Here is a 57,018-nt window from a genome sequence, read left to right as displayed (position 1 = left end):
AGAACATCTCCGCCATCCGTTTAGTCGCGCCCATTACGTTAGCAGGATTCACAGCCTTGTCGGTCGACACCAGAACCATCGTGGAGACGTTGGCATGAAGCGCGGCCTCGGCAACATTGCGCGTCCCGATCGCGTTGGTGAAAAGGCCTTCAAGCGGTTGAGCCTCAACGATCGGTACGTGCTTTAGTGCCGCGGCGTGGAAGAGCACCTGGGGTCTGTGGGCCTGGACAATGGTGTTGACAGCGTCTTTTTCACGCACGTTGCAAAGGGCAGCATGCAGTTCGAGGCTCGGCCGGGTGCCAGTGAGTTCAGTCGCGATTGAGTAGAGAAGGTGCTCGCTGGCATCCAAAAGAACGAGGGTCCGTGGGTTCAGGGCCGCGACCTGACGTGCCAGCTCGGATCCAATCGAACCGCCCGCGCCGGTGATCATGACGGTCCTGCCCTCGATCATCGAGGCGATCTTGGGCACATCAAGCCTAAGGGGCGGACGTTGCAAGAGATCTTCCAACTTGATCGGACCCAGTTCGATTTCAGCGTCGATGCTTTGCATGTCGAGGAGGTTCGGGAGCCTCAGGATTTCGACTTTCTGCTGTGCCGCGATCTCGACCAGCGCCTCGATGCTGGCGTGCCGCTGATAATCCTCGCGCGAACGCGTCAGGATGAGCGCCTCGGGCCGGCGCCCCTGGGCCTCGAACTGATCGAAGATCTGCGGCAGTCTTTCCAGCGGACCCAACACTGGAACCCCGCGAATAGAACGCCCGGTCCTGCGATCCCGTTCGTCGATTATCGCAAGGACCACGAATGACAAGGCACTGTTTCTCTCCTTAATGGTCCTCACGAAGGCGTCGGCGTTGTCGGTGGCTCCAACCAGCAGCACGAACTTACGGGTGCTGCGATCGAACAAGCGACCGGTGTCGTGGCGATTGCGATAGAGCCGATACGCGGCACGCGGCCCGGCTAGCAGCACGATCACGAAGGCCCATGCGATAAGGATCGAAGAACGGGGAATCGAGGTCAGTCGATCCAGCAGGAACTGGGCAACTGTGAAACTAGCGACGGACGCAGTAGCTACATAGGTGATTGCCAGGAGATCCGACAGCGACGCATAGCGCCAAATACCACGGTTCAGTCCGAGCAAAAAACCTGCGCCGCCGACAATAATCCCAAATAGCGCCGCCGCGCCAAGGAAATTCGTCAAGTTTTTAACAACTATATCGAAATCAAACCTCAACGCGATCGAAAGAAACATTGCGGCAGCACCCATTGTGCCATCGTGCACCAGTGCCAGGCCCCGCAATACTATCAGTCGAGAAACTCGCCAGGACCGAGTCGTTTTGTCTCCTGCATAAACATGCTTTCGCTGTTTCCATTCTTCTGGAGACACCTAGTTTTAGACCTTTCGATAAAAGGCGGCGATCAACTCGATCCGCCGACGTCCAATGCCCGAAGAGCCGAGGTTCGGTCGCTCGGAGTCGCAGTATAGGGCCCCGGCGCTGACATGTGCCAGTAACGTCTGAAAATGTGAATCGTCCACGCGGCGATTATCAACCACTTCCCCGAGGGAGGACGCCCAAGTTCAAGGCGATGGTCAAGCCGGTGCGATGGGATCTTGTCGAGGCCACACTGTCTGGCAGGGCGCCGAAGACTTCATCGAGGAACTCGACCTTTCAAAGATCGCAATGTCGCCAAACGGGACAACGCGGTCCATCTTCGGCCAGACTGCGATTTTCAACCAAGCCGCTCCATACCCAACTGACTCCATCAAGTGCCTTGACCTCGCAGAGAACGCAGGTATCCGAAAGCGTCGACAGCGCTCAAAATCGAGCGGCCGCCCCTTGACCCATTAGAGAACACTATCGACGCGGCGCATAGCTCGCCACCTCGCCCTTCCACTTCGTCATGCGGCCGCCGCGCAACATGCACCAATGAAAGGCGGTGGTGACCTGCAAGCTTGTCGGCATTTGTTCCCCACCAAGTATTACGGATGACTAATGTGCCAATTCATCCCCGCGCGACTCAGAACTCTTACTTGGGAAACATCCTAGATGTTGAGCACTAATCCGCAATATTGTTGAGAGCGCCTTAATTTTTTTATAGTGTCGCTTCTGAGCCACGATTTCGCCACATGCCGAACATGTCTGCTGCGCCAGCAGTCCTGAACCTGCGGCAAGCCCCATCAGCAGCGCTGCCGGCAGCAGCCGGGCGCTCCACGCGCGCGCCACAGTCGCGACGAGATGCGCCGCATTGGGCGCGTAGCTTGCCGCCTCGCCCTGGTCATGCGGCCACCGCGCAAGATGCGCCAATCGAAGGCTGCGCCTCGCAGGTTTCGGGATACGCCGAGGCAAGACGGACCAGCGACATCACCAGATCGAGAGAGATGGCAGTGGGCCGCGATGGCCGCACTGAACAGCGCCTCCTTGTTCTCGAAGTGCCGATAGATGCTGAGCTTGGATATCCTCGCTCGCTGGGCGAAAGCGGACATTCACGTCGATGTGGGCATGATCATGATCTGACCCCCGAACAGACTGGGAGCGAGGTGCCAAAAGCTTCAACGCCGAAGAGCGATGTAGGTCAAATCAGACGATCCTCATTATGACATCGATGTTGCCCCGTGTCGCTTTGGAGTAAGGACAAATCTCGCGCGCTTCATCCACCAGAATTTGTACCACATCGCGCTCCAGACTCGGCACAGCAATATCCAGTTGGACGCTAAGAAAGTGGCCGTTTTCTCCGTAGTTCAGATTCACCTCGGCCTCGATGCTCATCCCTGCAGGCAGCGCGATTTTTCGTTCGTGGGCCGCAGATGCGATTGCGCTTGCGAAGCTGGCCGACCAGCCGGCCGCGAGCAACTGCTCCGGATTGGTGCCGATGCGCGCCGATCCAGGCGTCGATAGCCAGATGTCCAGAAGGCCGTCGGAACTGCGCGAGGCGCCATTTTCGCGGCTGCCCGTGGTTGCGGTCCTTGCCGTATAGACAACCCTTGGAATGTGGCTCATGGGCATTCTTTTGCTGGTAGCGGTAACCGCCGCTTGGGCGGTTGCCGCGAACTCGATCAGGCGTCGACTTCGACAACGGCATCGGCAAAGGCCTGCGGCGCTTCCTGGGGCAGGTTGTGCCCGATGCCGCCGGTGACGACCCGATGCGCGTATCTGGCCGGGAACATGGCGGCATACACGCTGGCGTCCGGATGCGGCGCGCCATTGGCGTCGCCTTCGAGGGTGATCGTCGGCACGCCGATGACCGGTGCCTGCGCGAGTCGCTTCTCGAACGTGTCGTATTGCTGCTCGCCGGCGGCTAGTCCGAGCCGCCAGCGATAATTGTGAACCACAATGGCCACGTGATCGGGATTGTCGAAGGCTGCGGCGCTGCGCTCGAATGTGGCATCGTCGAAATTCCACTGCGGCGACGCGAGTTGCCAGATCAGCCTGGCGAAATCCCGTGTGTATTTCTCGTAGCCGGCGCGGCCGCGATCGGTGGCGAAGTAATATTGATACCACCATTGCAGCTCGGCCTTGGGTGGCAGCGGCAGCTTGCCGACTTGCTGGTTGCCGATAAGGTAGCCGCTCACCGAGACCATCGCCTTGCAGCGTTCAGGCCATAGTGCGGCAATGATGTTCGCGGTGCGGGCGCCCCAGTCGCAGCCGCCAATCGTCGCCTTTTCGATGCCCAGTGCGTTCATCAGGGCGACAATGTCCGCGGCAATCGCAGACTGCTGACCGTTGCGCATCGTGTCATCCGACAGGAATCGGGTCGTGCCGTATCCGCGCAGGTAGGGAACAATCACGCGGTGGCCTTTCGCTGCCAGCAGAGGGGCGACATCGGCATAGGTGTGGATGTCATATGGCCAGCCATGTAGCAGGATGACGGGCGGGCCGTCGGTCGGTCCAAGTTCCGCATAGCCGACGCTCAGCACGCCGGCCTCGATCCGCTTCAAGGGCCCAAAGGACGCCGCAGGCTCTCCAGTCGTCTGTTGCGCCTGCGCCGGGCCGATCAGGCCGAACTGAGTGGCGGCGACAGCCATCGCGGCGGCGCCAAAGAACCGACGGCGATCTTGGTCGATCTCATCTGGGATATTGAGCGAATGCATTTGGGAACCTCTATCCTTGCGCGTGCGATCAGCCGAACGTGAATGCAAAGACCTCCACGCCTGAGTCGAGAAACTCGATCTCGAACTGCCGATCGACGATGGGTTTCGATTGTCGCCTTCGCCCTTTTCATTGGCGTCGATGCCGTGAGCCGTGCCTGGCGGCTGTCCGTCGATCAGCACGCGAAATCTCACAGACGTTCCCGGCGCTGCCGGACCCATGACCAGATGAAGGTCGCGCGCGTGAAAACGGTACGCGATGCCGCCATCGGACTTGTTCAGTACGGCGGTCTCTTTCCTTACCGTCCAGCTGCCAGACAGCCCCCACTCATTCAGGTGTAATCGCGCCGGCACGTCGTAGATGTGCGGCGCGTCCAAGACCGCTTCACCGCCGGAGGCAAAATTCTGGGTGCGTTCGTAGCCGAGATAATTTTCCGGAGACTTGAGGCTCTCCCAATCGGCCGCGGCTTCGATGCCGCGGGCATCCACCGACACAGGCTCACGGTCGAATCCGCTGGCGCCAGCCTCAGTCAGCAATTCCTGGATGACCATTTCCGACTGCTGGTATGAGCCCTCGCCAAAGTGGTGATACCGAACGCGTCCCCGCGAATCGACGAAATAGAGTGCCGGCCAGTACTGGTTGTTGAAAGCCCGCCATATGAGATGGTCGTTGTCGACGGCGATCGGGTAATCGATCCCCAGCTCTTTCACCGCCCGGTGCACGTTGTTCAGGTCTTTTTCGAACGCGAACTCCGGCGCGTGGATTCCGATCACCACCAAACCATGCTTCCGGTATTTCTCGTCCCAGGTCTGAACGTAGGGAAGCGTGCGTAGCCAGTTGATGCAGGTGTAGGTCCAGAAATCGATGAGGACGACCTTGCCATGCAAAGCCGACGCCGTCAGCGGCGGCGAATTTATCCACTCGTTCGCCACGCCAAGCGAAGCAAGCTCGGATTGCCCCTCAAACTGGTCGAAGGAAAGTCCATGAAGAAACGGAACCCTCATCGGTGCGGAGGCTATCGGCTGAGCCACATTCGTGTCTCCCAGAAAACTGGTAATCGGAGCCCCGATTGCCATTGCGAGCGCCACAGCGACGAGCAGCTTGGTTGCTTTCATCGACGACGCCTTTTCAGTTTCGATCGATATCGCCGCGCAGACAGTTCGGCGGCGCGCTGCGCGCTGAATCCTTCAAAGCGGAAGCTCTTTGCCGGCCTGCTCAGCCACCATGTATTCCGCGTACCAGTCCGGCCAGTTCTCATCGCGCTGGCCGCCGTTGCGCTTCTCGTGCTCGCCGTGGGCCTCCGACGCGCGTCGCAGCGCGGCAGCAAGATCCGCTCCGGAAGCGTAGGTCGTGGTGCCGGAGTCGATGCGACCGGGAAAGCGGGTGGTGATTTCCTGAAGCAACCATTCGTTGCCGTCCGGATCTTTGAACGTAGCGAATGAAGAGTAGCTCCGTCGCTCGGGATCGCGGCCTTTCACCGTTGGCTTGCCGGGGCCTTCGCGATGAAACGCCTCGCTGACCTCGACGCCGCGGCCGATAAGCTCGGCGCGAGCCGATTCAATGTCCGAAACGACAAGATAAAGTCCGCTTGCCGAGCCGGGCGCCGACTTCGTGATCCCGGTGCCGAAGTGTATCGAGGCGGGCGAGCCGGGAGGTGTGAACTGCACACCCCGGAACGTATCGCCGACGACGAAATCGCCGTCGAGCCGCCAACCCAGGCCGCTATAAAAGCTCATGGCGCGATCGACGTCCGAGACGGGGATGACCACGACCTCGAGCTTCATGTCGAGCGCCTGCTTTTTGAGGGTCCCCGTCGCAGTTTCGCGATTTTCGTCACGGGGCGTTTTCATGGTTTGAGACATTTGTCGTTCCTTTCTAGTGAGGTCGTTATTTGGTTTGCCGCAGCGGCCTGAAGGCAGCGCGCAACTCGGCGGAGAAGAGTTCCGGCTGCTCCCACGCGGCGAAGTGGCCGCCTTTGTCGACCTCATGGAAGTAGATCAGGTTGGGATAGGCGCGCCGGGCCCACGTCTCGGGGGCCTGATAGCCTTCCCCCGGAAAGACCGTGATGGCGACCGGCACCGAGATTTCGTTGGTCTTCTCCGGGTCGGCAAAAACGGGACTGCGCCCGCCGCCGTACTCCCAGTAAATGCGCCCGGACGAGGTGGCGGTGTTCGTCAGCCAGTACAGAGTTATGTCGTCCAGCACCTCGTCCGGCGACTTTTCAGGGTCGCTTTTGTCGTAGGTCCAGCCCGAAAAGCCCGGATGCCCGAGCATCCAAGCGGCCAGCCCTGCGGGGGAGTCATTGATGGCGTAACCGATCGTCTGGGGCCGGGTGCCCATCATCGTGGCGTAGGATCTGTTCCCCATCTTGGCCGCCATGCTGAGCGCATCGAACGCCGCGCGCTCCTTGTCCATGAGCCTCGCCGGCGCCGGTCCGCCGGCGGCGAGCACCGCTGCAATCTCTGGGGGTACGACAGCCGGCAGGTTGACATGAATGCCGAGCAGGCCTGCCGGGGCCAGACGTCCCATTGCATTCGAAACGGGAGAGCCCCAGTCGCCGCCCTGCGCGACATACTCTGTATAGCCAAGGCGCTTCATCAGCTCTGCCCAGGCTCGTGCAATGCGGTCTGTATCCCAGCCGGTATCTGTGGGTTTGCCGGAGAAGCCGAAACCCGGCAACGAAGGCAGTACGAGGTCGAACGCGTCCTCAGGGCTGCCGCCATGCGCCGTGGGATCGGTGAGCGGGCCGACCGTTTTGAGCAGTTCCAGCACCGAGCCAGGCCAGCCATGCGTCATGATCAGCGGCAGGGCATGGGGATGTTTCGAGCGAACGTGGATGAAGTAAATGTCCACGCCGTCGATCGTGGTCATGAACTGAGGCAGGGAATTCAGCTTCGCTTCCGCTGTCCGCCAGTCGTAGGCCGTGCCCCAATACTCGACGAGCGGCCTGATCTTCGCGAGCTGTATGCCCTGCGACTGGTCATCGACCGTCTCCCGGTCGGGCCACCGTGTCCGCGCAATGCGACTGCGAAGATCATCGAGCGGCGCTTGCGGCACAGAGACTTTGAAGGGCCGGATCGAGCGATCCTCAACCGGGTTGGCGGAGGCGGGCGCGGAAAGGATGCAAAGCCCGAATGCCAGCACGGCCGCCAGTTGGTCGAGCCTCATAGCTGCACCTTCTTGTCCGGAGTGTGGAACGTCACCGTTTGTTTGGTGAAGACTTTGCCTTCGGGATCCACCACCTCGATCAGCACCTTGTGCTGGCCGCTTGGCATGCCGACCAGGATGATGGTGTTGCTCTGACCGTAGTCCGCCCACGCCCAAGGCAGGTCGTCGATGGTGACATGCAGATGCCCGACCCGCGGAGATACGTTGCGCGCGGCCGCCCCGCCCACAGGAAGGATGCGCAAGTTCTCCACCCGGTACGGGATGAACACGACGCCGCCGGCCAGCGGACCCGGAAGCGGCGGCTCTACGATCAGCTTGGGTGCGGGCTCGTTGTCGATGGGAACGACGGTGCTCTGGGCAAAAGCGCCCGTGGCGAGCACGGTGCAAGCCGCGAATGCGGCGAGCGTCTTGATGAGGGGGTTCATTGCAGTCGCTCCCTTCGGAGGTTCGCTACGCAGCTATCGCTGGGCGGAAGATGACGCGCGTCCGGCGCGCCATCCCCCGGCAACACGTCATGTCTGCAACGTCTTGAATGTTGCGCGCACCTCTTCGGTGAAGCTCTTCGGCTGTTCCCAGGCGGCGAAATGGCAGCCCTTGTCCGTGCGGCCATAGTGCAGAAGCTTCGGGAACGCGCGTTCGGTCCAACTCTTCGGTGCGGTGTAGATTTCGCTGGGATTCGCAGTCGCACCGACGGGAATGGTGATGCCCTTGGCGTCGAAGAAGCCGGCCTTCGCCGTTTGCGTATGTTCCCAATAGAGACGTGCCGACGAGATCGCCGTGTTCGTCAGCCAGTAGAACGTGATGTTGTCGAGGATGTCGTCGCGGGTAAGGCCCTCCGGCTCTCCATCGAAGGAGCGGGCGATCAGCGCATAACTGTCCGCATCGTGATCGAGGATCCACGCCGCCAGGCCGGCCGGTGAATCGACGATCCCGTAGAGCGTTTGCGGACGAAGAGCCATCTCGTTGGCGTAGCCCAGGCCGTTTTTGTAGAAGAACGCTACCTGCTGGTAGGCACGCTTCTCGTCGGGGCCAAGATCAGCGGGGGGCGGACCGCCGGAGGCCAGCGCCTTCACGATCTCCGGCGGAATGGTCCCAGGCATATTCGTGTGGATGGCGACCAGCTGGGGAGGTGCGATCAGGGCCATCTGTTCCGTGATGAGTGCTCCCCAATCGCCGCCCTGCGCGACGTAGCGGTCGTAGCCGAGGCGTTTCATCAGCACGATCCACGCCCGCGCGATGCGCCCCGGATCCCAACCGGTTTCGGTGGGCTTGCCGGAAAAGCCGTAACCCGGCATCGACGGGATCACCACGTCGAACGCCTCCGCCTCCGTGCCTCCGTGTGCAGCGGGATTGGTGAACGGGTCGATGATCTTCAAGAGTTCGATGACCGAACCGGGCCAGCCGTGCGTGATGATGACAGGCAGGGCGCCCTGATGCTTTGACTTCACATGGATGAAGTGGATGTCGAGCCCATCGATCTCAGTGACGAAATTCGGCAGCGCCTTCAACTGCGCCTCGCACTTGCTCCAATCGTAGTCCGTTCCCCAGTACTGCATGAGCTTCTGCATTGTGGCGAGTTGCACGCCCTGCGTTGGCCCTACAGTTGCTGGGGTCGACCAGATCCGCCGGGACGCCTCGTCGGAGACGAGTTCGCGCTCGGGCCAGCGCGTGGCGGCGATGCGCCGGCGAAGCTCATTGATCTCCTCCTTCGGAAAACTGACAGTGAAAGGGCGGATGGCATCGCTCGTGGATGCGGCGGCCAATTGCGACGGGAGCAGGCTTGCCGCGCCGGCGGCGGCGATGCCGGCCGCCGCAGTGCCCAAAAGTCGCCGGCGATCCTGGTCGATTGCTTCTGAGGTTCTGGTCGTGTCCATGGGTCTCTCCTGGTTGATGGGTTTGCGATCCAAGGTAACTTGAACTACGCCCAGGAGGCGGGATTAGCCCGTTATGCGTCGTGAGCTTGTGTTAGCCGCTGCCAGCCTGCCGCTTTTTTGAGCAGATAGGAGGCGCCTAGACTGTGAGACTCCCTATGGTGCAGGAGCGCTCCTTGACTTAAACTGCGGCGCTGGGTGCAGGCGGCTCCAAAAGAAGACGCCATGACGACAACGGGAATACAGGCCAAAGACAGATTGTCGTTTGGCCCTTTCCATTTGGCTGCGGGTGAAAGGCTCCTGACGAGAGAAGGCGCTCCCGTAGAGCTGGGTTCGCGCGCCCTCGACATTCTCGTGGTCCTGACCGCTGCGCCGAATGAAGTCGTCAGCAAGAAGGAACTGATGTCGCGGGTTTGGCCGGATATCGTCGTCGAGGAAGGCAGCCTGCGGTTCCACATGACCGGACTGCGCAAGGCGCTGGGCGATGGAAAGGGTGGCGCGCGGTACATCACGACGCTTCCGGGGCGGGGCTATTGCTTCGTTGCGCCGGTGTCGCGATTAAACAGCTCACGCGACGAAGTCCCATTCATTGCCGCTGGGTTTCCGCACGCGAATCTTCCAAACCGCTTGAGCAGGGTGGTCGGGCGGGCCGAGGATGTTCTCAAGCTGTCGGTGCAGCTGAATGCCTCGCGGTTCGTCACCATCGTTGGCGCCGGTGGCGTCGGCAAAACCACCGTCGCGATCGCAGTCGGGCATCACCTGATCGAAGCATTTTCAGGGGCGGTCTTGTTCGTCGATCTGGGAATGATCGGCGATCCCGGTCTGGTGACGACAGCCGTCGCCTCGATGCTTGGGCTGACGGTTCAAACAGAAGATGCGACGCCCAACCTGATCGCTTACTTGCGCAACAAGCGGATTCTCTTGATCCTCGATACCTGTGAGCATCTCGTGGATGCGGTGGCGCCTCTGGCCTCGAGCATCGTCGATGCGGCGTCACAGGTCTACATCCTGGCGACGAGCCGCGAGGCGCTTCGGGTCCAGGGCGAACATATCTACCGGTTGGATGCGCTTGCGTTTCCGCCCGACGAACCGGGGTTAACGGCAGCCATCGTCCAGACATTCCCGGCCACTCAGCTGTTCGTCGAGCGGGCGGTGGCAGGTGGCGCTCGTTTGGACGTCGGCGACGCCGAGGCCTTGGTCATCGCAAGCATCTGCCGAAAGCTTGACGGGGTGGCGCTCTCGATCGAACTGGCGGCCAGACGCGTCGAATCCTATGGGCTGCAGCAGACAGCCGCGCTTCTCGATCAACGCCTGACACTGCTGTGGCTCGGTTCACGGACAGCGCCGCCGCGTCAGCAGACCTTGCAGGCGACACTAGACTGGAGCTTTGGGCTCCTGACCGACCTTGAGCGCGTGGTGCTTCGCAGGCTCGCTGTGTTCGTCGGTCATTTCACGCTCGATGCCGCCCTGGAGGTCGTGACGAGCGCGACCCTCGACCGATCGACCGTCCTTGGCGCCATGGACAGTCTTGTCGCCAAATCGATCGTGGCGACGCGCCCGGTCGGAGCAATGATGCGCTACAGGCTCCTCGATACGACGCGCGCCTACGTTCTCGACATTCGGACCGATGACGCCGAGGCTGCCGATCTGGCAGTGCGCCACGCCGCCTACTATCGGAGATGGCTGGAGCAGACCGGGATCGAGTGGCCAAGCCTGGCGACCGGTGAGGAGCGGGCGCCTCACTTCGCCGCCATCAACAATGTCCGGGCTGCCTTGGAATGGTGCTTCGACGACGGCGGAAACGCCGACATCGGCGTCGGACTCGCCACCGCTGTCGCGCCGGTTTTCCTGGCAATGTCCTTGTTGCCGGAGTGTCATCGCTGGTCTGAAAGAGCAATACTCGCTTTCGACGATGCCGCCCGTGGCGGACTTGACGAGATGCATCTTCAGGCAGCCCTCGGCGTGTCCTTCATGTTCATGCGGGGAGGACGCGACAGGGCGCGCGTAGCTCTGGAGAGGAGCCTGGCGATCGCCGAGGAGCGCGGCGATCCGCTGGACCGGGTGCGTCTGTTGGGTCCGCTCAACATGTTCCATCTGCGGACGGGCAATTTCGCAACCGCCCTTGAGTTTGCAAGGCGTTGTTCAGCCACAGCCGCGACCTTGGACGATTCGGTCGCCAGCGCGCTGGCACACTCGATCCTGGGCATCTCGCTCCACCTGCGAGGCGATCTCGCGGAGGCCCGCGCAGAGCTGGAGGCGGCGCTCGACCGTGGGCCGCGCTCCCAGCGGACCACGACGATCTATCTGGGCTTCGAAGGCAAAATTCTGGCCAGGGCCATCCTGGCGAGGAACCTTTGGCTACAAGGCCATCCGGATCAAGCCATGGCACACGCCCGACAGGCCGTTGAAGAGGCTGCCGCCATGGATCATTCTCTAACATTGGCGATCGCGCTGATCTGGGCGATATCGGTCTTCCTTTGGACCGGCGACCTGAAGAGCGCCGAGGCGTACATAGATATGCTCATCGCCCGCGCGGAATCCCATTCCATGACTCCTTACCTGCTGGTCGGTCGGGGCTTCAAAAGCGAAGTTGCGATCCGTCACGGCGATGCAAAAAGCGGCGTCGAGGGCCTGCGGACATCTCTTCAGAAGCTCCACGAGGCGCCTTATGAATTGCTCACGACGCCGCTCAACCTCTCGCTAGTTGGGGGACTGTCCGCGATCGGTCAGGTTGATGAAGCCATTGCGTTGATCGACGAGGCGCGTGGTCAAGTCGAAAAGAACGGCGATCAATTGTACCTCCCGGAGTTGCTGCGGATGAAAGGAAGCCTCCTTCTCCAGTCGGAGCGCAACCGTGATGAAGCTGCCGCCTACCTTATGCAGGCACTGGAGTTGAGCCGAAGTCAGCGCGCACGGGCATGGGAGTTGCGGACCGCAATCGACATGGCGACGCTGATGGCCCGGCGAAGGGAGGCGGATAGCGCTCGCGAGCTGTTGCAACCAGTCGTGGAGCATTTCGTTGAGGGCCTGGACACCGCGGATGTTAAGGCTGCCGAGCACCTTCTGGCTACGCTGAGGTAGCAACCGTCAACGAAACTTCTTTCACTGATGATGACCTCTGCTTTGGGAGCAAAGTTGCTTGTGGCCTGTGAATTTCGTGATGGCCGCTTTTGGCGAAGGAGCATCAGCGGGTTTTTCCGCAAGCCCTTCGATGCCCAAGCCCTGCTTGCGGCGGTCGGCGACGCCTTATGCAGTCGAGAAGTGGAGGATGATCAGGCCTATGTCAGGGCGTTGCGGTTGCAGCCTCAGCCATGAAGGCTGGATCGTTCGGCGGCGATATACGGCACCCGCCACGGCGCCGGAATGAAGTGGAACGACCAGGCCCGGCGCTGCTTCTGCACGTGGAAACTCTTCTCAGTCCGAAGACCTATTCCATGACATGTGGCGTGTGCCGTTTGTCCTCCAACGGGTCGACGTCGATGCGCGCCTTTTCCGGATCAAAAGCGCCATGGCGTGCGATGGCCCGTGCTGCCGTATCCGGCGTCTCGTATGCCCACATGAAGTCGTCGGCCGAGCCACCGACAGCATGGACACGCCAATAGCTCGCTGTCCCCTTCAACGGAGACTTGCTTGTCGTGTTTGTCTTTTCGAAAAGCTCGAAATAGATGTCCTCGAACGGAATATAGAACACCGGCTCATGTCCCTCTTCCCTGAGTACCTTCGCGCGCTCCGTGGCCGCGACTATGGCGTCAGAGAATCGCACCGTTACCGTGCCGGCAAACGGTTCTATGGTTAGTGGGCGGTGGTGTTCTGAAGTTGCGACTGAAGTTTGCATTAAGATTCTCCCTGGCTGGCGATTGATCGAGACCATGGAGACGAAATGCGCGGCGATGCATCAGGTTCCAGCTTGTCCGATGAAGCCGAATGACTGCCGAGCCAGGCGCTTTATCGCCTGCCGTAACTGTCGAGAAAGCTCGCCAACAGCCCAGAAACCTCTTGTGGGGCCTCACGTGTTGGGAAGTGCCCGACCGCGTCCAGGACCACTCGTTTGTAGAAGGCAGTGAAATGCTCCTCCAGCCCTTCCGACGATGCGATCAGCACAACACGGTCGTCGCCACCATGAAGCGTCAAGGTCGGCACCGTGATGATCTTGACCGATGTTTGCCGGCGGGTCAGCTCCGCGTAGTGGGGATCGGGCTCCGCCTCACCCCAGCGAACCCGATAGGAATGCATTGTCACATCCGGCCAATCCGGATTTTCGAAGGATGCAGCCACTTCATCGAAAGTGGCATCGTCGAACCAGCCCAATGGGCTCCAGCTGTCCCATTGGAATCTGGCGAATTCCTTGCGGTTCTTTCTCACGAACTCGGCGCCGCGCGCCGTCGCCATGAACCATTGATACCAGAATGCTTTCGCCTGCTCAGGTGCTGGCGTTGCCGGCTTGCCAGGTTGCCAGCCAAGCGACAGCGCAGCACAGCAATTGATGCGATCCGGGAAAACCGACGCCAGGAGGTAGGAGATCCGTGCACCCCAGTCGTGCCCGACGACCGCAAAGCGGCTGAGGCCAAGGGCATCGGCAAAATCCAGTACGTCCTGCGCCATTGCGGCAATCTCGCCTGACCGCATGGTTTCTTTCGACAGGAACGATGTCCGTCCGAAACCTCGCAGCCACGGCGAAAACGTCCGAAAGCCCGCATCATGAAGGACCGGCGAAATACGCGCGTAAGTGGTCGCATCGTCCGGCCAACCGTGGAGCAGGACAACGGGCGGGCCGTTTTCTGGCCCGGCTTCGAGATAAGCGATGCGCAGCAGTGGCGTATCGCAAGATGAGACGGGGTTCATTTGCTCTCCGACGCTGTAACCGGCTGAGGAGAACAGCTAGGGCAAGCGACACCGTTGAAAAGGTCGTTCGAATTGTGCGGCCAAGCCCGATTTACCCGCAACCCTGTGAGCATAAGCGCCGCAATCACCCAAGGCACAGCGACCACCACATCATTTCCGCAGTCCACCAGTAGGAAGCGTTCCGGCCTCAGGGCACATGCCTATTGGGACCTGAGGCTGCCTTGGGTCGACTGTGACGACGACCTGCCGCGTATCGACCGATATTCCAGAAAGCGCGATGCGGAATTCGGCAATCCGCGTGACAGGTAGTGAGTGGTGATGAAAACCGGCTGTCCGTAGTGGAACCGGACAATCCCCAGCGGGTTTTGTCCGAGCGACATCGGGTGCCGACATGCCATCGACTGTAATCCGCAACACAAACTACGACCCGGCGACCAGGATCCTCTCCGTCTGGTTCGTGCCGAGCGGTATTCGCTATGACTATGAGGACGTGGCACCGGCAACCTACGCCGCTTTCAGAAAGGCCTCATCCAAACGCCGTTTCTTCAATGAATTCATTCGTGATCATCACAAATATCACCGCTTTGGGGAACGGCAGGCCGTCGGGAAATGAAGTGCTTGGTCGCCGGCCGCGCGGGGTCACTGTCCTGACAGCTTCTGCTTGATTTTCTTTATCATGCGTCGTGAGATTGATCCATGAAACGGTTCTCGATCCCGGCCCATTCAGACATGCGCACGATGTCCCCGAAGCCCGCGAGGTCGACGCTTGCTTCCGGCACCAGTGGCTTGCCTTGCCGCAAATCGTCGAGCGCCTGCTGCAGGGCATGGACAGCGCGGAACAAAAGCGTCGTCGGATAAAGGATCATGTCGTAGCCCATTTCATGCAACTCGGCAGGCGATTGCCAGGGCGTCTTGCCGCCGCGCTCCAGGATGCTCGTGGCCAGTGGAACGTTTCTGAACGCCTCGCCGACCTGCGTCAGCTCCTCCACGCTTTTTCGGCCCCTCGACGTAGACACCGTCGGCGCCGGCGTCGAGATAGCGCTTGCCGCGCTCGATCGCATCGCGCAGCCCGTGCGGCTGCCGCGCATCGGTGCGGGCAAGCAGGAAGAAATCCGGGTCGGCGCGTGCCGCGACGGCGGCGCGAATCTTTTGCTCCATGAATTCCGGCGCAACGACCTCCTTGCCTTCTGGTCCTCGATGAACAGAGCCGAGGCACCGATCGCCTCGTAGCTCCTGACGGTGCGCGTCACGTTCTTGACGTCGCCATAGCCGTCGTCGCCGTCGATCAGCACCGGCAGGTCGGAAGCCTCGACGATCTCACGTGCCCTGGCATGCTTTTCGCCAAACTGTTCGAGATCGATGTCGGGCACCGCGTGCATGGCCGCGACCATGGCGAACCCGCCGATCTGATAGGCTGGGAATCCGGCGCGCTCGATCAACCGGGCCGTCAGTGCGTCGCCCGCCGACGGCAACACCAGCGGCGCGTCATGATCAATCATCGATTTCCAGGATAGACGCCGGACCATTTTCGAACCTCCCGTCGGAAACGCGATCGATAGATCGAGGTTCCCGGCGCTTTCGGGAGAGTGTTTGGCCCGACATTGTGACAACGCTGAAGCTGACACCGTCAAAGCGCCGATTTCATGGGGCTCGCACGTGCCGTGGGAGGTAAAGGGCGGCGCTTCACCTCAGTGAAAGATCTTTAGCCCGGTTGCAAGCCGCGCCGGTTCAGCGCAATTCGTCCGAACCGTCAGCGACACCCACGCGATGCCGATAGACCATTTCCCATCCCTTCCAGCCTGTAAACAGCAAGATGAGAACCACTATCAACGAGAGGATCAGGCCAGTGGGAACCACAGCCGCCTCCCCATGTTCGTATCGGGAATACCAGTTGTAAAGTTCGATCAGGACGACGAGGATATTTCCCCCTGCATGAAGCCATGCCGTGGTGAGATTACGAATCTGAACATCGCCCAGAACGTCGGTCAAGCCGGCAAGAGCGGCCAGGGCCGCCATTATCAGGCCCGCTCCGAGAAGCCACAATGAACCGGTGACCCATCCCGGATTGCCTGTTCGCCAGAAGATCAAGTCGCAAACGAAGGTAGCTACAAAAAAAGCGATAGGGAATGGAATCAACATGGGATGAATTGGATGGCCGGCGACGCTGGCTGTGCTGTGCGGGTTGTGGGTCATCGTGATGCCTCCAACAAATGTGGCGCGTGACGCTCATAAAGCTCCGCTGAGCAATTGAGGCAAATAGCCTCAAAACCTTGGTAAACGCTGGTTCCGATGGAATGTTCCTAAGCTTGCTCGGACAATGCCGCGAACGGAAGCCGCAGCGCGGATCACCCAAGACCGGGGATCGCCCTCGTCTTGCCGCTCATATGCGCGCCCAGTGTCAGTGCTAGCGGAAAATTCCGGACAGCCGCGCCTATCAATGCCGCGCCTCCGGGACGCAGGGCCATTCCCGCGAGAGCCGCGGCCGCGTAGACACGCGTCGAAAACAGTCCTCTCCAGGCGGCCTGGTAGCGTCTGCCGGTACCTTCGCGCCCTGCCCGGTCGCTTGGCGCATCAGCGAGTTCCGTGGCTAGCAGCCAGCTGGACTGAAGTGCCATCGAGATGCCTTCGGCGATGATTGGATGAGACTCCCCGGCGGCATTGCCGACACGGAAGATATCGTTTTCATAACAGGCGCGGATGCCAGGCCGGATCGGGCCCGCTGCAAGCCACGGACCGTCGAGGCGGGCTCCGTCCAGAGCATCGCTCACCCCCCGACAGGAAGTCATGAGATGGCGAAAGACCGCGTCAGCGGCCGACGGATGGCCGTCCTGCCTAGGGTCATCAGGTTCGGAGCCACGGGTCTTGCGCAGCCGCGCGAGCATGTCACGCCTTATGCAGCACGAGATCGACAGCCGGCCATGATCGGCCAGGACCATGCCGCCATAACCGCCGGGAAATAGCAGCAGAGGCATCAGATCAGGCGAGAGTGATGCCCCGGTGAAGTGCGCCTTGAAGCCGAGCAGGTCCGACGGGTGGCAGACCTTTCCGAGCTGGCTTGGCAGCTGTCCCGGTTCCCAGGAGCCATGCGCGGCGACGACCACCGGAGCCCGCAAGAATGTCGTCCCGTCCCCGGAATTCTCGTCTTTTGCCTGAATTCGCACCGCTTGCATGCCGCCGTCCTGATCAATGGCGACAGCGCGGCAAGGCTGGAAGATTTCGGCGCCCGCCGATCGCGCCGCCTGCAGCAGTAAAAAATCCAGCATGTCCCGGCCCAGCGCCCGGCCGAAGGCCCCCTTTACAGGAGGCTCGTATTTTGCACCCGGCATCGGCGCCTCGATGCAAGTCGCGCCGGAAAAGAAGCCGACGCGGCGGATTTCGGGGCCGGCATTGGCGCGCCAGGCCGCCCCGATCTCCAGCCGGTCGAGAAGCGCTAGATTGCTTGCCGAGATGAATTCGCCGCACACCTTGCGGCGCGGGAACATTTTCTTTTCCACGATCGCCACGGCCCACCCGCGTCGGGCCAGCAGCAGCGCCAGTGAGGTGCCCGCCGGCCCGGCGCCGACAACAATCGCATCGTGGGTGGATGGTCGCCTCATGGTCATCCCCAGCCGGCATGGGCCCCGGCGCCGACGAAGACGTGCGAAAAGGGACGGGCACGCCGCTCCTCGAGTGGCCTGCCGCCGGCCGCAAGCCAGAGGTCGGAAAGCTCCCTGCCACGAAAGCCGGCGCGCACGCTCTGAGCCGCGTCATGTCGCGTGACGTCGTTGGCGCCGATCGCCGGGAGAAGCCGGGTCGCGGCCAGCGCGAACCTTGCCCTCAGCGGTTCCGTCGCCAGGAGCAGCGGGGCTTTCCACGCCAGCAGTGAAAACAGACGCACGAGTTCGGCGTCATCGAAATGATGCAGGAACAGATTGACGGTGATCGCGTCGAACCGCTCGCCCCCGGTCCCTTCGGCCCAGTCGAAGACGTCAGCGGTGATGACTTCGGTGCTCCATCCCAGCCTGTTGAATTCGGCGAGGGTTCCGGTGCTGGCAAGGCCGACGCGGTCGAGCAAGGTCAGCTCTACCTCGGGCCAGTGCCGTGCCAATCGCCTTCCGAGCTTGAGCATGAAGGTGCCGTCGCCGGCGCCGATCTCCAATATGCGGTGCGGCGGTCTCGGCAGGAATTTCCTGAGCAAAGACGCCATGATCGGCGCCTGAAACATCAACGCGTTGATCCATCGGAGGTCGCGGCGCGAGGCGAGCGCCCGCGGATCGTCGGCCGCAAGCCCGTCAAGGATTTCCGGGACGAGGCTGCGGTGACTGAGCGCGTTCATGACACGGTTCGAAAAAGCATGGTTTCGGCCGTCAGTCCGGGCCCGAACGACATCCCGCAGCCGAGCAGTCCGGATGGGGCCTTCAGCATTTCTTCCATCACGAACATGACCGTCGCCGACGACATGTTGCCGTTTCGGCGCAGCACCTCGCGCGATGGCGTGAGCGCGGCGGGCGCGAGTTTCAGCGCCCTCTCGACGGCATCGAGGACCGAACGTCCGCCGGGATGCACGGCCCAGAGGTCGATCGCGTCCGGTGGCCGGTCGCCGAGAAAGGCGTCCTGGTTGCTTCGCAACACGTCTTGGATCGCCGTCGGCACCTGGCCGGAGAGAACCATGTCGAAGCCGTGGTCGCGAATATCCCATCTCATCAGGTCGCGCCGCTCATCCGCGACCATGCAATGAAAGCTGTCGAGTTCAATGCCGGGCGGCTCGGCGGTGACAAGAGTTGCCGCGCAGCCATCCCCCCAGAGGCAGAAGGACAGCAGCTTTTCCAGTTCGGGGCTTTCCCTGAGATGCAAGGTACAGAGCTCGATATTGACCAGCAGGACCTTGGCCCGCGGATCCGACCTGACGATGTGGCGGGCAAGCTTGAGGCCGTTGATCGCCGCGTAGCAGCCCATGAACCCGATCATCGTGCGTTCGATGCCGTCCGGCAGGCCGCAGCGTTTGACCAGGTCCAAGTCGATGCCGGGCGCGGAAAATCCGGTGCAGGTGGTGACGATGAGATGGGTGACACGCGACGCCTCGTCGCCAAGGTGCAGCCCGTCGACGGCTTTTTGCGCCAGCACAGGGGCGGCTTCACCGAACATCGCCATTCTCGCGGCCGTTCCTGGAAACGCGCCGCGAATGAAGGTTCCGCCAAGGTCGGCGGATGGCCCTTCCGGGTCGAGAGCAGGTGCGAAGCAGGAATAGCGGCTCTCGATGCCGGCGAGGCCGGCCATGCGTTCGAATACCCTGCGGTGATTGGCGGCGAGCATGGAGGCCGCGAACCGCAGATAGAACCGATGAACCTCATGTTCAGGAACCGCTGTCGCAATCCGGTTGATATAGGCGCTAGCGGGCATTTCCGTCTCCCAGGGCTCCGCGCGCTGCATGGCGGATGCCCGAGTGGTCTTGCTCAATGGCACCAGTGTTAGCGCGCCTGGTTTGAGCGTTGCCTATTCCATGAACGCTTCATAGAGCCGATTTCATCCCGGGCGGCCGCACCGCCGCGGACACCATATTGGTCCCGCAATCGGGGATCGTGCGCTTCCATGTCGGTGTCGCGGCTGGCGAACGCTGCGGCCGCGTGTCGCCAGCGTCCGCCATCTCGTCCTTGAAGCTAACTTTCGTGCCCTTCTGCACCATGGCAGCGAGGTCTTCGACATCCCAGTTGGTCAGCCGGATGCAGCCATGCGAGAAGGTCGTGCCGAACTTGCCGGGTTCGGGCGTGCCGTGAATGCCGTAGCTTTCCATAGAGAGATCAATCCAGATCGATCCCACGGGATTGTTAGGCCCCGCAGCGATGGTGAAAGGCCGCTTGGTCCTCACTCCCTTGAAGAACGGCAAGGCTGGTCCCAAGGTGAGCAGAAGCCGGCTCGCTCGCCTTAAGTTGCGGATCCGACTTGCATCACCGCGCGGCTATGGCGCGCGATGACGCTTTCCTCGTCAGTCGCAATCACACGCACTTCCACCTTGCTGTCCGGGCGGCTGACGATCTCGGCGCGGGCGTCGTTGGCCAGTTCATCGAGCGCCACGCCGAGCCAAGTCAATTTTTCGCACATCGACTTGCGGATGGACGATGACCGTTCGCCGATGCCGGCTGTGAACACGAGGCATTCGAAACCACCCATGGTGTTTGCGAGCGCTGCTGCTTCCCGCGCGGCGCGGAAGGCGAAAAGCTCGATCGCCTCGCGGGCGCGGGGGTCGCTGCTTGCCTCCAGCATGCGCATGTCGCCCGAAATGCCGGATACCCCGAGCAGTCCGGATCTCTCGTAGAGCATTGTTTGCAACTCGTCTGCTGCCATGCCCCTTTCCAGCAGGAAGTACAACAGCACGCCGGGATCGATGGCGCCGCACCGCGTACCCATGACAAGACCATCCAGTGCCGAAAAGCCCATCGTCGTATCGACGCTTTTTCCCTCGCGCACAGCGCAAAGGCTTGCCCCATTGCCGAGATGAGCGACGATTGTCCGTTTCGCCGCGAGCGCGGGCGATATCTCGCTCAGCCGCCCAGCAATATATTCATAGGAGAGGCCATGAAATCCGTAGCGCCGCAATCCTTCCCGTTCATATTTTTGCGGCAGGGCAAAGCGCCGCACAAGCGGATCGATCGTGTGGTGGAACGCGGTATCGAAACATCCGACTTGTGGCAGATCCGGTTGCAATGCAGCTATCGCGCGAACTGGCGCGAGACTGCGAGGCTGATGCAAAGGCGCAAGTGCGGTCAGCCTTTCCAGGGCCTCAATGGTAGCGGGCGTCAGGCGGACAGGTTTGCTGAACTTGTTTCCGCCATGCACGATACGGTGGCCGATGCAGATCAGTTTTCTTCCACCAAGTTCGCCCTTCACCAAACGCAGTATTTCGGCAATCCCCGCGCCATGCGGAGCGTCCGCAGTGAACTGCCTATCACACTGCACTGTTCCATCGGCCGCCCTTGCGGTCAGTCTGGGCGCGTCGCCCAGATCCAGAGTGCCGCGCGAAACGAGCAGCTGGCCATCCGACGAGCCAAGATCGTATAGCGCGAACTTGACGCTCGACGAGCCGGCATTCAGCGCCAGGATCGACTGACTCATCGACCAGCCTTAGCCCCGTTCGCAGCCGGCCAACTCCATTTCTGGATCTCGGGCATGTCTTCGCCGTGCTCGCGGACATAGGCCTTGTGCTTGGCCAGCCTGCCGTGAAGTTCGGCGGCGAGGCTTTCAGCCCTTTCGGCCAAGCCCGGCACGCGTGTGATCGCTGCAAGTGCGAGGTGGTAGCGATCGAGTTTGTTGAGCACCACCATGTCGAACGGAGTCGTCGTGGTGCCCTCCTCGCGAAAGCCGTGCACATGCATGTTGTCATGATTGGCACGACGGTAGGTAAGGCGGTGGATGAGATAGGGATAGCCGTGATAGGCAAAAATCACCGGCCTTGTTTTCGTGAACAGCGCGTCGAAAGCCTGGTCGGTGAGGCCGTGCGGATGCTCGGTATTCGACTGCAACGTCATCAGGTCGACGACGTTGACAACGCGGATTTTCAGATCGGGGATTGCAGAGCGAAGAATGTCCGTCGCAGCCAGCGTTTCCAGCGTCGGCACGTCGCCAGCACAGGCCAGCACCACATCCGGCTCCTCGCCTTTTGAAACCGTGCCGGCCCATTCCCAAATGCCCGCGCCGGCCTTGCAGTGCGCTTCAGCGTCTTCGATAGACAGCCATTGCGGCGTCGGCTGCTTGCCAGCGGTAATGACATTGATGCGGTTGTAGGTTCTCAGGCAATGGTCGGTAATCCACAGCAGCGTGTTGGCATCCGGCGGAAAATAGAGCCTGACCGTGTCGGCCTTCTTGTTGGCGACAAAGTCGGCAAAGCCCGGGTCCTGATGACTGAAGCCATTGTGATCCTGGCGCCAGACATGAGAGGTCAGCAGGTAATTGAGCGAGGCGATCGGCTTGCGCCAGGCAAGCTCGCCGGAGGTTTTCAACCATTTCGCATGCTGGTTGACCATAGAGTCGACGATGTGGATGAACGCCTCGTAGCATGAGAAGAGGCCGTGGCGGCCGGTGAGCAGATAGCCTTCCAGCCAACCCTGGCAGAGATGCTCGCTCAACGCTTCCATGACACGGCCGTCGCGGGAAAGATGGACGTCGTAGGGTTCGATGCGTTCCATCCAGATCCGATCCGTGACCTCGAACACATCGTCAAGGCGATTGGAAGACGTCTCGTCCGGTCCCATCAGCCGGAAATTCCGCGCTTTGGCATTAAGGCGAAAGACCTCGCGAAGATAGCCACCACAAATCCGTGTCGCTTCGGCAATAACACCTCCAGGCCTAGGCACTTCGAGCGCCAGACTTTTCCAGTCCGGCAGCGCCAGGTCGCGCTTCAACAACCCGCCATTCGCATACGGAGTTGCGCCCATGCGCTTTGTTCCAGTTGGAGCAAGGGCCGCGAGTTCGGGCAGCAGATGTCCACCCTTGTCGAACAGTTTTTCCGGTTCGTAGCTTCGCATCCAGGTCTCCAGGATCTTGCGGTGCTCGTCATTGCCGCGGGCATTCGATACCGGCACTTGGTGCGAGCGCCAGAAACCCTCGACTTTTTCGCCATCGACCTCCTTCGGACCAGTCCAGCCCTTGGGGCTGCGCAGGACGATCATCGGCCACTGCGGACGTTCGCCACGCCATCCCGGACCTCGCGCCTGTTCCTGAATGGAACGGATCCGATCGAGCACCCTGTCGAGCGTCTTGGCCATCGCCTGGTGCATGGCGACCGGCTCATGGCCTTCGACAAAGAACGGTTCGTAGCCATAGCCAGTGAAGAGGTTGCGCAGCTCCTGGTCATCCATGCGGCCGAGGATCGTCGGGTTGGCGATCTTGTAGCCGTTGAGATGAAGGATCGGCAGCACCGCACCGTCCGAGGCTGGGTTCAGGAACTTGTTGGAATGCCAAGCTGTCGCGAGCGGACCGGTTTCGGCCTCGCCGTCGCCAACCACGCAGGCAACTACCAGATCCGGATTGTCGAACGCCGCGCCGAAAGCATGGACCAGGGCATATCCGAGTTCGCCGCCCTCATGAATGGAGCCGGGCGTTTCGGGCGCCACATGACTTGGCACCCCGCCTGGAAAGGAAAATTGCCGGAACAGTTTTCTCAGGCCGTCTTCGCCTTGGCCGATATCGGGGTAGATCTCCCCATAGGTGCCCTCTAGCCAGGTATTGGCGACCATTGCCGGACCGCCATGTCCTGGACCGCAGATAAACAGCACATCGAGATCACGCTCGCGGATAATTCGGTTCAGATGCAGGTAGAGGAAATTGAGGCCCGGCGTCGTACCCCAATGGCCGAGCAACCGCGGCTTGACGTGCTCGGCTTTCAAGGGTTCGCGCAGCAGCGGATTGTCGAGCAGATAGATCTGGCCAACCGAGATGTAATTCGCGGCGCTCCAGTAGCGGTTCATGAGATCGATCCGTTCGAGGCTGATCGCCTGCGTCGTCGCGGCAGCCTTGTCGTTCATCGCCCAATCTCCAGTATCAGCTCTCCAGCATCAGTTCGCTGGAGATAACTGGAGCGACTTCGCGTCTGAGCAAGCCCAAATTGGCGATGGCGTACGAAGCAATGGCCAAGCGCCGCTTGGGCAGGAAACCGTCGGCGTCTCCAAAGGGGCCATGGACTTGTCTTGCAATACAGAAGGAACTTTGAGGCCCTCCAGCGGTTAGAGGCATGAACCGGGAGAAAGCCGCTGAAGGCAGAGGACGTGGCTGATCGGCTATCGTCGAAGGATATCCTCGAACGTTGCGGACAAGCGGCCGCCAAAGGGAGCTGAAAATGCTCGATCTTCCTCGTGCTCGCGACCGAATGGTCAATGTTCATATCGGCCGGCGTGGCATCCGCGATCGCGAGATCCTGCAGGCCATGCGCGAAGTTCCGCGCGAGGCTTTCGTCGATCCCGGCTTCGAAGAATTCGCGTATGAAGACGGGCCACTGCCCATCGCTGACGGCCAGACCATATCGCAACCCTACATCGTCGCGCTCATGATCGAGTTGGCGGCTGTCAAGGCTGGTGACCACGTTCTGGAGGTTGGCACCGGCTCGGGCTATGCGGCGGCCGTGATGAGCCGAATCGTCGAACAGGTCTACACGATCGAGCGTCATCCCGGATTGGCCGAAACCGCGAAGCGTCGGTTTGAAAGACTTGGCTACGAGAACATCGCGGTCAGGACTGGCGACGGCACCAAGGGCTGGCCGGAGGCAGCGCCCTATGACGCCATCGTGGTGGCGGCCAGCGGACCCGGCGCGCCGCTCGCCCTGCAAGAGCAACTCGATGTCGGCGGCAGGCTTGTCATTCCGGTCGGCGACGATCTGGATTCGCAACGTCTGCTCAAGGTCACCCGAACAGGCGCCGCGACTTACAGTGAGGAGGATTTCGGCGGCGTGCGGTTCGTCGCTCTCATCGGTGAGCAGGGCTGGGCCGAAAGCGGCGAAATCGCCGAGGTCGATCGTCCTCTGCGACATCCGCCCCCGGTCAGCCTGCCGGATATGATCGCGGCGGCGGCCGAACCGCTTCCGGATTTCGACGATCCAGCCTTCGGCGATCTGTTCGATCGGTTCGCCGACCGGCGCGTCATTCTGCTTGGCGAAGCAAGCCATGGCACATCGGAGTTCTATAGGGCGCGCGCGGCAATCACCCGCAGGCTCATCGAGAAGCACGGTTTCACAATCGTTGCGGTCGAGGCGGATTGGCCTGATGCCGCAGCGATCGACCGCTACGTTCGCCACCGCAAGCCGCGAGCGGGGGCGGTTGCACCATTCCAGCGGTTTCCGACCTGGATGTGGCGCAACACCGATGTCGCGGCCTTCACCGACTGGATGCGTCACCACAACGAGAAGCTCGAGCCATCCAGGCAAGCAGGGTTCTACGGCCTCGACATCTACAACATGAACGGGTCCATAGAAGCGGTTCTCGACTATCTTGACCGGGTTGATCCGCAGGCCGCAAAGATCGCCCGCGAGCGCTATGGCTGCCTGACCCCGTGGCAAAACGAACCGTCCACTTACGGCCGGGCGGCGCTGACCTCGGGCTACCAGGAATGCGAGCAGGCCGTTCTCGAGCAATGCCGAGATCTGCTCGCCAGGCAACTGGACTATGCCCGACAGGACGGCAACGACTTCCTCGATGCCGCTCAGAACGCCCGGTTGATAGCCTCCGCCGAACGTTATTACCGGATCATGTACTATGGCGGCGCACAATCCTGGAACCTGCGCGACACGCATATGTTCGAAACGCTGGAACATCTGCTGGACGCCAACGGGCCGAATTCCAAGGCGGTTGTTTGGGCGCACAATTCGCATATCGGAGATGCCCGCTACACCGAAATGGGCGTTGTCCGCGACGAGTTGAATATCGGCCAGCTTTGCCGGCAACGATTCGGCGACCAGGTTGCCCTGGTCGGTCTGGGCACGCATTCCGGCACTGTAGCCGCCGCCTCCGGCTGGGGCGAGGAGATGAAGGTGAAGCAGGTGCGGCCCTCACACGCCGACAGCTACGAGCGGCTTTGCCATGACTGCCGCATTCCGCGTTTTCTGCTCGACCTGAAGCGCGACGAGGCGCTGCGCGAGCGGCTCCTGGATCGCAGGCTGGAACGCTTCATCGGGGTGATCTACCGGCCGAAGACCGAACTGCGCAGCCACTATGCCGACGCCTCCCTGCCCCAGCAATTCGACGCCTTCGTATGGTTCGACAAAACCACTGCGGTGACGCCGCTTGGTCCGGAGCATGCAAGAGCTGGTGTTCCGGACACTTATCCGTTCGGACTTTAGCCGTCGGCGAACGGCAAATGGCCCGGAACATTTCAGCCGGCCCGTGGTTTTGAAACCGAACCTGTCGAAGGAGCTGTCTCATGACCACGACCAGACATCCAAAGTGGCCGAGCGATGCCGACCTGGCGAACAATCCGGGCATCGGAACCTCCAAGGGCACGATCAAGGAAGGCGACGAGCTCGACCTTGAAGGGGAGAACACAATCGAAGGCGATGTCGAGAACGACACGACGACCGCCGGCGGGATCAATCCAAGGCAGAAAATGCGAACGAACAAATAGCTGCCGAATTGCACGAGAAAGGAGGTGTCGATGGCCGGAAACAAAACGCACGAGCAAAGCCTTCGCGTAATCGAAAAGCGCGAAAATACCAAGAATGCCGGCAAGGACTTCGACGCGAAGACGGAGCTGGGAAAGACCGACGCTGAACGCGCAGCCCCGCGGCAGGACAACCTCAGACCCAAGCTGAGGGATATTGCCGACCCCGATGATCGGAACATCATCCGCGGAAAGAACCAGGAAAGTTCTCACAACAAGCGTCGGGGAGGTCGTTGAGGTCGACCCCATGCACCGACATCGGCGTAGCAACTCTCCCGAAGGAGTAACTCATGCCACTCACGCTCAGTAGTTCCGCCTTTGCCGAAGGCGCAAAAATCCCTGAAAGATATACGCGGGACGGCAAGAATGTGTCTCCGCCGCTCAAGTGGTCGGGGGCACCTGATGATACAAGGAGCTTCGTTCTCGTCGTCCAGGATCCGGATGCGCCAAGCGGAACATTCGGCCATTGGGCGGTGTTCAACATGTCCCCGGACACCCAGGAGCTTCCCGAGGCGGCAAGCGGCAAGCCGGGTCCGCAGGCCCTAAGACAGGCGACGAACGATTTTGGCAACGCGTATTATGATGGCCCTCAACCACCGGTCGGACACGGCGTCCATCACTATCATTTCCAGCTGGCCGCGCTCGACACACCAAACCTTGCCATCCCGGCAAGCGCCGGCATCCAGCGTATCTGGCAGGAAGCGCAAAAACATCTGCTCGAGCAGGCAGAACTCGTCGGAACGTACGAACGGATTCGATGAGTTGCATCCAGGCTATGGTTGGTTCTCGCGGCCGGCGGGCCATTGTTGCTGGTTATATTGACGGCCTATGTCGTGTTAACACGCCGCCGCCCTGGCCCCGCTGAACGTGGGAAAGTGACTGCGTAACTGACCGGCTGTGTCGCCAGAACAGGCGCTGATCCAGAAATGGGGCGGTCGGGAATCGCACGGCTGCGGGCACGCGACAATTCCCAACTCTTGGTCAGTGCATGATCCTTTGCCTCAACCATGCGAGAAACCTGTTCCCGCCGATCCCTGCGCGGACCCGAGCGGCGGCCCACCGTGCTGTCATGGTAGCGCCTACATGACAATCGCAGACGATGTCGTGCAGTTGCCGGTCATTCAGTTCGAAGAAGCGCTTGGCCTCGCCATACGTGTCATCCCTTAGGCCCGACGCGCGTAGCACCGTGTCTTCGAAGGCAACAGCAATTGCCGACCCTTCGCCGCGTGCCATGGCACGTGCCTCCGGGTGCAGATGTTCGGTGCCTGTAAATGCGCCAAGGCATCGTTCGGGATTCTGCTCGAGAAGTTCAGCCCAACGCGCGATGCGCTCGTTTCGTGTCATTTCCAAATGTGGCGCCGAGGGCTCAATCCCGGCGATGGCATGCAGTTGGTCGAGTGTCTGATGTTTCATGGTCCGCTCCTGTTGCGAAAAGCGCCCAGCCTTCAGGGGAATTACCGCGCGGCGATGCTTCGACAAGAGCGGAAGGCTGACAGAACTCATCACTGCCAAATTCAACTGGCTGGATCGTAAACGCGCCGGCCGCGTTCATCGAAAAGGGGTGGCTATCACCAGCCACGGATCCAGAATCAGGTTCTGCCCATGCTCGTCCAGCCGATCGACTATTTTCTTGTTGCCTGGTTCACTCTTGCCGCTGCCTCGACGCTCTATGTCGGCATAGATCAGTACCGCAACAATCCCGAACCTGTGGTGATGAAATGGGGGATCATCCTGGTGACCCTCTACATGGGCCCACTCGGCCTGCTGCTGTATGTGCTCGCCGACAAGGAGCCGCGACCGGGCGAGCATGAGGACTTCACCCGGCCACTGTGGAAGCAAGGCGTTGGCACTGATCATCGATCCCGCCGACGAAATTCAAGCCGACCACGACTACGTCATCGAGCTGCAGGAGTGGCTGGTGCGCGAAGGGCTGACCTACCCGTCGATGCCGATGGACGGCGGCATGCCAAACTTCTTCACCATCAACGGCAAGGCGTATCCCGCGACCGAGATGATCCGCATGAAGGTCGGCGAGACGTTAAAGGTGCGCTTTATCGGCACCAACAACGGCTTCATCCACCCGATGCATATCCATGGCGGGCAGTTCGAGGTCGTCGCCCGCGACGGCGAGACGATCCCCGCCTCGGCCCGCTTCCTTGCCGACACGATCAATGTCGGGCCGGGACGGCGCTATGACGTCGTCTGGAAGGCGCCGCGTCCCGGAAAGTGGCTGATCCACTGCCACATCCCGCACCACACGACCAACAACAATGTCGAGGACAAGGGCGGTGGCGGGCTGATGGTCGTCATCGACGTCAACTAGCCGACACTGAGGCCATGGCCTCAACGCCGCGCTCAGGTTGCACTTATCGCGCCCTACTTCTTGATGACGTTTCCGTTGCGCAGGTCGAATGCCTCGGCACCGCGAGCCTGGCGGTAGAAATCGTCCTGCAGTTCACCCCATTCGCCGAGGAAGGCGCCGCACGTGCTGCAATGGATTGGCGTTGACCCCGTGGCGTTGTCGGGAATGTCCCGCAAGCCTTGCAATCGAGTTTGTCGCCCAATGGGCGTCCCATTTCCCAATATCGCGCATTCTCACGCAGGAGCCAATTGTCGGTTTCGTACGAAGTGGTGCCGGCCGCCCTGTGAGCACATCGATAACTGGCCCTGTTCGAGATGGAGATCAGTGATGGTGCGATTGGTACAAAACCGGTTGGCCGATAAGGGGCAACAGCTGAAATTGCCCAACACGGCCGACCCACGGAACCATCGCCCGGTATAACGGTTGTGTCTGCAATCGTCCTGGGAGACATGCAAGGAACGATCATGCGAATATTGACGATAGTCGCCGCGCTTTCCGGTGCGGTCATCGCGCAGCCTCTCTACGGGCAAACCATCGGCCCGCAGGCCCCACAGATGACACCGCTGGAGCCGCTGCCGGACCAGATACCGCCCGAGCAAGGGGCTCCTGGCGAGAATTTCACCGATGTTGCCATCGTCGCCGTCGAGGATCTACCTGCGGAAATCAAGGCACAGGCGGAAGCCGTGATTACCCAGACCAGTGCGCAAGATCTGCTGCGTCTGCAGAACTCCATCGATGCATCGCCTCAGGCAACATTGGCGCTGAGGGCGAACGGGCTCAACTCTTCACAGGTTGTGGCCGCCAACATCGATGGTGATGGTACGCTGACGCTGATCATCCAGACGACAACTTGATCGGCCACCCGAACCATACGACGAAGCCGTGAAGCAACGAAACACAGATGTCGCGGAGAGCCGCCATGGCCGAAGCCGCTGTTCGCAACTTCACCATCAATTTCGGACCGCAGCATCCGTCGGCCCACGGGGTCCTGCGGTTGGTACTGGAACTGGATGGTGAGATCGTCGACCGTGCCGATCCGCACATCGGTCTGCTCCATCGTGGCACGGAGAAACTCATAGAGCACAAGAACTATCTGCAAGCCCTGCCCTATTTTGACCGGCTCGACTACGTCGCACCGATGAATCAGGAGCACGCCTTCTGCCTCGCCGCCGAGAAATTGCTCGAAATATCGGTGCCAAAGCGCGGGCAACTTATCCGTGTCCTTTTTTGCGAGATCGGCCGGCTCCTATCGCATCTTCTCAACGTCACCACACAGGCCATGGATATCGGCGCGCTGACCCCGCCGCTCTGGGGATTTGCAGAGCGCGAAAAGCTGATGGTCTTCTATGAACGCGCCTCCGGCGCCCGCATGCATGCGAATTATTTCAGGATCGGCGGCGTGCATCAGGACCTGCCTCCGAAGCTTCTCGACGACATCTGGGCCTTCTGCGACCCGTTCCTCAAAGTCTGCGACAACCTCGACGGTTTACTCACTGGCAGCCGCATTTTTAAGCAACGCAATGTCGATATCGGCGCGGTTGGGCTGGATGACGCCTGGGCCTGGGGTTTCTCCGGCGTGATGGTGCGCGGATCAGGCGCGCCATGGGATTTACGCAAGGCGCAGCCATACGAATGTTACTCCGAGATGGATTTCGACATTCCCGTCGGCAAGAACGGGGACTGCTATGACCGGTATCTCGTCCGCATGGAGGAAATGCGCCAGTCGGTGCGGATCATGAAGCAATGCCTGGAAAAATTGCGGTCGCCGGAAGGCAAGGGGCCGGTCGCGATACCGAACCAGAAGATCACGCCGCCACCGCGCGCGACGATGAAACGCTCGATGGAAGCGACCATCCACCATTTCAAACTTTATACCGAAGGGCTTCATGTGCCGGCCGGAGAAGTCTACGCTGCCGTGGAGGCGCCGAAAGGCGAGTTCGGCGTTTATCTGGTTTCGGACGGAGGCAACGTTCCCTATCGATGCAAGATACGCGCGCCTTCCTTCGCCCATCTGCAGGCGATGGATTTCCTGTCCCGGGGGCACATGATCGCCGATGTCGCCGCAATCATCGGCTCACTTGATATCGTGTTCGGCGAGATCGACCGCTGACCTGAGCGCTGATCACATTCCGTTGTGGTCTCACCGTATGACGAATCATACGGCGAAAGCTCATCGAGATATGCGCGCGCCTTGTATGGGGCGATCGATTCCCAGTCTTCGATCTCGGCGGCGGCAAGGAGTTCCATCTCACGGCGGAAGGCGGTGAATTTTTCGACCAGGCACTTGCGGCATCACTTCAGGACGACCCGATCGCAACCCAGACGTCGTGGACCACGACCCCGCCATCCCTGAGCGACACTTCGGCAATCGTCGCAACCTCGCTGCCGAAGGGCGAGGCCATAGCCACGCCGCGTGCACGCCGTGTGCCGTCCTCCGCAGTGAATGGACCGCGCTTCCACCCGCCGGACAGATCGGCGACCGCCTGCAGGAGATTGTTATGCCGCGGACTGCCCGCCAGGAGTCGCAGCCGCAGTTCATAGGGATCCTGCTGGCCGGCATCGGCCATCTCGTCGAAGAACGTCTCGTAGAAGAAGTCGTTCATCGAATGGCCGACCGATCGCCAAAAGCCGATGATCGCCGGGTCGTCCACGTGGATCTGCGCGACACGTCTGTTGTTGATCGCATAGACCTTTCCGGCAATGCCCTCGACCGCCGAACTGTCGACCTTGTCCGCCTGGCGGCCGAACCAGCGACCGGTTGGCCCTTCGCAGACGGCGACCGCATCCAGCGCCACCGGCAGACCGTTTGCATCGAGGCCGGCTCGGAAGCGCACCGCGCTCATCGGCCGCAGCGTGTCGCGGAGGAATTCCTCTTCGCGACTCCTGACGAGCTTCACGGGCCGGCCTGCCGCTCGCGCAAGCAGTATGGCCTGCGGATACGGATTGGCCGACTGATAGAGAAAATGCCTGCCGAAGAAGCCGCCCAGCATAGGGGAGTGGATGATGACCTTGTCCGGCTCGATGCCCGCGACCTTCGCCGCATCTGCCTGGAACATTTCCGGCGCCTGGTTTGGGATCCAGAGTTCCAGCGTGCCGTCCCCGTTCCAGCGCGCAATCGCCGATGGCGGCACAAGCTGTCCATGCACGAGATACGGCGCGTCATAGGTGCCGTCCACAACGCGCGCTGCGCTCGCAAGCGCACCCGCTGCATCGCCTTCCTGCTCAAAGGCGATACCCTCGCCCGACATCGTCTTCAGCATCTCCTTGTGCGCGTCCGACGAGAAATCGGCCGGCATGGCGTGAGGCGTTCCGGCAGCAGGCTCCGCCCACGTCACCCGAAGGGCTTCGACGGCCCGGCGCGCCCGCCACCAGCTGTCGGCGAGAACCGCTACCGCGCCCGGCAGCCGGTGGGTGGAATGCACGCCCGGCATGGCCTGGACTTCGCTCTCGTTGGCCAGCGCGCCCGGTTCGCCACCAAGGCGCGGGCTGTGCTGGACGGCGGCATGCAGCATGCTGTCGATCTTGAGGTCGATCGCATACTGCGCGCGTCCGGTGGACTTCTCGCGCACGTCAAGCCTCGGAACGGGCTTGCCGATCCAGCGGAAGTCGGCAGGATTGCGCAGCACGACATCGGTTGGCACCGGTAGCCCGGCAGCGGCGTCGGCGAGCTCTCCGTAGGGGACTGCCTGCCCGGACGCAGCATGAACCACGCGACCGGGTTCGGTTGAGAGTTCCGAGATCGGCACGCCGAGCCGTTCGGCCGCAGCCTGCAACAGCATCTGTCGCGCCGAGGCGCCGAGCTTGCGCATGGCCTCATAGCTCATGCGCACGGACATGCTGCCGCCGGTGAAGCGGCCGCCTCCGGTCAGGAGATAGTCGGGGCCGGGAGGAGCGCCTTCGACCGTGAAGTTCGCCGGATCGACATCCAGCTCTTCGCCGACAATCTGCGCCATGGCGGTGAACACGCCTTGCCCGCCTTCGATGAAGGCGCTGCGGAACAACACGGTGCTGTCGGGGCGGATTTCCAAAAAGGCGCTGACGCGCGTGCCGGGCGCCACGGCAGCCGCGGCCTGCGCCCGGGCCCGCCCGACGGGCACCGCGACCGAAAGAACCAGTGCTGCAGCACCGCCGAGGAAGCCGCGACGCGAAACGTTGAGCGGGCTATCTCCGCCGCGGGTCGACAAACGGCCGTGAATGGGAGCCATGTCGTTCATCGAAACCTCCTCAAGCCTGCGCGGCCTGCCGGACGGCAGCCGAGATCGCGTTGTAGGTGCCGCAGCGGCAGAGATTTACCATCGCGCCGGCGATGTCGTCCTCGGTCGGCTGCGGGGTCTGCTTGAGGAGCGCGGTGGCGGCCATGACCTGACCGGACTGGCAGTAGCCGCATTGCGGCACCTGGTTGGCGACCCAGGCCTCGATCACCTTGCTGCCCCGCGCCTCGGCATCGCCTATGACCTTGATCGAGCGAATGCCACTGTCGGACCATTCGTCGCGCCGCGCTTTCAGGTCGCGCCAGACCTGGTCGTCCTGTTGGCGCGACGTCACCAGCACCACGCCGTCCGCGGCGATGTCGTGTCGGGTGCCGGTGTAGGCGCAGGCAGTGGCAACACCTCCCGACACGATGTGAGTCACGATCCGGTTCAGCACGATCTCGACGCCGAGCTCGGCCAGCCGGCGATGTCTGCTCCAGCGTGTTGCGGGTCCAGTCCGACACATAGGCGGACGGCGTCACCAGCGTCACCCTAGCGCCGTTGCGCGCCATCAGCTCGGCCAGAACGCCGCCCATGTAATAGTGGTCGTCGTCGAACAGCACGACACTGCCGGTCGGCACATTGCCCCCCATCAGGTCGTCCGGCGTGTACACCGGCATGGCCGGGTCGATCGGCATCGGCACGACATGCGCGCGTGCCACGCCATCGCGGCGCCATGTAGAGCCGGCGGCGATGGCAATGTTCTGGAAGCCGAAGGCCAGGATATCCTCGGCCGACAATCGGCTCTCGAAATAGACGTCGACATTGGACATCTGGCTGAGCTGATACTGGCGATAGTCGCGCACGCGGCCCCAGGCCGAGAGGCCGGGCAAGAGGCACTCGCGCGCGACGCGGCCGCCGAGTTCGGTGCCGGCTTCAGCGATGGCCACCTGATAACCGCGCAGGCCAAGCGCGCGGGCGGCTTCCAGCCCGGCGGGGCCGGCGCCGACGATCAGCACGCTGTCGCTGTCGCCCTTGGCCTGCATGCGTTCGGGATGCCACCCCTTGCGCCACTCTTCCATGAAGGTCGGATTCTGCGTGCATCGCGAGATCGACATAGTCATGTCGCCGGTGATGCAGATGTTGCAACCGATGCATTCTCGAATGTCCTCGATCCGCCCCTCCTCCACTTTCCTCGGCAGGAAGGGATCGGCAATCGACGGCCGCGCGCAGCCGATGAAATCAAGCGTACCGGACTTGATCATCTTCACCATCACGTCTGGCGAGGTAAAATCATCAGCAAGCCGACGTTCCGCTGGCAAGAAGAATTTCGCCTTGGTGGCGGACAAAAAAATAGCGACGGCGTGCAGATCCTGGCCGTGCCAGAGAGAGCCAACATTTGAAAACATCAATTGCCGGGGTGAAAATCTCGATTGCGCCCGGTATCATCTATGAAAATACCCAAATCGGAAGGACGCCGGTGCAAACCAAGAAGATCATCAATGACGGTAATCGCGCCGTCGACGAGATGCTGGAAGGCATCCTGGCAGCGCATCCCCGCCATCTCAAAAGCGTGGACGGCAGCCCACGTTCGATCATCGCCCGTGACGGACCGCGCCGGGGTAAGATAGGCCTCGTCATTGGTGGCGGCTCGGGCCACGAGCCGAGTTTTCTCGGCTTTGTCGGCAAGGGGCTGGCAGACGCGGCGGCCATCGGCAACGTCTTCGCCTCGCCGCCGCCCGACCCGATCCTTGAATGCGCAAAGGCAGCAGATGGCGGCGCCGGTGTGCTGTTTATGTACGGCAACTATGCCGGCGACGTAATGAATTTCGACATGGCGGCCGAGATGGCTGGGATGGACGATATTGAGGTGCGCACGGTGCTGAGCACCGACGACGTCGCGTCCGCGCCCGTTGGCGACAGGCACAAGAGACGGGGTGTCGCGGGCAATTTCTTCATCTTCAAGGCGGCAGGTGCCGCCTGCGACCGCATGTTGTCCTTCGATGAATGCGAGCGCATCGCTCGGAAAGCCAACGACCAAACATTCACCATGGGTGTGGCGTTGGCGCCTTGTTCGTTGCCGCAAACCCGCAGGCCGAATTTTGAGATCGGACCCGACGAGATGGAGATCGGCATGGGCATCCATGGCGAACCCGGCATCGCGCGCGGAAAGCTTAAAACGGCCGACGAGATCACCGACGAGATGCTGGACAGGATCCTCGCCGAGATGGCGCCGACACGCGGCGAGAAGGTCGCCGTGCTGGTCAATTCGCTCGGTTCGACACCGCTGATGGAACTCTACATCATGAACCGGCGCGTGAAGCAGAGGCTTGACGATATCGGTGTGTCCATTCACGCAAGCTGGGTTGGCAATTACTGCACCTCGCTCGAAATGGCCGGCGCTTCGATCACGCTGCACCACCTCGACGAGGAGTTGCAGACGATGCTCGACCACCCTTGCGACTGCGCCATGTTTCGCGCCGGCTAAAACCTGTCAGAGCAGCAAGGGACAAAGACATGACAACGATCGACACTGCCCACCTTGCCGCAATGTTCGCTGCCATTGCGGACGCCATGTCAGCCGACCGGGACCGGCTGTGCTCGCTTGACGGCGTGATTGGCGACGCCGACCACGGCATTGCGATGGAGCTTGGATTTTCCGCGGCACGCGACGCGGTTGCCGCATTGGACGCCGGGACCACCGAACCGACCACTTTGCTGAACACGGCGGCGAGGTCGTTCCTGAATGCCGTCGGCGCATCCTCCGGTCCGCTCTATGCCACCGCGTTCATGCGCGGCGCGGCAGTCGTGAAAGGCAAGACCACGCTCGATGAGGCGGACACGGTCGCCATGTTCCAGGCCATGGCCAAAGGCATCCAGGATCGCGGCAAGGCTGAAACAGGCGAAAAGACGATGATGGATGCCTGGGCGCCGGCTGCGACGGCGGCGGGCGAGGCGCTGGCCGCCGGCACGGGCCTGGCCGGCAGCCTTGCAGCTGCGGCCGAGGCGGCAAAGGCGGGCGCGGAGGCGACCAAGGCGATGATCGCCACCAAGGGACGGGCCGCCCGCCTCGGCGAACGCTCGCTTGGCCACATGGATCCGGGAGCGGCGTCTGCCGTAACGGTGATCGAGGCGATGCGGATCGCCTTGACCGGCTAGACCATCTCCATTTTGGAAAAGATCATATTCACGCAATAGGATAGAGGCTTGACTTGACTCTACCCGGCATCTTCAGCGCTTCGCGTCGAGCTTGTCGACGGCCTGCACATTTGCTGCAGACGGGCCGTTCGGATCGAACTCCGAGGCCAGCCACGCGTCGGCAATCGATTTCGCCAGTTCCGGACCAATCACGCGGGCACCCATGGTGATGATCTGGGCGTTGTTCGATTTTGCGGCGCGCTCCGCCGAATAGGTGTCGTGGGTCAAGGCTGCACGAATGCCCGGCACCTTGTTGGCGGAGATGCTGACGCCGATGCCGGTGCCGCAAAACAGGATGGCGCGATCGTAGTTGCCGTCGATAATTTCGTGGCCAACTGCGGCGGCGATATCGGCGTAGAATCCGGCCTGGCTGAGATCGACGACCTGCAGGTCGGGTTTGGTGGCGAGATGCTTGGCGATGACGTCGAGCAGCGGCTTGCCGGCGCTGTCGGCTCCAAGTGCGATCTTCATAACATGAACTCCTTTTGCTTCGCGGTCAGCGCTCGATTGCGGCCGCCGCCTTTTTTAGAATGTCGATGTAGCCTTCCGCTTGCCACGCCGAGCGGCCGATGAACAGGCCGTCGATATGTGGCTGGCCGATCAGTTCGGCCGCGTTGCCTGGATTGACGCTGCCGCCGTAAAGCACAAGCGGCGCGGCCGGCAACCGGCTTTGGGCGACCTGCTTGATCATAGCCTGCTGCTTGTCGGCATAATCCGCGCTTGCTGGAATGCCTTTCTCGCCGATCGCCCAGACCGGCTCATAGGCAAAGAGGATTTCGGCCGACAGTTCGTCGTCCTTCAAGCCCTGCAGTGCACCGAGAACCTGCGCGGTCAGGACATGATCGGCGCGGCCCCCTTCGCGCTCGGCCAACGTCTCGCCAACGCAGATCAGCGGCACCAGGCCATGCCTGACCGCCGCCGCCGTCTTCAATCCCACCGTCGCATCCGTTTCGCCGAAATGCTCGCGACGCTCGCTATGGCCAAGCTCGATCAGGTCCAGCCCGCAATCCCTCAGCATCACCGGCGAAATCTCTCCCGTCCAGGCGCCGGCATCGGCCCAATGCATGTTCTGGGCACCGACCTTCACGTGGGTGTTGGCGAGCGCCGCCTTCACCTGCCGCACCGCGGTGAACGGCGGAATGACGAAAGGCTGTATCGCCGGATCGAAACCGGGCACGAAGGCCGCCAGTGCATCGGCGAACTGCAATGCCTCCGCCAACGTCTTGTTCATCTTCCAGCTCGTGCCGACCCAATATGGGGTCATTCTTTTCTCCTTCGATCCGAAATTCGGACGACGCGTGTTTTCCCGGCCAGCATCGGCGCCGGCTTTCGAGCCGGCGTTTTCCCTCAGGCCCGAGGCTTGAGATCGTCGCGGCCGCTGTCGATGTAAGGCGCCCAGAAATCCACCGACTCGCGGATCATTGCAATCACCTGATGATCGACCGGTTCCCTCTCCCGGAACGAAAGTTCAAGGCAAATCTCATTGTCGGTTCCGCCGCCCTGTCGCACGGTGTCGAGCAACTTCTGTGGAAGGATGCGACCATCCTTGTTGTAGGCGGCCGTGAACGGCCAGTGGCCACCCTTGTTCATGGACGACTGCTTGATATGGATGATCGGCGATTGCAGCGGAAAGGCTTTCGCCCAGGCATAGGGATCGGTGTCGGCGGGGTTGGGCGAGGTGACGTCGCCATGGTCGATGTCGACCATCATTTTCATCGGGATCGGCAGCTTGGCCGCGTCGATGGCGCCCTGCAGGTCAACGCAGCTTTCGATCGTATGGCCAAACTCCCGCCCCACCGACATCGGCTCCCAGAACAGATAGGTCAGGCCGGCTGCCTTGGCATGCTCGGCCACTTCGCGCCAGCATTCGAGCGCGACGTCGAGAAGCGCTGCCCGCCGTTGCGGATCGTCATAATCCTTATAGGTGAAGATGGCGAACTGTGTGCCCATGCCCGAAGCGCCGAGTTCGGCGGAGATGTCGGCAAAGGTCTTGAACCAGTCGACATAGTAGCGGCGCACATCCGCGTCCGGATGGCCGAAATGGTTGAGCCTGCCATAAGGCCCGGTCATCCCTGAGGTGACGCGCACGCCGGTCCGCGCCAGAGCGCTGTTGAACAGGCGCAGGAATTTGGCAATCGTTGCCGCCGACCAGCCCGGATTGACGAATTCATGCGTCAGCTGCACGTCGCGGATGCCGATGCCATAGGCAATGGCGTCGATCAAATCGTCGGGATCAGCGAAACGATTGACCAGCGGATTGGTGTTGAGAGAAAGCGTGAAGGCCATCAGTTTGCCGCCGCCATGATGTTAGCACACCAGTCTTCAAATGTTTTCCGCTCGGCCGCATTGATGTGCAACCCGTGCTTGGTGCGGCGTTCGAGAACATCGGCAGCAGTCATCGCCCATTCGGTCTCGAACAGGAAGGCAGCTTCACGCTCAAAGAAATCCGGGCCAAAACGACGGCCGAGATCGGCTTCGTTTTTCACCCCTTTCAGCAAAGCGCGCGTGCGCGTGCCGTAGCTTCGCGCATAGTGCTTCACCAGCGACGGGCTAAGCGAGGAAAACTCGGCGTGCAGATCGCTCAAAAACTGCTCGAAATCCGCGTTGGGCAGGTCGCCCCCCGGCAAGGGAATTTTGGCGGTCCAGGCTTTCTTCATCGTCGGGAAGAATGGCTGGATTTTTTCCAGCGCATGTTCGGACAACTTGCGGAAGGTGGTGATCTTGCCGCCGAACACCGAAAGCAGCGGTGCGCCGCCATTCGGGGCGTCGAGTTCGAAGATGTAGTCTCGTGTCACCGCGCTTGGGTTGTCGGCATTGTCGTCATAGAGCGGTCGCACACCTGAGAAACTGTAGACCACGTCCTGCGCAGTCAGCTGGCGCTTGAAGTAGCGATTGACCACCTTGATCAGATAATCGACTTCGCTGGCCTCGGCGGCCACTTCCTCGGGCTTGCCTTCATAGGGAATGTCGGTGGTGCCGATCAGCGCCAGATCGTTCTCATACGGGTTGACGAAAATCACCCGCTTGTCGCTGTTCTGGATGAGGTAGGCCTGCCGTCCTTCCCAGAATTTGGGCACGACGATATGGCTGCCTTTCACCAGGCGAACGTTGCGGGTGGAATTCTGCCCGGCAACTCGGCTGATAATGTCGTTGACCCACGGCCCCGCCGCGTTGGCCAGCCCGCGTGCGCGGACCCTCGTCACAGCACCGGTGCGGCCGTCCTGCATGTCGATCGACCACAGGCCGCCTTCGCGCCTGGCAGCAATACAGGCGGTGCGAGTGAAGACTTTTGCGCCGCGCTGACTGGCGTCAAGCGCATTGAGCAGCACCAGCCTGGCGTCATCGACCCAGCAGTCGGAATATTCGAAGCCGAGCTTGAATTCGTCCTTGATCGGCGCCCCTTCCGGTGCCGTTCTTAGGTTCAGCGTCCTCGTTCCCGGCAGCCGCTTGCGGCCGCCAAGATGGTCATAGAGAAACAGCCCGAGCCGGACAAGCCATGCCGGCCTGTCCTCGGGGCTATGCGGCAGCACGAAGCGCATCGGCCATATGATGTGCGGCGCCGCCTCAAGCAGCACCTCGCGTTCGATCAGCGCTTCGCGCACCAACCGGAACTCGTAATATTCGAGATAGCGCAGACCGCCATGCACCAGCTTGCCGGAACGCGAACTGGTGCCTTGCGCCAGATCATCCTTCTCGCACAGGATGACCGACAGCCCTCGACCGGCCGCATCGCGCGCTATCCCGGCGCCGTTGACGCCGCCGCCAATCACAAAGAGATCGACAACATCTGACGTATCACTCAAGACTTTGCTCCTGTGCGGTGCGCCATACCTTTCCACACCGGCCGCAGCGCCTGGCGCGCCGCGACGAAGGATGGAAACAGCGCATCGTAGGTTTGGGAAAGCGCCTCGTCATAGGTGTCGCATTCGCCCAGAAGTGGTGTCACCCATTCGGCGCAGCAATCATCCATGGAGCGATAAATGCCAAGCCCGACCGCGGCCATCATTGCCGCACCCGCCGCACCGGCTTCCTGGCGGCTGCTCGTCCTGACTTGCGCGCGGGTCACTGCGGCTATGATGCGGCGCAGCGAAGGGCTGCGCGCCGCGCCGCCCGACAGGCGGATTTCGCCCGGCACCGCGCCCATTGCCTGGTAGCAATCGCGCGCCGCGAAGGCCAATCCCTCAAGAACCGCGCGCGCCAGATCGCCAAAACCGTGCTTGACCGAAAGGCCGATGAAGCCTGCCCGCGCATCGGGATCGACAAACGGTCCGCGTTCACCGGCGAGGGAGATATAGGGTTGATAGACCAGCGATCCCGGCTCCGATCCTTCGACCCAGGCATCGAGTGCTTTCAGCAATTCGTCGCGCGAAGGCTTGGCACCGCTGGCAGTCAGCACGTCGCGCGCCAGGCCAAGCAGCCAGTCTATGTTGAGCGTCGCCGCCATGTTGGATTGCAGTTGCGCATAGGCGCCGGGAATCGGCATGGCGATCGTATAGCCGGACGCATTTTCGTTGAGCACGACATCGTCGGCGGTGCGCGCCAGGCGCGTGTGAATGCCGGTGGAGCCGATGACCGTGCAGCCGACATTGCCGCTTGGATCGTAGAGGCCGGCTCCGAGCGCGGTGCTGACCATATCCACGTAACCCAGCACCACCGGCGTGCATTCGAGCAGGCCGGTCTCTCTCGCCGCCGATGGCGACAGCGGGTGATGGTCGGTCGTGCCTTCGAGCATGGGCGGCAACAAGCGCTGATGTGTCGTCAGATCCAGAATCTCGAGCACCGCGTCGGAGTAGCTGCGCGAGCGGAAATCGCCGAAAGTGAATGTGCCTTCCGACGGATCGGTGGCGCGCTCGCCGGTCATTTTGAAATAGAGCCAGTCCTTGCAATGAAAGGCGGTGGCGGCCCGCTCCAGGATTTCCGGGCTGTTCCTTTTCAGCCAACTGAGCTGAGCGCCCTGCTGGCAGGCGTTGAGCCCGGTGCCGGTGATCTCGAACCGCGTGCGATCTCGGGCATCGCAGCGCATCTCGTCGACCAGATGGCCGGCGCGGGCATCGAGCCAGAGCCAGGCGCGCCCGACCGGCATGCCGTCGCCATCGATAAGCCAGGTACCGTCGCCCTGCCCTGTGATCGCCACCGCCGCAATTCGCCGCGCGAGATCGGGAATTTTCGTCGCCAGTTCGCGAACCGTCTGAACCATATCGCGCCAGGTTTGATCGAGATCCTGCTCGGCGCCGCCGCCTTCCAGCGTGACGAAGCTGTTGGTCACCGACGCCATGGCAAGCTGCCGCCCCGAAAGATCGAAAGCGACCGATTTGATCACGGAGGTTCCCGCGTCGATCCCGATCAGCAGGTCTTTCATGCGGCAAGTTCCGGATGGTTATGAAGGCAATTCAAAGGAGCAGTCTTTGTTGTCTGGAAGCCGTAGAAGAGGCAGGGAGTGTCCGCAAGGACACCCCCTGTGCAGGTCTATTCCGACAGCACGAAGGGTGCGGTGTACTTGTCCACATTGTCCTTGGTGATGAGAAGGCAATCGAAGAGCTGCTTTTCGCTGGTGGCGCCGGTGGCGCCTGTCTTGATGAACGAGTCCGCCTGCTGCACGGCCTTCGCCGAGAAGATGGCCACCGGCTGAAGCACGGTGTACTGCAGTTCGCCGGACTTGATGGCCGCAACCGCATCCGGCGAGCCATCAAAGCCGCCGACCTTGATGCCGGCGAGCTTGCCGGCTTCCTTCAGCGCCGCAACCGCACCAAGCGCCATTTCGTCATTGCCGCTGATCACGGCGATGATGTCGGGATTGGCCTGCAGCATGCTCTGCATCTTGTCGTGGCCCTGGGTACGATCCCAGTTGGCGACCTGCGAAGCAGCCTTTTCGAGATCCGGATACTGGCTCAGCACGGTCGCGTAGCCGTTCGAGCGCGTGGCGGCGTTGTTGTCCGACGGGGCGCCGAGCAATTCGACATACTTGCCCTTTTCACCGACCGCCTGCACCCACTGCTGGGCACCGAGAGCCGCACCCTGCGCGTTGTTGGAAACGAGCTGTCCCTTGGCGAGGCCCTCCTGGTTGATCTCGGCATTGACGAGGAAAACCGGGATGTTGGCGGCAATCGCCTTCTTCACCGCGCCGACCGAACCATCGGCATTGGCCGGGTCGAGGATGATCGCCACCGACTTGTTGGTGATGGCGGTGTCGATCAGATTGCTTTCCGTGTTGGTGTCACCCTTGTGGGCAGCGACATTGGCCGTATAGCCGAGTTTTTCGGCCTCGGCCTTGGCGACGTTGCCTTCGGTCAGCCAGTAGGGATTGGCCGGATCGTTGACGATGATCGAGATCAGGCCCGCGGCCGATGCGGCTGCGCTAAACCCAACCACCATTGCGGCAGCAAGCAAACTTCTAAGCACGATTTTCATGTACATTCCTCCAATGATTTACGCGGTGTTGCTGCCAGTCACCCGGCAGTCTTCCCTTGGGCAGGATTGGCCGGTTCGGCCTTCCCCCGTTTCTGAGAAGTCGGTTGGCCGCCCGTGGAAGCTGGAAGCTTGCTACGGCGGCGATACTGAACGGCATTGAGGAGCACGGCGAGCACGATGACGGCGCCGGTGAACACTGTCTGCCAGTAGGATGAGATGCCGATGATCACCAGACCGTCGGACAGGAAGCCGATAACGAAGGCCCCGAGCAAGGTGCCGCGGATGTTGCCGCGCCCGCCGGTCAGCGCCGCGCCGCCGATAACGACGGCCGCGATGGCCGTCAATTCGTAGGTGGTGCCCGCGGTCGGTCCGGCCGAGGTCAGCTGCGAGGACAGGATCAGGCCGGCAATGGCGGCGCAGATACCCGAAAGCACATAGACGGAAATCTGCACCGTCTTGACCGGAACGCCGGAGAGTTCGGCGGCGCGCTCATTGCCGCCCGAGGCGTAGAGCCAGCGGCCGAAAGCGGTGCGGTTCAAGACGATGCTGCCGATCAGCGCGATGACCACCAGCACCACCACGCCGGTCGGCACGCCGAACAGGCGGTTGAAGCCGAGCGCGTCGAAGCCGGTGTTGCCCAGCTCCGGCTTGCCGCCGAGATTGTTGTAGGTCAGGCCACTGGTCATCAGCAGCGCCAGGCCGCGCGCCATGTACATGACGCCGAGCGTGGCCACGAAGGCCGGAACCTTGAACCGCGCGATCAGCACGCCGTTGACCAGACCGACAGCGGCGCCCAGCATGCAGGCCAACACCGCCACCACCCAGACCGGAGGGTAGAGAACGACGCCCAGCCAGGTCAGCGTCACGCCCTGCATCAGAAATCCGGCAACGACGCCGGCAAGGCCAAGCGTCGAGCCCACCGACAGGTCGATGCCGCCATTGAGGATGACAAGCAGCATGCCGACGGCGAGAATCCCGAAGATGGCGACATGCGAGGCCATGGTCAGGAAGTTCGCCACCGAGAGGTAGTAGGGCGACAGGATCGAGAAGACGACGATGATGACGATCAGGGCAAAGAAAGCCCGACCCTCGAGCAGCAGCTTGGCCACGTCGAAGCCCTCGCCGCCCGCGCTGGGGCTGGACTGTTTGCTGGCCTGGCTGACATCGGTCATGATCGGGGCTCCGAAATTCTATGATCAGGCGACCACGGCTTCGCCGGAGGCGGCCATGATCTGCTCTTTGGTGGCGTTCGCGCCGAACTCGGCTGAAATCTTGCCGCGCCGCATGACGACGATGCGGTGGGCGATGCTGAGGCACTCATTGACCTCCGAGGTCGAGAAGATGACCGCCAGGCCTTGCGCGGCGCGCTCGCTGAGCAGACGGAAGACTTCGGCCTTGGCGCCAACATCGATGCCGCGGCTCGGCTCGTCGAGAAGGATGACCTTGGGGTTGGTCGTCAGCATCTTGCCGATGACGACCTTCTGCTGATTGCCGCCCGACAGCGATCCGATCATGGCGTGGCCGCCGGCGGTCTTGATAGTCACCTTGCGAATCGAGTCGTCGATCAGTGCGCGTTCCCTGGGCCGGGAGAGGAACAAGCCTTTGGCGAACGCCTCGATGCTGGCAAGCGACAGATTGCGGCCGACGGTCATGGTCTGGACCAGGCCGTCGCGCTGGCGGTCCTCGGGCACCAGCACCAGGCCTCTGGCGATGCGCTGGGCAATGGTCAGCCCCGAGACGTCCTCGCCTTCCAGCAGCGCCCGCCCGCCCGCCATCGGCACGCGTCCGGCAACAGCTTCCAGCAATTCCGTGCGCCCGGCGCCCATCAACCCATAGATGCAGACGATCTCGCCCGCTTTGACGTCCAGCGACAGGTGATCGACGACATAGCCCGAACCTGAAGCGTCGGTGACGCAGACATCCTTGATCGAAAGCGCGACCTCGCCAAACGCATGGCCGGTCGGTGGCGAGCCGAGGTCAAAATTCTCGCCCACCATGTTGCGGACGATCCATTCGAGATCGATGTCCTTGGCCTCGGCCGTCGCCGTGATCGATCCGTCGCGCAGCACGACGGCATAGTCGGTGATCTGCAGCGCCTCTTCGAGGTGATGCGATATGTAGACGATCGAGACGCCGCGGCTGGTCAGGTCGCGGATCACCTTGAACAGCACCTCCACCTCTGTGGCGCTGAGTGCGGAGGTCGGCTCGTCCATGATCAGGATGCGGGAATCGACCGACAATGCGCGAGCGATCTCGACGATCTGCTGCTGCCCAAGGCGCAGATCCTCGACCAGGGTCATCGGATCGATGTCTTCTTCGAGGTCGGCCATCAGCGCCCGCGCCTGGCGCGACTCCTCGGCGAAGTCGAGGCCGGTTCTGGTGCGCAGTTCGCGGCCCATGAAGATGTTGTCGCGAACGCTCAGATTCGGCGCCAGGCTGAGCTCCTGGTGGATGATCGAAATGCCGCGATCGCGCGCATCCGAAGACGAGGAAAAGCTGACGAGATTGCCATCGAGCACGATGTCGCCGGATGTCGGCGTCACCACGCCGGACAGGATCTTCATCAGCGTCGACTTGCCGGCGCCATTCTCTCCAAACAGGGTGGTGACCTTGCCGCGATGGATGTCGAAGTTGACGCCTTTGAGCGCGTGAACGCCTCCATACGACATGACGACATTGCGCGCCGAAAGCACGGCGTCGCCAGTCGCGGGTTCTGTGCCGGAAGCCGTTGTCATTTGACGTCCAGCCTCACCGGCGTGACCAGCCAGCTCTTCGGATTGACCAGCTTGAAGGCGCCGACCACCGCTATGGTCTTGCCGGTCAAGGCGCCGGTATCGACTTTCGTCAGCACCTCTTTTTTCATCTCGTTGTTCAGCGCCGAGCCGGCGTCTTGGTATTCGATCTGGTTGGTGAACTGACCGAAGGTGATCTTGCCGGTGGCGTCGCGAAGCTCGGTGCCGTTGATCGCCGGCCCTGTCTGCACGCGGACCGTCAACGTGTCCGGCAAACCGTCGACGGCGACCTTGTAGATGCCCGACTTTCCCTCGCCGACGACGCCGGCGAACTTGACCGAGATGACCGGCCCGACACCCGCGGGCACGCCGTATTCTTTCTCGGCCGTCGCCCTGTCCTTGGCGATTGCCGTCGCCACCGTCACCGCATCGGCGGCACGCGTCTCGACATCGGCCTGCACCTTGGGAAATTCCGACTTGCCGTAGTCGGCTGCGGAGAACACGGCGTTGCGAACATCGCCGGCGGAGCCGATCTTGACGATCTTGGTATCGAGCGCCATAGCGCCGAGCAGAACCAGGACTGCGGCGCCGGCAAGTGCGCGGCGCAAGCCGGGCGGCGATGCGGTGGCAGCCTTGGCGCTCATGATACAACCACCAGCGAAGCGGATTTTCCGTTGTCACGCATTCGACGATCCTCCGTTCACGCGGCGTTTCGTTGCACCGGATGCACTCTCAAGCCGGCCCTGTTCGATCAGTGCCCTGGCGGTGCATTCGTCAGTGATCAGGCCGCTCAGATAACGGCTTTCGAGCACCGCCTTGATGGCCCGTACTTTCACCTTGCCGCCGGCCACCGCGACGATCCTGCGGCCCTTCAGCTGGTCGCGGGGCAGCGCCAGGATTCTTTCCGACAGCGCCGTTTCGACCGGGCGGCCCTTGTCGTCGAAGAAATGCGCAAGCAATTCGCCGACGCCACCGTCACGTTTGACATCGTCGATTTCGGACGGCTCGATCATGCCTGTGGCGACCAGCGACGCTTCCCGCTCGGCCGTGCCTATTCCGACGAACATCAGGTCGGACCGGCTGGCGAGCGCAAAGACATCGCTGATGCCACGCTGGCCAAGCAGCACCTCACGGTCCTCGGCGGTGTTGGCGACAAAAGGCACCGGCATGACAAAAGCCTGCGCGCCGGTCCGCTCGGCCAGGCGATGCATGACGTCGTGCGGGTTGGCGGCGAATTTGCGCGTTACCCCGCCAAGCAACGAGACAAAACGGATGTGGGCAGCAGTGGTGCGTGTCAGATATTCGACGCTGGCCGCAAGCGTGCGGCCATGGCCGACGCCGATCAGCATGTCTTCGCCGCGATCGATTTCGCGCTTGAGGAACTGGGCGCCGGCAATGCCCAGACCTTTGAGCGGCAGTTCGCCCTGATCGAGATCGGGAACCACCTCGCAATAGTCGAGCCCATAGGCGGCGGTCAGGCGCTGCTCCAGGTCGACGCATTCGGCGACATCTCCGTCGATGAACACTCTGACCAGGCCGTCCTGGTTGGCCTTAGTGATCAGCCGATGCGCCTTGAGGCTGGTCAGGCCAAGCCGCTTGGCCACCTGAGCCTGTGTGAGACCTCCGGCATAGTGGAGCCAGGCCGCGCGCGTGGCGAGGCTGGACTCGTGGTCGCGGTTCGCGGTTCCGCCGGATTTCAAGCCATCCTCTCCCCAGGTGATAATATTATCTTTGTATGCAAAAATTTTCACACCTTTGCATCGCTGTCAATCCTCCGCAGGTGGTTGCCTCAGCCGACGGATCGGCAGCCGACGCAGCATATTAGGAGGTCAACATATCAGGCGATCATACGGCGGCGTTAATTTAACGTCAATTTGCGTTATATAATATTCAACGACGACATGGACCCTCGAGCGTCGGCAGCCGAAATAAGGAATAAGCGTTTGTTTTTGTTAAAATGTTCGGTGACGATGAAAATCCCAATCTGGGTGTAAGATGGGAAGTTTGATGCACAAGGCGCAACAAGGGCAAACCGATCGGATTGCCCCAGAATACTGTCGGCGTCGGCGATGGCGCGATCAGTCCAGCCGCATCAGGTTCCTGCCCTCGAGCTCGACAACCGCGGCTTCGACTTCCCGCGCGAGGCGCTCCGTGTTCCACGCCAACGCCCGCCCGACGATCGCGGCAATCTCCTCCAGGTCGCGGCGCGTCAGCGAACCGCCTATCGCCAAAGTGCTGCGACGCATGACGACATCGGCCAAATGTTCGACGAATTCGTTGCGCGCGATGTAGTCGATTTCAGCCTTGCTATAGCCGTTCGAGTCCGGCAGGCGACCTTCATCATTCGACCTGTGCCTGGCGATCTGCGCGGCTCTGGTCCCGTAGCGCGACAGCAATTGGTCAAGGCGCCCTTGCTCGACGCCCGTTGCCTGCTGCGCCTCAGCCAGCCAGTCCGCGCGCGCCGCGGCATTGGCCGGAAAATCCCTCCCACCCCCGATCGGCATCGACTGAGTCGACACCTTGCGGCTGCGCTGCAAGCGCCCGAGCACGGTGTCAGCGACTTCCTCGGCAAAGCCCCGGAACGTCGTCCATTTGCCGCCGACCAGCGAAATGACTGCAAAGGGCCTGTTGCCGTCCGGCTCGGCAACCGGCGCCGAATGATCGCGGCTGATCAGTCCGGGCGTCGCTGCTTCAGACGTCGGCAGGGGTCGGATGCCGCTATAGGCATAGACGATCTGGTCTCGCTCGAACGCCATGCCCGGCAGCAGCGTTCGCACGCTGTCGAGCAGATAGTCGACTTCTTCGGGTTGGCAGCGCACCGCGTCCGGATTGTCGGCCTTGATGTCGGTCGAGCCGACCAGCGCCAGGCCGAGATAGTCGTAAACCAGGCAGATGCGGCCGTCATCGGCTTCGAAATAGAGCATGCGCCCTGCGAGGCTTTTGACCAGTTCGTCATGCTTCAACAGGATATGCGAGCCCTTGGTGCCGCCGATCATCTTCGACGACGCGCCAAGCAACGCATTGACGTCATCGATCCACGGACCGGCGGCGTTCACCACCAGCTTCGGCCGCACCGAAAAAGCGGTGCCGTTTTCCGGCTGGAAGGTGAGCACGCCATTGGCTGAAGCCGCCAGTGTCGTGTAGTTGGCACTGGCAGACGCCGGGTGGGCCTGCAAGCCGTCGAGGATCAGTTCCAGCACCAGCCGTTCCGGGTGGCTTATCTTGGCGTCGTAGTAGGTGCCGGTGGCGACGATCGCCGGATTGAGCGCCGGCAGCTCGCGAAGTGTCTGCCGCCGTCCGACCATGCGGTGGCGCGGCATGACCTGGTTTCGCGAACCGTAGAAATCGTAGATCATCAAGCCGATCTTGATCAGTATGGCGCCGCGGCTGCGCGGCGCGCTGGTCGAGCCGAACAGCGTTCGCAACGCCGCCAGCATGCCCTTGCTCCACGAGAAGATCGGGATGACGGTCGGCAGCGGGCTGACATAGTGCGGGGCGTTTTGCAGAAGCAGATTGCGTTCGAGCGTCGACTGCGCCACCAGCCCGAACTCGCCGGTCTCGAGATATTTCAGGCCACCGTGGATGAGCCTCGACGGCGCGGCACTGGTGCCCGAGCCGAAATCCGCCTTGTCGACGATCAGGCAGCTGACACCTTGCGCGCACAGATCGCGAAACAGCCCTGCCCCGTTGACGCCGGCGCCAAGAATGACGACGTCGACCTCGCCGGTCCCGGCCATCGCGACGAGGTGTCCGGCGCGATTTTTCGCCCCTGCTCCTTCGGCTGGGCTCATGACGCTTTCGTCTTGACGATGCGCAACTTCACCCCTGCCCGTTCGAGGCTCTGCGCCTGCGCATCGCCCAGGCCCTCGGTCACCAGCACGGCGTCGAAACTGGTCAGATCGTCGAAGACATGCAGCGCGATCCGGTCGAATTTTGCGTGGTCGACCAAAAGGATGCGCTTGACCGATGCGGCCATCATCGCCTGCTTGACCCGCACGACATTCGGATCCTGGATGAAAGCAGTGGTTCCGGTGACGGCTGAAGCCGAACAGATCAGCACATTGGCGCGCAACTGCGCCACGGCGTTCTCGCAGACGATGCCGATATAGGCATTGTAGGTGCCGTGATACTGGCCGCCGAGACAGATGAAGTCGAGGTCGTCGACATTGATCAGCAGCGCAGCCGTCGACACGCTGTTAGTGACAACCGTCAGCGGCTTGACGTCGAGCAGCAGCGTCGCGACCGCGTTTGCCGTCGATGAATCGTCGAGCATCACCACCTGGCCGGCCTCGACATAATCCAGTGCTGCCCGCGCAAGTGCATCCTTCTCGGCTCGATTGACCGTCACCCGGTAGCGGAAGGCGCTCTCATAGAGACCCGAGGGCTGAACCGTCACCGCGCCATGCAGCTTGCGCAGCACGCCCTGCTGCGCAAGCCGGTCGATGTGCCGGTGGATGGTCATGCGCGACACGCCGAAATGCTCGACCAGATCGTCGATGCGCACCTGCCCCAGCTTGATCACATAATCGGCGATCTCTTCGCGTCGTTCGTCGGCCTTGATCATGCGTTTTCCCCCGGCCGCGCCAGCCTTTCGATTTCCGGCCAATGCGACTTCAGCTGCTCGGCTATGCGGCAGTAGAGCGAAAACCGCTCATTGAACACAGCACTGGAGGCCGGCGCTGGCTGATATTTGCGCTCTTTCATCCCGACCTGCCTGGCGCCCTGTTGCGGCGTCGCGAAGATCCCGACCGCGGCCCCCGCGCAAAGGGCGGCGCCCAGGGCCGCGGCCTCGTCGGTCGAGGTGATGGTGACCGGAGCGTTCAGCACGTCGGCAAACATCTGGACGAAGGCAGGATTGCGCGAACCGCCACCGGTCAGGCGGATCTCGCGAACGGCAAAGCCTTCGCGCAAGGCCTCGACATGGGTGCGGTGATTGAAGACAATGCCTTCCAGAACCGCCTTCAGCATGTCGCCGCGATTGTGCCAGCCATGCAGGCCGATAAAGCTGCCGCTGGCCACGTCGCCATAAGGAGAGCCGAACAGATAGGGATGAAACAGGATGGTCGAGGGCTTCTTCAACGCCGCGTCGATCTCTCCCGCTAGCAATTCGTGGAGGGAGCCGCCATCCGCGTTTGTCCTGTCTTGCTCCAAGCGGCAGAAAGTGTCGAGAAACCAGTCGTAGTTCGCAGTCGAGGCCGGCGAGATCGCCATGTTGTTCCAGCGGCCCGCGTCGATGGCGTTGCGGCAGAACCAACGCTGATCGACGCGCGGTTGCGAAGAGACGACTTCGTTGATGGAATAGGTACCGGCGACGATGGCGAGCACGCCGTCCTCATGGCCACCCATGCCAAGCGCCGAGGCGGCCACGTCGTGCAGGCCGCAGGCGACCGGTGTTCCCTTGCGAAGCCCAGTCCTTTCGGCGGCATCGGCGGTGACTTGACCGGCGATGTCAGCCGAATGCGCCACCGACGGCAGCGCGTCGAACAGATCGTCCATCCCGAAGATGCGCAGCGCTTCGGGCGAATAGGCTTGGGTGCGAAAATCCGTGAATGAGGTGCTGGCCTCCGTACGATCGGTCCCTATCGTGCCGGTCAGGCAAAAGCGCAGCCAGTCTTTGCAGGCCAGCACATGGCCGATGCGGCCATAGCGATCAGGATCGTTCTGCTTGAGCCATGCCAGCAGCGCCGACGGCGCCGAAACATGCGGCGTCTGGCCTGTCGTCGCCAGCGCATCGGTGAAAACGATACCGGCGGACCACCTGTCGACAATGTCGCCGGCGCGGCTGTCGAGCGATAGGATGCCTGGTCCCAAAGGCTGACGGTCATGATCGAGCAGATAGAGACCATCGCCATGCGCAGTCGCCGCTACCGCCTTGATGTCCTCCGCCGGCCTGCCGGAAAGCGCGATCGCCTCCTTGATGGCGTCGGCGGTCGCTTGCCACAGGCCCGCCATGTCGCGTTCCACCGAACGCGCAAGGGGCATAGATTGCGGCACCCGGCGACGCGCCACAGACAATTGCGTGCCGTCGGCATCGAAGATGACCGCCTTGGTGACCGTGAGACCGTTATCGATTCCGAGCAGGCTGGGCATGATCACCGCCTCTTTCAGCAACTGGCGATTGCTACAGCGCGATCCTGCAGTCTGATGCAAGGGCGAAACACATAGCGACAACCCCGATAGAGCAAGGCAGACGAACGATAAAAGCACCTTGCCGCGAGAAAGAACCCATATCTTTATGTGAATTTAACGTCAACATGCGCGACAATTTCGATGCCATTCAAGCCATTGCGTTTCAGGTTGTCGACTAGGCTTTCACTAAGGCCTCGGTGCTAGTCGAGGCACGGATGGATCTCGCGGTTGATGGCGCCGACGCGTTGTCAACTGCGAAGGCCGTCACGGATGGCGCTGAAATAGCGATCGGTTCCGACCTGCCCGCCCTTGAGCGCCACCTCCAGCCCATCGATCGCCTTGATGCGCGAGTGAGCGACGCAAAGCGGCGAGCCCGGCGACGCCGGCAGCGGCATCCGCACCGTCAGCGCATCGACACCCATCTGGCCCAGCGCGTGGCTCGACGTGTCGCCGCCGGCAATGACCACGCGTTGCAAATTCTGCTCGATCGTCAGCGCGCGAAGCAGTTCGCCAAGGCCGCGACCAAGCTTGTGGCGGGCACCTTCCTGCCGGTCGATTTCGGCGCCGCGGTCCGCCGCGGGACCAAGGGCGGTGTAGAGAACCACACTGCGGCCGGCTTCCAGACTGGAGCGGCCGGCAGAAACTGCGCGCGCGATTGCATCTCCGGACGCTTCGGAGATCAGTTCGACAGGATCGACCTCGATGCCGTCGAAGCCGTCGGTCAAAGCGTGCCGGATCTGTCGTTCGGTCGTCGGCGAACAACTGCCCGAGATCACCGCGACCCGGTCGGCCGCACCCGGCGGCGAAAATTTCGGTTCAGCACTGACCGTCCCGTTCGACACCCATTCGGCCAGCAGCGCATATTCGATCCCGGACGAGCCGACGACGAACGAGCCGCCCGGCTTGCGGACACGCCAAATCTCCTTGCCGGCAAGCGCCTGCGTCTCCCGACTGTCGACATCGACAAGCACGATGTCGGTGCCCTCGGCGAACAAGCGATCGAACGCTTCAGACCGGCCCGCCGACTGCAGCGTCGCGAGATCGACCAGCCCCGACGTCAGCTCCGTCTGCCGCGACAGATGGATCAGCAGGTCGGATTCATCCATCGGCGTGGTCGGGTGGCGGCTCATCACCGGATGGCGGTCGATGCGGAAATACTTTTCGCGATAGGCGGCGAACAGATGGCCAAAGGCGGTGTAGCGCTTGAGTTGCGGCGCCCCGACCAGCAGCGGCACGCTGTCCTGCGCGAAGACCGAGCGACCGATCTCGATGGCGCGGCCGATGCTGCCGATCGTCGGGCTGGAGTCGAAGGTCGAGCAGACCTTGTAGTGGCAGAGCGCGGCGTTCAGCGTCTTCAGCCAGGCGAAGGCTTCGCGCAGGTTCGTGTCCATCCAGAGCGGAGCCTCGCTGCGGCTGGTGCCGGCCAGTCCGATGGCTCGGCAATGGCTGAACTGCGCAAGCATGGCCGCGTTCGGCCGGCGCATGAACAGCACGGTCGGCACGCCCCCGAGCTCGAGCGCCTCCATCACATCGGTCGAGCCGGTGAGGTCGTCGCCATAATAGCTGAGCAGTAGGTTTTGCATCGCTTCAGGCTGCCTTGCCGTCGCCGAATTTTTCGATCGACCGCGCCAGCTCAGGATGGCCCAAGGCGAACTCCGCCAGCGAAATGCCGTCGACCGCAGCTTGCCAGGCCTGCTGCACGGCGCGCACGCCGGCGCCCGGCCCGTCCGGATGGCTGACGATGCCCCCGCCGCACAGATAGAGCATGTCGACCGTGCGGCCGGTTCGTGCATAGGTCTCGGGCGCCTGCCCGCCCCACTGGCCGGAGCCGGCCACTGGCAGCGCGCAGTCCTCAGGCAAAAAGATCGGTGTCGTCACCGCCTTGAAGGATTCGACGAAGGACGCGTCCGGCTCCCAGTATTTCGATTGGATGCCGTTGATCTGGAACTGGTCGACGCCGAGCAGCCGCCAGAATTGCTGCCAGACCTTGAAGTCCATGCCGAGGCCGGGATGGCGGGTAAGGATATCCCAGCCGTTGCGATGGGCGTGCAGCACCAGGCTGGAACGCTTCCTGAGAAAGGCCATGCCGCCGAAGCCGATGGAATTGATGTTGACCACCGCGCAATTGCCACCAGCCTTGGCGACAAAGTCGTGGTTGCGCATCATCTCGTCCGGATCGGCATGCGAAATGCCGAAGGCATACATCACCTTCTTGCCGGTCTTCTGCTCATGGTCGAGGATCAGCGGCATGATCGCCCTCACCCGTTCCGCCAAGGGCGAATAGGCCGGGCTCATCAGCTTCTCGTCATCCTTGATGAAATCGACGCCGGCGGCGATCAGCTCGCCCACCATTGCGGCGATCTCGTGCGGCCGCAGCCCCAGCGCCGGCTTGACGATGGTGCCGATGATCGGCCGATCCGTGACGCCGGTCAGCCGGCGGCTGCCGGCGACGCCGAACTGCGGACCTGGATGAGCGCCGCGATATTGCTCCGGCAGCTTCATGTCGACGACGCGAATGCCGGACAGGCCCTTGATCGAATAGGCGCCGCCAATGGCAATCGTCATCAGCGCTGACAGGTCGGTGCCGATGGCATCGAACGGAAAGGCGATGTCGACATCCGCGCGCTTGAACGGCCCGTCACCGGCCTCGGGAATGGAGGGCCTGTCAGCCTCAGGCAGATGGCGTATGGCGAGAACGCGCGCCGCCACTCTGGCCTTGAGTTCCTCGGTCTCACCGGGCAGCGCAACGAAGGTTCCGGTCGACTGGTCGCTGGCGATCTTGGCCGCCAGCGCCTCGATGCTGCCTGATGTCTCGATGCGGTAGGTGAGCGTGATCATGGTTCGTTGTCTGAGGCCGAAGGAGGTTCGAAAAGCGTTCCTTGATCGTCGAAATCTGGTATAATGAGTACATAAGCTTTGCAAGCAATATCCTGCTCGCAAGATATGGGCTGATTGGCTGGCAGGCATTCTGGAAATCGTGACGGCAGTGCTAGATAGACACCGGTCAAGGGAGTGATTCGCGACGATGAACCGTTCGGAGCCGATCGTCCGGCGCAAGCTTTCCGATGAAGTGTTTTTGCGGCTGAAGCGCCTGATCACCAGCGGCGAACTGACGCCGGGCGACGATATGCCTTCGGAGCGCGAACTGATGGAGCGCTTCGAGGTCGGTCGTCCCGCGATCCGCGAGGCGATGCAGGCGCTGAGCAATATGGGCCTGGTCGCGATCTCGCATGGCGAGCGCGCCAAGGTGCTGCAGCTGACCGCCAAGTCGATCATCAAACAGGTCGATGGCGCGGCCAAGATCATCCTGTCGTCGTCGAAGGACACGCTGGAATACCTGAAAACCGCGCGCATCTTCTTTGAGCGCGGCATGGTCAGGGAAGCCGCCGAAAACGCCACCGCCGAGGACGTTGAGCGACTGCGGGCCACAATTGCCGAACAGCGCGGCTTTCGCGGCGATTCCGAAGCCTTCATCTCCGCCGACATGAAGTTTCACACCCAGATCGCGGCGATTTCAGGCAACCCGATCTATGTCGCCGTCAGCGAGGCGATGCTCGGTTGGCTGAAGGAATATCATACGGAAATGCTGATCTGGACCGGCAAGGAAAAGTTCACGCTGACCGAGCACGAAGAGATCATCGACCGCATCGAGAAGAAGGATGCCGACGGCGCCGAGAAGGCGATGATCAAGCATCTCGAGCGCTCCCGCGCGCTCTATGTGATGAATTCCGAAAAATAGCTTAGCTGATCCGCGCGATCGCGTAAGGCGCCATCAAGAATTGCTCCCGACCAAGCGCTGAGATGTCGACCGGCACGTCGCCCGCTGTCAGGTTCACCAGCCACAAGATGATCTTGCCCGAGGCGGCGCGGCCAGCCAGCGCCAGCACCTTGGTCTCATCGCTCGTCGTTGCCGCCACATGCGCAAGGCCGGCCATTTCGCAAAGTCCCTTGATGGCATCGAAGATCGGCCGGGGTGATCCTTCCGCGACGGATTCTCCCGACGCCGCCAGCACGCCGAACGGTCCAGCGAAGCCGGAGAGCGTGAGTTGCTCCAGTCCAACCGGCGCGACGCGCGCGGCATAGCCGATCGTCCACGCGGCGGCGAACAGTCCGGCATGGCGCGGGTCGCGGTCGGCCATGGCGATGCGCTGTCCCCCGGGATTGGCCTTGGTCGCGCCGCCATAGGGGTTCTGGCGCATGGCAATCGTCGACGGGCCGATGCGGTAGGGTTTTTCTCCGAAGATCGCCCGCGCAGATCGCGTGATGAAGGGCAGCGCCTCCAGTGACTGCATGACGCTGAGATCGTCGGCGGCGTGCACGATCGGGCAGGTGCAGTGGGTGACGAAATCCAGCAAGCCGGCCGGCACGCGCTTGCGGTTGAGTTCGGTGAAATAGCTGAACATGCCACCGCCAAGCCGGATACCAGGAAAGGCGCGACGAGCAGCGGCATAAACGTCTTCGAGCGGCGGACAGTCCGGCCACGCGCTGCCCGGCGGCGTCGACTGCCGGTCGACGGAAGGCGAGACGGCAAGGGCCGAGAGTTTCAGCCCTGCCTGGCGCACCATGCCGGCGACGCCTGAAAGCTCGGCGTCGAGATCGCCCGCGCAGGCAACGACGCATTCCAGCGTCGTCTGCACTGGATAGGCGGCGGCAAGTTTTGCAAAGGACTGCAACGCACCCAGCCCATGGCCACGTGTCGGATCGTAGTGGAAGACAAGTTGCTGCGGGCCCAGCACGGCCAATGTCGGAAGGTTTGCGAGCGCGGCCTCCACGTCATCCGGGTAGATGATCACGCCGATATCCGGCAGCCTCTGCCCGGCCTCGCGGAGTTCGATGCGCACCGGTTCGGTGCTTGCCGCGACAGCCGGTATTTTCCCCCCGCCGATGATGCGCAGGCTGATCGTCTGCCTGACGGGTCGACCGGCAGGCAACACGTAGGGCCATGGCAGCGCCAGCGGCCGGACATAGGTCTTGTAGGACGCATCCGACCAGTTGCGCTGGTCTTCCATCTCGAAAGTGTCGCCCTCCATCCGGCATTCGGCGGTGACGCCGGGCCGAACCTCATGGGAAATGGCGCGCAAATCCTTGAAAGGCTGCCAGGGATCGATCAACAGCGGCAGCTTCGTCGCCACCACGCTGCCATCGGTATGCTCGACCGTGACCGGGCTGCCGGCCAGGCCGGCGATCGGATGCAGGATGCAGAAGCCGCAGCGATTGGTCTCGAAATCGCTCTCGGGCAGAGCGCTGACGTCGAACACCAGTTCGCCGCTGGCGGAGCCCTTGATGGTGGCGCGAAAGCCGAGCCGGCCTGCGTCCGGCCCCGTGCAGCTTGCCGAATAGCTGACCGAAAAGGCGTCTGAGTCCTGGTCGATGACAAGGTCGGTCAGTTCAGGCTCGTAAGTGCCCCAGTCGCGGTCGCGCACAATATAGGCGATGGCGCGGAGCACTTCGGTGCCGCCATGGCGGATGGTGCGCAGATTGCCATTGACGAAGTCCGCACTGAGCGCGCCGGCGCTGAGCCTGACCGGCGCGGCTTCGACCACATGCGTGCCGTAGAGGAGAAAGGCGTCGGCTGTCATTTCAGCAAGGCATCGAGGTGGACAGGTTCGTGGCTCTGGGCGCCCAGATAGGCCGCCTCGACAAGCGCAAAGGTTTGGAGATTGTCCGCGCCCGAGGTCGCCGGCTCAGTCCCCTTTGCCAGGCAGTCGACCCAGTGCTGTTGAATCGCGACGACGCTCTCCTGGATGTTGTGCCAGGGCCGCGACGCCCAGGGCAGCAGCGGCGGCGAAACGTCTATGATCTTCGTGCCGCTCTTGCCGGTGACGGTGAGCCGGTATCCTTGCGCCAGGCGGATCGTGCCGTCGCTGCCGTCGATCTCGATCAGCGTTTCGGGAAACGGCTCGACGGCAAGCTTTG

49 protein-coding genes and 5 pseudogenes (2 of these 54 cut by a window edge) are annotated in these 57,018 nt (G+C 62.0%); 12 read left to right on the top strand and 42 right to left on the bottom strand.

Annotated features, from left to right (window positions below; all coding sequences use genetic code 11):
* From JQK88_RS02145 to JQK88_RS02110, 9 genes and pseudogenes are all read right to left on the bottom strand, one after another.
* A protein-coding gene (locus JQK88_RS02145) for a polysaccharide biosynthesis protein (RefSeq protein ID WP_203277317.1) crosses the window boundary here: on the bottom strand, positions 1–1,264 show its 5' portion. Its footprint begins 617 nt before the window's first position; 1,264 of the gene's 1,881 nt are visible here — the first part of the coding sequence; the start codon lies at positions 1,262–1,264; the stop codon falls past the left edge of the window.
* Positions 1,265–2,377: 1,113 nt separating this feature from the next.
* Positions 2,378–2,470 (bottom strand): annotated as a pseudogene (locus tag JQK88_RS02140) (TetR family transcriptional regulator); the annotation flags it as partial.
* A 106-nt stretch (positions 2,471–2,576) separates the two neighbouring features.
* Positions 2,577–2,996, bottom strand: a complete 420-nt coding sequence (locus JQK88_RS02135) for an Ohr family peroxiredoxin (RefSeq protein ID WP_192259649.1) — start codon at positions 2,994–2,996, stop codon at positions 2,577–2,579.
* A 56-nt stretch (positions 2,997–3,052) separates the two neighbouring features.
* Positions 3,053–4,087, bottom strand: a complete 1,035-nt coding sequence (locus JQK88_RS35935) for an alpha/beta fold hydrolase (protein ID WP_246749723.1) — start codon at positions 4,085–4,087, stop codon at positions 3,053–3,055.
* A gap of 171 nt (positions 4,088–4,258) precedes the next feature.
* Positions 4,259–5,089 (bottom strand): annotated as a pseudogene (locus JQK88_RS35930) (redoxin family protein); the annotation flags it as partial.
* Positions 5,090–5,272: 183 nt separating this feature from the next.
* On the bottom strand, positions 5,273–5,935 hold the full coding sequence (locus JQK88_RS02125) for a VOC family protein (protein ID WP_376740378.1): 663 nt from the start codon (positions 5,933–5,935) through the stop codon (positions 5,273–5,275).
* 37 nt (positions 5,936–5,972) lie between these two features.
* Positions 5,973–7,253 (bottom strand): epoxide hydrolase family protein, encoded by a 1,281-nt coding sequence (locus tag JQK88_RS02120; RefSeq protein WP_203277315.1) that lies wholly within the window; start codon positions 7,251–7,253, stop codon positions 5,973–5,975.
* Complete coding sequence (locus JQK88_RS02115) at positions 7,250–7,678, bottom strand: DUF6130 family protein (RefSeq protein WP_203277314.1); 429 nt, start codon at positions 7,676–7,678, stop codon at positions 7,250–7,252. The genes JQK88_RS02120 and JQK88_RS02115 overlap by 4 nt, the downstream gene beginning before the upstream one ends.
* Positions 7,679–7,765: 87 nt before the next feature.
* Positions 7,766–9,127, bottom strand: a complete 1,362-nt coding sequence (locus tag JQK88_RS02110; protein ID WP_203277313.1) for an epoxide hydrolase family protein — start codon at positions 9,125–9,127, stop codon at positions 7,766–7,768.
* A 222-nt stretch (positions 9,128–9,349) separates the two neighbouring features.
* Here JQK88_RS02110 and JQK88_RS02105 point away from each other — a divergent pair, with 222 nt between their 5' ends.
* Complete coding sequence (locus JQK88_RS02105; protein WP_203277312.1) at positions 9,350–12,205, top strand: ATP-binding protein; 2,856 nt, start codon at positions 9,350–9,352, stop codon at positions 12,203–12,205.
* Positions 12,206–12,551: 346 nt separating this feature from the next.
* Here JQK88_RS02105 and JQK88_RS02100 read toward each other — a convergent pair whose 3' ends face one another.
* Complete coding sequence (locus tag JQK88_RS02100) at positions 12,552–12,959, bottom strand: DUF427 domain-containing protein (protein ID WP_192259661.1); 408 nt, start codon at positions 12,957–12,959, stop codon at positions 12,552–12,554.
* 110 nt (positions 12,960–13,069) lie between these two features.
* On the bottom strand, positions 13,070–13,966 hold the full coding sequence (locus tag JQK88_RS02095) for an alpha/beta fold hydrolase (protein ID WP_192259663.1): 897 nt from the start codon (positions 13,964–13,966) through the stop codon (positions 13,070–13,072).
* Between the two features lie 391 nt (positions 13,967–14,357).
* Between JQK88_RS02095 and JQK88_RS02090 the strand changes: the two genes are divergently transcribed.
* Complete coding sequence (locus tag JQK88_RS02090) at positions 14,358–14,579, top strand: KTSC domain-containing protein (RefSeq protein WP_192259665.1); 222 nt, start codon at positions 14,358–14,360, stop codon at positions 14,577–14,579.
* A gap of 61 nt (positions 14,580–14,640) precedes the next feature.
* Here JQK88_RS02090 and JQK88_RS02085 read toward each other — a convergent pair whose 3' ends face one another.
* From JQK88_RS02085 to JQK88_RS02050, 8 genes and pseudogenes are all read right to left on the bottom strand, one after another.
* Positions 14,641–15,465, bottom strand: coding sequence for an isocitrate lyase/PEP mutase family protein (locus JQK88_RS02085; protein WP_446669872.1), 825 nt, complete (start codon positions 15,463–15,465; stop codon positions 14,641–14,643).
* A gap of 229 nt (positions 15,466–15,694) precedes the next feature.
* On the bottom strand, positions 15,695–16,159 hold the full coding sequence (locus JQK88_RS02080; protein WP_192259672.1) for a DUF2231 domain-containing protein: 465 nt from the start codon (positions 16,157–16,159) through the stop codon (positions 15,695–15,697).
* A gap of 152 nt (positions 16,160–16,311) precedes the next feature.
* Entirely contained in the window at positions 16,312–17,562 is a 1,251-nt protein-coding gene (locus tag JQK88_RS02075) for an NAD(P)/FAD-dependent oxidoreductase (RefSeq protein ID WP_192259674.1), read from the bottom strand.
* Between the two features lie 2 nt (positions 17,563–17,564).
* Positions 17,565–18,281 (bottom strand): methyltransferase domain-containing protein, encoded by a 717-nt coding sequence (locus JQK88_RS02070; protein WP_203277310.1) that lies wholly within the window; start codon positions 18,279–18,281, stop codon positions 17,565–17,567.
* On the bottom strand, positions 18,278–19,345 hold the full coding sequence (locus JQK88_RS02065; protein WP_192259678.1) for a type III polyketide synthase: 1,068 nt from the start codon (positions 19,343–19,345) through the stop codon (positions 18,278–18,280). Before JQK88_RS02065 ends, JQK88_RS02070 begins: the two co-directional genes overlap by 4 nt.
* Before the next feature lie 238 nt (positions 19,346–19,583).
* A pseudogene (locus JQK88_RS02060) lies at positions 19,584–19,820 on the bottom strand (L,D-transpeptidase); the annotation flags it as partial.
* A 47-nt stretch (positions 19,821–19,867) separates the two neighbouring features.
* Positions 19,868–21,055 (bottom strand): acetate/propionate family kinase, encoded by a 1,188-nt coding sequence (locus JQK88_RS02055; protein WP_203277309.1) that lies wholly within the window; start codon positions 21,053–21,055, stop codon positions 19,868–19,870.
* Positions 21,052–23,463, bottom strand: a complete 2,412-nt coding sequence (locus JQK88_RS02050) for a phosphoketolase family protein (RefSeq protein WP_203277308.1) — start codon at positions 23,461–23,463, stop codon at positions 21,052–21,054. The genes JQK88_RS02055 and JQK88_RS02050 overlap by 4 nt, the downstream gene beginning before the upstream one ends.
* A 311-nt stretch (positions 23,464–23,774) precedes the next feature.
* On the opposite strand from JQK88_RS02050, the gene JQK88_RS02045 reads away from it, so the two are divergent.
* From JQK88_RS02045 to JQK88_RS02030, 4 genes are all read left to right on the top strand, one after another.
* Positions 23,775–25,766, top strand: a complete 1,992-nt coding sequence (locus JQK88_RS02045; RefSeq protein ID WP_192259684.1) for a protein-L-isoaspartate(D-aspartate) O-methyltransferase — start codon at positions 23,775–23,777, stop codon at positions 25,764–25,766.
* An 80-nt stretch (positions 25,767–25,846) separates the two neighbouring features.
* The gene (locus JQK88_RS02040; protein ID WP_192259686.1) at positions 25,847–26,047 is read left to right on the top strand and encodes a hypothetical protein; all 201 of its coding nucleotides are present in this window, start codon (positions 25,847–25,849) and stop codon (positions 26,045–26,047) included.
* Positions 26,048–26,077: 30 nt separating this feature from the next.
* Complete coding sequence (locus tag JQK88_RS02035) at positions 26,078–26,320, top strand: hypothetical protein (protein WP_192259688.1); 243 nt, start codon at positions 26,078–26,080, stop codon at positions 26,318–26,320.
* A 53-nt stretch (positions 26,321–26,373) separates the two neighbouring features.
* Positions 26,374–26,844: a YbhB/YbcL family Raf kinase inhibitor-like protein gene (locus JQK88_RS02030; protein ID WP_192259690.1), complete on the top strand. Its 471-nt coding sequence runs from the start codon at positions 26,374–26,376 to the stop codon at positions 26,842–26,844.
* A 220-nt stretch (positions 26,845–27,064) separates the two neighbouring features.
* Here JQK88_RS02030 and JQK88_RS02025 read toward each other — a convergent pair whose 3' ends face one another.
* Positions 27,065–27,496, bottom strand: coding sequence for a hypothetical protein (locus JQK88_RS02025; RefSeq protein WP_192259692.1), 432 nt, complete (start codon positions 27,494–27,496; stop codon positions 27,065–27,067).
* Between the two features lie 135 nt (positions 27,497–27,631).
* Entirely contained in the window at positions 27,632–27,940 is a 309-nt protein-coding gene (locus JQK88_RS02020) for a hypothetical protein (protein ID WP_192260160.1), read from the bottom strand.
* On the opposite strand from JQK88_RS02020, the pseudogene JQK88_RS02015 reads away from it, so the two are divergent.
* A pseudogene (locus JQK88_RS02015) lies at positions 27,930–28,406 on the top strand (multicopper oxidase domain-containing protein); the annotation flags it as partial. The gene JQK88_RS02020 and the pseudogene JQK88_RS02015 sit on opposite strands and share 11 nt — an antisense overlap.
* A gap of 53 nt (positions 28,407–28,459) precedes the next feature.
* Here JQK88_RS02015 and JQK88_RS02010 read toward each other — a convergent pair.
* On the bottom strand, positions 28,460–28,630 hold the full coding sequence (locus JQK88_RS02010) for a hypothetical protein (protein ID WP_192260162.1): 171 nt from the start codon (positions 28,628–28,630) through the stop codon (positions 28,460–28,462).
* Between the two features lie 264 nt (positions 28,631–28,894).
* Here JQK88_RS02010 and JQK88_RS02005 point away from each other — a divergent pair, with 264 nt between their 5' ends.
* Both JQK88_RS02005 and JQK88_RS02000 read left to right on the top strand, forming a co-directional pair.
* Complete coding sequence (locus JQK88_RS02005; RefSeq protein WP_246501945.1) at positions 28,895–29,299, top strand: hypothetical protein; 405 nt, start codon at positions 28,895–28,897, stop codon at positions 29,297–29,299.
* 65 nt (positions 29,300–29,364) lie between these two features.
* Positions 29,365–30,555 (top strand): NADH-quinone oxidoreductase subunit D, encoded by a 1,191-nt coding sequence (locus JQK88_RS02000; protein WP_246501947.1) that lies wholly within the window; start codon positions 29,365–29,367, stop codon positions 30,553–30,555.
* A gap of 187 nt (positions 30,556–30,742) precedes the next feature.
* Here the strand turns inward: JQK88_RS02000 and JQK88_RS01995 are convergent, their stop codons facing one another.
* The 3 genes and pseudogenes from JQK88_RS01995 to JQK88_RS37120 form a co-directional block, all read right to left on the bottom strand.
* Complete coding sequence (locus JQK88_RS01995) at positions 30,743–32,659, bottom strand: xanthine dehydrogenase family protein molybdopterin-binding subunit (protein WP_246749720.1); 1,917 nt, start codon at positions 32,657–32,659, stop codon at positions 30,743–30,745.
* A gap of 10 nt (positions 32,660–32,669) precedes the next feature.
* On the bottom strand, positions 32,670–33,092 hold the full coding sequence (locus tag JQK88_RS01990; RefSeq protein WP_312037219.1) for a (2Fe-2S)-binding protein: 423 nt from the start codon (positions 33,090–33,092) through the stop codon (positions 32,670–32,672).
* 496 nt (positions 33,093–33,588) lie between these two features.
* Positions 33,589–33,681 (bottom strand): annotated as a pseudogene (locus tag JQK88_RS37120) (hypothetical protein); the annotation flags it as partial.
* A gap of 434 nt (positions 33,682–34,115) precedes the next feature.
* Between JQK88_RS37120 and JQK88_RS01980 the strand changes: the two are divergent.
* Positions 34,116–35,123, top strand: coding sequence for a dihydroxyacetone kinase subunit DhaK (locus JQK88_RS01980; protein WP_203277305.1), 1,008 nt, complete (start codon positions 34,116–34,118; stop codon positions 35,121–35,123).
* 29 nt (positions 35,124–35,152) lie between these two features.
* Complete coding sequence (gene dhaL / locus JQK88_RS01975; RefSeq protein WP_192259702.1) at positions 35,153–35,794, top strand: dihydroxyacetone kinase subunit DhaL; 642 nt, start codon at positions 35,153–35,155, stop codon at positions 35,792–35,794.
* Positions 35,795–35,866: 72 nt separating this feature from the next.
* Here the strand turns inward: dhaL and derI are convergent, their stop codons facing one another.
* The 15 genes from derI to oiaX all read right to left on the bottom strand — a co-directional run bounded on the left by derI (position 35,867) and on the right by oiaX (position 53,940).
* The gene (derI, locus tag JQK88_RS01970; RefSeq protein WP_192259704.1) at positions 35,867–36,304 is read right to left on the bottom strand and encodes a D-erythrulose-4-phosphate isomerase; all 438 of its coding nucleotides are present in this window, start codon (positions 36,302–36,304) and stop codon (positions 35,867–35,869) included.
* 25 nt (positions 36,305–36,329) lie between these two features.
* Positions 36,330–37,097, bottom strand: a complete 768-nt coding sequence (locus JQK88_RS01965; protein WP_192259706.1) for a triose-phosphate isomerase — start codon at positions 37,095–37,097, stop codon at positions 36,330–36,332.
* A gap of 83 nt (positions 37,098–37,180) precedes the next feature.
* Positions 37,181–38,119, bottom strand: a complete 939-nt coding sequence (locus JQK88_RS01960; protein WP_192259707.1) for a sugar phosphate isomerase/epimerase family protein — start codon at positions 38,117–38,119, stop codon at positions 37,181–37,183.
* Positions 38,119–39,636, bottom strand: coding sequence for a glycerol-3-phosphate dehydrogenase (locus JQK88_RS01955; RefSeq protein ID WP_192259709.1), 1,518 nt, complete (start codon positions 39,634–39,636; stop codon positions 38,119–38,121). The genes JQK88_RS01960 and JQK88_RS01955 overlap by 1 nt, the downstream gene beginning before the upstream one ends.
* Complete coding sequence (locus JQK88_RS01950) at positions 39,633–41,192, bottom strand: FGGY-family carbohydrate kinase (protein ID WP_192259711.1); 1,560 nt, start codon at positions 41,190–41,192, stop codon at positions 39,633–39,635. Before JQK88_RS01950 ends, JQK88_RS01955 begins: the two co-directional genes overlap by 4 nt.
* Positions 41,193–41,299: 107 nt before the next feature.
* The gene (locus tag JQK88_RS01945; RefSeq protein ID WP_081726801.1) at positions 41,300–42,241 is read right to left on the bottom strand and encodes a D-ribose ABC transporter substrate-binding protein; all 942 of its coding nucleotides are present in this window, start codon (positions 42,239–42,241) and stop codon (positions 41,300–41,302) included.
* Between the two features lie 38 nt (positions 42,242–42,279).
* Positions 42,280–43,413 (bottom strand): ABC transporter permease, encoded by a 1,134-nt coding sequence (locus tag JQK88_RS01940; RefSeq protein WP_192259713.1) that lies wholly within the window; start codon positions 43,411–43,413, stop codon positions 42,280–42,282.
* Positions 43,414–43,437: 24 nt separating this feature from the next.
* Positions 43,438–44,976: a sugar ABC transporter ATP-binding protein gene (locus JQK88_RS01935; RefSeq protein ID WP_192259715.1), complete on the bottom strand. Its 1,539-nt coding sequence runs from the start codon at positions 44,974–44,976 to the stop codon at positions 43,438–43,440.
* On the bottom strand, positions 44,973–45,617 hold the full coding sequence (locus tag JQK88_RS01930; protein ID WP_203277304.1) for a DUF2291 family protein: 645 nt from the start codon (positions 45,615–45,617) through the stop codon (positions 44,973–44,975). Before JQK88_RS01930 ends, JQK88_RS01935 begins: the two co-directional genes overlap by 4 nt.
* Before the next feature lie 33 nt (positions 45,618–45,650).
* The gene (locus JQK88_RS01925) at positions 45,651–46,673 is read right to left on the bottom strand and encodes a sugar-binding transcriptional regulator (RefSeq protein WP_192259717.1); all 1,023 of its coding nucleotides are present in this window, start codon (positions 46,671–46,673) and stop codon (positions 45,651–45,653) included.
* A 378-nt stretch (positions 46,674–47,051) separates the two neighbouring features.
* A complete protein-coding gene (locus JQK88_RS01920; protein ID WP_192259719.1) occupies positions 47,052–48,764 on the bottom strand; it encodes a glycerol-3-phosphate dehydrogenase/oxidase in 1,713 nt (570 codons plus the stop codon).
* Positions 48,761–49,537: a DeoR/GlpR family DNA-binding transcription regulator gene (locus JQK88_RS01915; protein ID WP_192259721.1), complete on the bottom strand. Its 777-nt coding sequence runs from the start codon at positions 49,535–49,537 to the stop codon at positions 48,761–48,763. The genes JQK88_RS01920 and JQK88_RS01915 overlap by 4 nt, the downstream gene beginning before the upstream one ends.
* Positions 49,534–51,063 (bottom strand): FGGY-family carbohydrate kinase, encoded by a 1,530-nt coding sequence (locus tag JQK88_RS01910; RefSeq protein ID WP_203277303.1) that lies wholly within the window; start codon positions 51,061–51,063, stop codon positions 49,534–49,536. The genes JQK88_RS01915 and JQK88_RS01910 overlap by 4 nt, the downstream gene beginning before the upstream one ends.
* Before the next feature lie 287 nt (positions 51,064–51,350).
* Entirely contained in the window at positions 51,351–52,685 is a 1,335-nt protein-coding gene (locus JQK88_RS01905; RefSeq protein WP_203277302.1) for a four-carbon acid sugar kinase family protein, read from the bottom strand.
* Between the two features lie 4 nt (positions 52,686–52,689).
* Positions 52,690–53,940: a 3-oxo-isoapionate-4-phosphate decarboxylase OiaX gene (gene oiaX / locus JQK88_RS01900; protein WP_192259727.1), complete on the bottom strand. Its 1,251-nt coding sequence runs from the start codon at positions 53,938–53,940 to the stop codon at positions 52,690–52,692.
* 187 nt (positions 53,941–54,127) lie between these two features.
* Between oiaX and JQK88_RS01895 the strand changes: the two genes are divergently transcribed.
* Positions 54,128–54,841: a transcriptional regulator NanR gene (locus JQK88_RS01895; protein WP_192259729.1), complete on the top strand. Its 714-nt coding sequence runs from the start codon at positions 54,128–54,130 to the stop codon at positions 54,839–54,841.
* A gap of 1 nt (position 54,842) precedes the next feature.
* Here the strand turns inward: JQK88_RS01895 and apnL are convergent, their stop codons facing one another.
* Positions 54,843–56,681, bottom strand: coding sequence for a D-apionate lactonase (apnL, locus tag JQK88_RS01890; protein ID WP_203277301.1), 1,839 nt, complete (start codon positions 56,679–56,681; stop codon positions 54,843–54,845).
* Positions 56,678–57,018 carry the end of a Gfo/Idh/MocA family protein gene (locus tag JQK88_RS01885; protein ID WP_192259733.1) on the bottom strand. It continues 694 nt past the right edge of the window, so only the last 341 of its 1,035 coding nucleotides appear in the window; its start codon lies beyond the right edge, outside the window; the stop codon is at positions 56,678–56,680. Before JQK88_RS01885 ends, apnL begins: the two co-directional genes overlap by 4 nt.

Origin of the sequence: Mesorhizobium caraganae (assembly GCF_016836705.1) — a bacterium.
In the GTDB taxonomy this organism is placed as follows: Bacteria; Pseudomonadota; Alphaproteobacteria; order Rhizobiales; family Rhizobiaceae; genus Mesorhizobium; species Mesorhizobium caraganae.
The sequence above is the reverse complement of the archived record's forward strand: the minus strand, read 5'-3'. Positions and strand labels throughout refer to the sequence as shown.

What these genes read in the sequence shown, in the direction of transcription:
- JQK88_RS01960 (WP_192259707.1), bottom strand. Translation starts at nt 38,119, where the DNA reads ATGGCCTTCACGCTTTCTCTCAACACCAATCCGCTGGTCAATCGTTTC.
- JQK88_RS02090 (WP_192259665.1), top strand. Translation starts at nt 14,358, where the DNA reads ATGCCATCGACTGTAATCCGCAACACAAACTACGACCCGGCGACCAGG.
- JQK88_RS01995 (WP_246749720.1), bottom strand. Translation starts at nt 32,659, where the DNA reads ATGAACGACATGGCTCCCATTCACGGCCGTTTGTCGACCCGCGGCGGA.
- JQK88_RS02135 (WP_192259649.1), bottom strand. Translation starts at nt 2,996, where the DNA reads ATGAGCCACATTCCAAGGGTTGTCTATACGGCAAGGACCGCAACCACG.
- JQK88_RS01965 (WP_192259706.1), bottom strand. Translation starts at nt 37,097, where the DNA reads ATGACCCCATATTGGGTCGGCACGAGCTGGAAGATGAACAAGACGTTG.
- dhaL (WP_192259702.1), top strand. Translation starts at nt 35,153, where the DNA reads ATGACAACGATCGACACTGCCCACCTTGCCGCAATGTTCGCTGCCATT.
- JQK88_RS35935 (WP_246749723.1), bottom strand. Translation starts at nt 4,087, where the DNA reads ATGCATTCGCTCAATATCCCAGATGAGATCGACCAAGATCGCCGTCGG.
- JQK88_RS02050 (WP_203277308.1), bottom strand. Translation starts at nt 23,463, where the DNA reads ATGAACGACAAGGCTGCCGCGACGACGCAGGCGATCAGCCTCGAACGG.
- JQK88_RS01920 (WP_192259719.1), bottom strand. Translation starts at nt 48,764, where the DNA reads ATGAGCCCAGCCGAAGGAGCAGGGGCGAAAAATCGCGCCGGACACCTC.
- JQK88_RS02075 (WP_192259674.1), bottom strand. Translation starts at nt 17,562, where the DNA reads ATGAGGCGACCATCCACCCACGATGCGATTGTTGTCGGCGCCGGGCCG.
- JQK88_RS02055 (WP_203277309.1), bottom strand. Translation starts at nt 21,055, where the DNA reads ATGAGTCAGTCGATCCTGGCGCTGAATGCCGGCTCGTCGAGCGTCAAG.
- JQK88_RS02115 (WP_203277314.1), bottom strand. Translation starts at nt 7,678, where the DNA reads ATGAACCCCCTCATCAAGACGCTCGCCGCATTCGCGGCTTGCACCGTG.
- JQK88_RS02080 (WP_192259672.1), bottom strand. Translation starts at nt 16,159, where the DNA reads ATGACCCACAACCCGCACAGCACAGCCAGCGTCGCCGGCCATCCAATT.
- apnL (WP_203277301.1), bottom strand. Translation starts at nt 56,681, where the DNA reads ATGACAGCCGACGCCTTTCTCCTCTACGGCACGCATGTGGTCGAAGCC.
- JQK88_RS02045 (WP_192259684.1), top strand. Translation starts at nt 23,775, where the DNA reads ATGCTCGATCTTCCTCGTGCTCGCGACCGAATGGTCAATGTTCATATC.
- JQK88_RS01940 (WP_192259713.1), bottom strand. Translation starts at nt 43,413, where the DNA reads ATGACCGATGTCAGCCAGGCCAGCAAACAGTCCAGCCCCAGCGCGGGC.
- JQK88_RS02085 (WP_446669872.1), bottom strand. Translation starts at nt 15,465, where the DNA reads ATGATTGATCATGACGCGCCGCTGGTGTTGCCGTCGGCGGGCGACGCA.
- JQK88_RS02100 (WP_192259661.1), bottom strand. Translation starts at nt 12,959, where the DNA reads ATGCAAACTTCAGTCGCAACTTCAGAACACCACCGCCCACTAACCATA.
- JQK88_RS02025 (WP_192259692.1), bottom strand. Translation starts at nt 27,496, where the DNA reads ATGAAACATCAGACACTCGACCAACTGCATGCCATCGCCGGGATTGAG.
- JQK88_RS01905 (WP_203277302.1), bottom strand. Translation starts at nt 52,685, where the DNA reads ATGCAAAACCTACTGCTCAGCTATTATGGCGACGACCTCACCGGCTCG.
- JQK88_RS01945 (WP_081726801.1), bottom strand. Translation starts at nt 42,241, where the DNA reads ATGAAAATCGTGCTTAGAAGTTTGCTTGCTGCCGCAATGGTGGTTGGG.
- JQK88_RS02000 (WP_246501947.1), top strand. Translation starts at nt 29,365, where the DNA reads ATGGCCGAAGCCGCTGTTCGCAACTTCACCATCAATTTCGGACCGCAG.
- oiaX (WP_192259727.1), bottom strand. Translation starts at nt 53,940, where the DNA reads ATGATCACGCTCACCTACCGCATCGAGACATCAGGCAGCATCGAGGCG.
- JQK88_RS02105 (WP_203277312.1), top strand. Translation starts at nt 9,350, where the DNA reads ATGACGACAACGGGAATACAGGCCAAAGACAGATTGTCGTTTGGCCCT.
- JQK88_RS02030 (WP_192259690.1), top strand. Translation starts at nt 26,374, where the DNA reads ATGCCACTCACGCTCAGTAGTTCCGCCTTTGCCGAAGGCGCAAAAATC.
- JQK88_RS02120 (WP_203277315.1), bottom strand. Translation starts at nt 7,253, where the DNA reads ATGAGGCTCGACCAACTGGCGGCCGTGCTGGCATTCGGGCTTTGCATC.
- JQK88_RS02020 (WP_192260160.1), bottom strand. Translation starts at nt 27,940, where the DNA reads ATGATCAGTGCCAACGCCTTGCTTCCACAGTGGCCGGGTGAAGTCCTC.
- JQK88_RS02070 (WP_203277310.1), bottom strand. Translation starts at nt 18,281, where the DNA reads ATGAACGCGCTCAGTCACCGCAGCCTCGTCCCGGAAATCCTTGACGGG.
- JQK88_RS02035 (WP_192259688.1), top strand. Translation starts at nt 26,078, where the DNA reads ATGGCCGGAAACAAAACGCACGAGCAAAGCCTTCGCGTAATCGAAAAG.
- JQK88_RS01930 (WP_203277304.1), bottom strand. Translation starts at nt 45,617, where the DNA reads ATGAGCGCCAAGGCTGCCACCGCATCGCCGCCCGGCTTGCGCCGCGCA.
- JQK88_RS01950 (WP_192259711.1), bottom strand. Translation starts at nt 41,192, where the DNA reads ATGAAAGACCTGCTGATCGGGATCGACGCGGGAACCTCCGTGATCAAA.
- JQK88_RS02065 (WP_192259678.1), bottom strand. Translation starts at nt 19,345, where the DNA reads ATGCCCGCTAGCGCCTATATCAACCGGATTGCGACAGCGGTTCCTGAA.
- JQK88_RS02040 (WP_192259686.1), top strand. Translation starts at nt 25,847, where the DNA reads ATGACCACGACCAGACATCCAAAGTGGCCGAGCGATGCCGACCTGGCG.
- JQK88_RS02125 (WP_376740378.1), bottom strand. Translation starts at nt 5,935, where the DNA reads ATGAAAACGCCCCGTGACGAAAATCGCGAAACTGCGACGGGGACCCTC.
- JQK88_RS01935 (WP_192259715.1), bottom strand. Translation starts at nt 44,976, where the DNA reads ATGACAACGGCTTCCGGCACAGAACCCGCGACTGGCGACGCCGTGCTT.
- JQK88_RS01915 (WP_192259721.1), bottom strand. Translation starts at nt 49,537, where the DNA reads ATGATCAAGGCCGACGAACGACGCGAAGAGATCGCCGATTATGTGATC.
- derI (WP_192259704.1), bottom strand. Translation starts at nt 36,304, where the DNA reads ATGAAGATCGCACTTGGAGCCGACAGCGCCGGCAAGCCGCTGCTCGAC.
- JQK88_RS02095 (WP_192259663.1), bottom strand. Translation starts at nt 13,966, where the DNA reads ATGAACCCCGTCTCATCTTGCGATACGCCACTGCTGCGCATCGCTTAT.
- JQK88_RS01910 (WP_203277303.1), bottom strand. Translation starts at nt 51,063, where the DNA reads ATGCCCAGCCTGCTCGGAATCGATAACGGTCTCACGGTCACCAAGGCG.
- JQK88_RS02005 (WP_246501945.1), top strand. Translation starts at nt 28,895, where the DNA reads ATGCAAGGAACGATCATGCGAATATTGACGATAGTCGCCGCGCTTTCC.
- JQK88_RS02110 (WP_203277313.1), bottom strand. Translation starts at nt 9,127, where the DNA reads ATGGACACGACCAGAACCTCAGAAGCAATCGACCAGGATCGCCGGCGA.
- JQK88_RS01895 (WP_192259729.1), top strand. Translation starts at nt 54,128, where the DNA reads ATGAACCGTTCGGAGCCGATCGTCCGGCGCAAGCTTTCCGATGAAGTG.